We start from the raw sequence: 57,671 nt of genomic DNA, 5'->3' as shown, positions 1-57,671 counted from the left end.
GAGTCGGCACATTCTTTTTGAACATCTGGTCCAGCCAATCTGTGCTTACCGGCAAATTGTTAACTACCTCGTTGCTGAAATACGGCGCTTTACCGGAGTTGACAGCAGCTTCGTTTATGATGGTGGCATAATCTTTTGCATTCAACAGTTTAGCCTTGCGGGCAAGCTGCTGGGCGCCATAAAAAACATCCAGGGTAACCTGCGGTTTCTGGTTGACTTTTCCCGTTCTTGTGGTAACCAGGATAACACCGTTGGCCGCCTGTGAACCATAAATAGCAGCAGAGGCAGCATCTTTCAGAATGTCGATAGAGGCTATGTCTGCGGGGTTCAGGTATGAAATGTCGCTGGTTTGAACACCGTCAACAATATATAAAGGAGAAAAGTTACCAACAGTACCCTTACCACGAATAATCACATTCATTCCTGCACCTGGCTGTCCTGAATAGGAAGTGATTTGTACACCCGGCGCCTGGCCTTGCAAAGCCTGCATGGCATTGGTAGTGTTCTGTTTCTGGATGTCCGCGCCTTTTACCTGGATGTTGGCTCCTGTAACGAGTTTTTTCTTCTGGGTACCATAACCAATTACTACTACATTTTCCAATTGGCTTTCAGCTTCCAGCAATTGAACTTTCAATTCGCGTGAGGTAACTTTTACCTCCTTTTCAACAAATCCAACGGATGTAATTACTATCACATCCCCCGTTGATGCCTCAATAGTAAACCGTCCTGCATCATCGGCAACGGTGGATACACGGGTGCTTTTTACGGTAACTGATGCTGCAGGAACCGGAGCGGACGTACTTTGACTGGTGATCGTTCCACTCACCTTTGACGTTTGGGCAAAGGCGTTCTGGCTAAAGGTTAAGGCCCCAAGCATGCCCCACAGCAGCAATATTCGCAAGTAAATGATTTTGAATGAATTCATAATTGTGGATTTAACTGACTACTTTTTATATCTATTTTTCTTCCATCGTAAACCACTTCCTTGTCGCATTTGGCATCAGGATCCAGGCGCCTGGGTTCTCCGGGCGAAATGATATTAATGCGAAGGGCTCTTTTCTGTAACATGCCTTTGAACGATCCTTTCCGCTCTCCGACAGTAACAGTTCCTGTTGCCTGGGTATATTTTATTGGAATGATGGAAAATGCACCTTCTTCATAATTGTAATTGGTGCCCTCATCTTCATACAGGTTGAAAGATGCGTCCGCACCAGTGTAAATGTTCAACGTAACAGTGTCGGCCTGTTTCTCTGCTGCATATTGTAACTCCGGCCCAAAAGGCAGGATAGATCCGGCTTTTACAAATAAAGGCATCCGTTCATAAGGCGCTTCAGCAGTAATTTTCTGACCACCTGCATACCACTTCCCGGAATAGAGATCATACCATCCTGCGCACTCGGGTAAATACAAGGCACGTTTTGTTTGCCGGTATTCATACACGGGGTTTACCAGCAGTGAAGGGCCAAACATATATTGATCAGCAATGTTCAGCACGGCGGTATCTTTTGCAAAGTCCATTGCAAGTCCGCGCATGATGGTATAGTCATCATGGTACGTCCACCCTGCCAGCGCATAGATATATGGCAGTAAACGGTAACGCAGTTTATCGTAATAAAGGAAACTTTTATAAGCGGGGTGATCTTCAGGAGCTGTGTTGAATACTTCCCGGTAAGGAGATTGCCCATGGGAGCGGAATAAAGGAACAAATGCGCCAAACTGCGACCACCGGGTCATCAGCTCTCTCCACTCTTCCAGGCTCTCTGCATCCGGGCTCTCAAATTTCCTTGGCACCACAAAGCCACCTATATCCATCGTCCAGTAAGGAAGCCCGGACATAGAGAAATTACTCCCTGCAGCTATTTGCGCTTTCATATCATTCCAGGTGGAACCGATATCACCACTCCATATCGCCGCCGCATAACGCTGCGAACCTGCAAAGCCGGATCGTGTCAGCAAAAAGACCCTTTTGTCCGGATCCGTTGAGCGTTGTCCTTCATAAATTCCTTTTGCATTCTGCAGCGGATATGCATTCAGGAACTCTGCCGCGCTACCCAAAGCAGTGGGTGTCATTTGCAGCTTTCTTTTTTCCGGGTTTACGTTGGAAACTATATCCGGTTCGCTGGCGTCCATCCACCAGGCGTCAATTCCTTTACTATAAATTTTTTCGTTGATCAGATTCCAGAATCCTTTCCTGGCGGCGTTATTGAAAGCATCGTAAAAAGTAGAAACGTATCCTTTGCCTATCCAATCTTTTTGCTGATCGGCTATGTTTCTTTTATAAAGCCATCCGTTTTTATCAAAGTCGTTATAGGCCGGTATACCGTCATAAAATTTCGGCCATACAGATATCATAATCTGCGTGTTGTATTTTTTATGCAACAAATCAATCATGCTGTCGGGAGAAGGGAAACGTTTTTCGTCAAACTCCTGGCTGCCCCATTCCGCTTCTCTCCAATAATTCCAGTCCAGCACAATGTTGTCGATAGGAATTTTTCTTTTACGGAATTCATCAACAGTATTCACTATCTCCTCCTGTGTTTTGTATCTCTCCCTGCTTTGCCAGAAACCTAACGCCCACTTTGGCACAATAGGCGCCTTACCTGTAAGCGTACGGTAGCCGGAAATTACCTCGTCCATATTATTGCCATACACGAAATAGTAATCCACCTGTTTGCCGGCTTCGGAACAAAAACCAAAGCTGTTTTGCTGATCAGGGCTCAATGGCTCCTGCCATTTTAAAGAAAGGTAGGACTCGCCCCCTTCCGGTAGCCATTCAATTTTCACCGGTACTTTTTCTCCTTTTTTGAAATCCCATGGAATCAATGCAGATGCGGGATTCCAGGCCTTTCGCCAACGATCCAGCACCAATTTTCCATTCAGCCATACTTTTACCGAACCGCCATAAGTGAAGCGGAACTGATGTAACCCCGACAGGTGACTGGAAAGGCTTCCCTCCCAGGTCACCATACCGGAAGCTGGGGTAAATTCCCGGGGCAGTAGAATTTTTGAATCTCCCAAAAACTCCATATCAATATTTCCCTCTGCTCTTTCAATATTTATCTCCTGCGGTTTATGCATGTTATTGGAATAGGAGGCGGTAAGCCAGCCGGTTTCACCTTTCTTTGAAAAAAGCTGCATGGAAGAAAGCGGGTGAAGCGGCCTGATATCGCCGGCCCTGGTGAGGGAATAATTATCCCAGAGAATGCCATAGTTTTTATTGGAGATCATAAAAGGAATGGCCACTTCGGTATTGTTCTGGAAGAAGGTAACCTGTTGGCCCCGGTAATTCATTATACCGTCCTGGTGTTGTCCGAGTCCATACCATGCGTCCCCGTCGGCCGTCTGGAATGTTTGGGTAATGGCGTAATAACGTTTACCGTCGAATATGGCGGATTGAAAATCCCTGCCAAACGGCTGTTTTTCTGACAGGATTTTTTTACCTGCCAGATCCGTGAAAGTAACGGCGCCGGTTTTCCGGTCTACCGTGACGATTAATTTTTTTGTTTTGAGAGTCAGGTTTTCTTTAGAAGGAATGAAATCCCAGGTGAGCCCTGGTTTTTTATGATAAACAGTAACCAGGCTGGTACCGGCCACTATTTCTTTCCCGGGAGCTGCCATCACCCTGATAATATCGTCCGACACTACTTCAAGTTTAACAGCATACGTTGAACCCGTTAGCAGGGAATCCGTAAAAACGATCACCCCATCAGGAAGAGTAATATAGGCAGGTGGCGCCGCAAATAAGTTATTTAGTAACGCAGAAGCCAGCAGGCTAAACAGCAGTAATCGCAATTTCATATACGTGGATTAGATGCTGTAAAACTATTGCTATGCTGTCAGAAACCGGGGCGTCAAATGATTCAACAAGGGGGCACAAATGTTACAAATGACTGAATATCACTGGTGTATTTTTGACAGGCGGTGCGTTAAAGACTTTTGTTTTTAAGATTTGCCACGTATTCGGAAGGGGTAGTTTTGAACTCCTCCTTGAATAACTTACGGAATACTTTCGGATTATTGAACCCGACTTGATAGGCAACTTCAGAAATGGACATCCCGCTTTTGTCCAGCAATTGAACGGCTCTTTTCAAACGGATGGAACGGATAAAATCCAACGGCGACTTACCCGTTAACGAATGTATCTTTCTATATAAAGTAACCCTGCTCATATACATCTCTTTACTGAACTCATCCACAGAAAACTCCGGGTTGTCTATTTGCTTTTCAATAATTTCCAATGCCTGTTGAAGGAATTTTTCATCTACGGGCGTTATGGTCACTTCTCCGGGGTTGACTTCAATCTGCTTCTGAAACCTCTTTTGCAATAATCTCTGCTGCGCCAGCAGATTATTGATGCGGGAAGCCAGGATCTCAAAGGTGAAGGGTTTGGTAATGTAATCGTTTGCGCCTGCTTTCAAACCTTCCAGTTGTTTTTCCTCGCTTCCCATGGCAGTAAGTAAAATAATAGGAATATGAGCAGTGAGTGTTTCGTTTTTAATTTTCCTGGCAAGTTCAACGCCGTCCATTAAAGGCATCATGATATCGCTTACCACCAGATCGGGGTTTAACAACTTTATTTTCTCCCAGCCTTCCTTTCCATTTGTGGCTTCTTCAACATGATATTGCCCTTTCAGGTTATCCTTTAAGTAAAAGCGCAGGTCTTCATTGTCTTCCACTATCATTATCGTCTTCTTCTTATCACCTTTTTTATTTTCCTCCGCCATTATTTGCTCCGTTTCGCCTGAAAATGCGGGATTAGCCAGGGGCCGGGGAGAAGAAACATAAATTTTTCTTGCGGGGAACAATACCGTAAAACAGGTACCCTGATCCGGTTCGCTCTTTACGGTGACGATGCCGTTGTGCAATTTTACAAACTCTTTTGTAATGGCCAGGCCGATGCCGGTTCCCTGGTTTACCATACTTTCCGGAACATCCGTCTGAAAAAAGCGTTCAAATATCTTTTCGTGCTGATCGGCCGGAATACCAATACCGGAGTCTTTTACCTCGATAGCAAGTGTGCCATCGGACTCATTATCCGCCGGCTCCTTATAGATCAGGCCAACGCTCACCGTTCCGCTGTCATAAGTATATTTAAAAGCGTTCGACAACAAGTTGAATAAAATCTTTTCAATTTTATCTTTGTCAAAATAAATTTCGAGGCTATCCGTGTCAGATGAGAAAGAGAATTGGATCTTCTTTTTCTCTGCAATATCTGTAAAGGAATAACTGGTTTCCCTGCAAAACCGGACAATATCGCCTATGGAAGGATGCAACTTTACTTCCTGCACCTCCATCTTCCTGAAATCGAGCAGCTGGTTTACCAGGTTTAATAAGCGTTTGGCATTACGCTGTACCAGCCCTAATTGTTTTACCTGCTCTTCATCTGCCGTATTTTTAATGATCTTATCCAATGGTGCAATGATCAGGCTTAACGGCGTGCGGAACTCGTGACTTACATTGGTAAAGAATTTTGTCTTTAACTGCTCCAGCGCATGCGCTCTCTCCGCTTCCCTGCGCTGTTGCTGCACTTCAAAACGCATCCGTATCCGGTCTAATGTAATGCGCCGGATAAGCAGGAACAACGCTGCAGCGATCAACAGATATATAATGTAGGCAACAGGCGTTCTCCAAAACGGGGGTTCAATATTGATCTGCAACGTTTTTACGTCACTCCATAGGCCGGACCTGTTCAAAACTTTTACCTTGAAAACATAGTGACCGGGATTTAGATTTGTATAAGTGGCTCTCCGCTGGTTACCATCTGCATATAACCAGTCTTCATTAAACCCTTCCAGCATATATGCATATTTGTCATATGCGTTATGAGAAAAATCAAGCGCAGCAAAGTCAATGGAGAAAACATTTTCCCTATACTTCAGATCAATATGCTGAAGCTGGGATAAAGAACGTTTGAGCAGCACCCGGTTATTGACCAACTCGCCGGGTTCAACATCTTTATTTAATATCTGAAAACCGGTGAAAACAATTTTAGGATGATAAACGGGTTTACCAATAGCAGCAGGATTGATAATATTAAAGCCCGAAGGGCCACCAAAGATCAATTCGCCGGTCTTCGTTTTTAGCGCTGCATTATCATTGAATTCGCGGTTCTGCAGGTTGTTGGTGGCATCATAGGTAACCACAGAAATAACCATATCCTTATTTTCCTGGTGGGGAGTAACGTTACATAACCCGTTAGGTGTGGATATCCAAAGCGCGTGGTGATTATCTTCCAGGATATTCAGGATCATATTATCAGGAAGTCCGTTGGACATGGTGAATGTATGAAACTCCTTTTTTTGTTCATCAAACAAATTCAATCCCTCCCTCGTTCCTACCCAAATCCGGCCTTTACTGTCTTCCAGAAGACAGATAATCCCATTATCACTTAAACCATTTTTTTTATCTGTTACCAGGTAAAAAACACTGGTGGCTTTATTCTTTTCCATAACGGCAATACCGTAAGCCGTACCAATCCATAAATTCCCCTTTCTATCCTGCATAATAGCAGAAAGATAATCGGAAAGTAAAACTCCCCGCCTGGTGTTATAATGGCTAAACTGGCTTGTTCTTCTGTCGAAACGATCCAGGCCGCCACCCAAAGTGCCGATCCATAAGTTCTGATCCCTGTCTTCAAATATCTCCCAAACCTTGTCATCTGCCAGACTTGAGGAATCATTATCATGATGCCTGAACCGGGTGAACTTCTTCCCATCAAAACGATTGAGGCCACCCAGGTAAGTCCCAATCCAGAGAACATCTTCATGATCGATCCATAAGCTCACAATGACGTTGTTACTCAGGCTGTTTTCATTTTTTGGATCGTATAAGTATTGTTTGAAAGTATTATTCTTCCTGTCAAAATAAATCAGGCCACCGCCATTGGTACCGATCCAGATGTTACCTGCCTTGTCTTCAACAAAACGGTTTACATCGTCGAATTGCGGACTGTTTTCATTTAGTTCCTGGTGATGGTAATATGGAAACTGAATGATGTTACTATTATAATAATTTATGCCCTGCTTATAAGTTCCCAGCCATATAATCCCCTGGTCATCTTTATACAAGGTGGTGATACTGTTCTGACTGATGCTCTTGGGATCATTGGGGTTGTTCAGCAGATAACTGGTTTTGAATCCGTTCTTTTTGTCGATCAACGTTACTCCTCCGTGATCGGTTCCTATCCAGATCAAACCATTACTATCCTGTACAACCTGGCTTACCAGTTCCGCATTCAATCTCGCCGGATAAGAATTCTTATCAAACTGTTTGATAGTATTATCTTCCGGGTGAAAAAGAAAAATTCCGAAGTTGTAACTCCAAAGCCAGATGTCATTATCATGATCTATAAAAAGATGATAGGGGTTATTAGCTTTATTCTTCTTCAGTAAAGCATTGGTAGAAAAAATTATTTTATCCAGCTTTATATCATATTCCTGCAAAAAACCTGATTGGTATACCAACCATAACTTCCCATCCGATGTTTCACTTACGGAAGTAATTTTCCCGGAAGCCGGCGGTGCTTTCTGATTAAATGGTTTTACAATTTTATCGTTTGCTGAATACAGGAACAAACCCTTATCATCATACAGGAACCAGTACCTGTTATTGTTCCCCTTCACTATATTGGTAACACCACCAGATGGCAAACCGATGGAATGCAAATAGTCATCAGCGTTGTCATTAAATTTCTCGGTATCGGGGTTATAAATACAAGGGCCACTCACGGTCGACAACCACATTTTCCTGCCCGGAAGCTCATAAAGTGACACAATATTATTGTCCCTTATTGAAGAGCTGTCATTGTGATCCTTATGAAATATCCTGCAGAAATATCCGTCATAACGATTAAGTCCATATGCAGTGGCAAACCATAAAAAACCATCCCGGTCTTTTAGCACTGCATTTACCTGGTTATGCGACAGACCCGTATATGTATTGAGCTTCGAAAAATTATAATGCTCACTTTGCGATAAAACAACAAGGGACTGCAGTAGCAAAATAACCCCAAAAAGGTAACGCATTACTGTAGGTTTTAGATAAAAAAGTTTACGCCTCCCAGACATTCATACACTAGCGGCTGTTGCCGCTTTACCTGCCATTCCGCTGATCATTAAAGATGCCCGATAACGTTTTTACTTTTGCAAAAAGCAAAAGGTACTTCATTCCTGTGAGACAGACCCGATTTGGCAAAAAACGGCAATAACCACGGTAGTGATTATTGCCGTTTTTTTTCCAGGATCATGACTTACTTTCTTAACAGGCGTATTTCATACACAGGACCTGCAATTGATCCTTTGTCCGCCAGGAATTTAATCCGCATAGATCCATCCTCTGCATAGTTAATATCCGTAGGCAATTCGTAATCGATGGCATAAAATGTATCGCTCTGCCCTTCCCGGAGATCGACCTTAGCCAGCTGCCGGTCGTTGACCCATATGGAGAACTTATGGTTAAATTCTTTCCCGAAATAAGTAACACGTATTTTCTTACCCGTCTTGTTCTTATCTGTTAATTTATAACTGAACCACTCTCTCGCTGACCGCCAATGCCTGTTAAAGCTAACACCGGCAAAGGAACTCTCGTGTAAGATTGCGTGATCCGATTCGGGTTGCTGTTCCCCGGCCGCGATCACATCGATCGTATTGGCGGCGAGGCTTGCTTCCAGCGAATCTTCTTTAGCCAGTTTTGATTGTAAAGCCGCAAAACCGCTGCTGGATTCTTTTCGCCAGTATACGATATAGCGGGCATCCTGTATTTTATAGAACGGCACCAGCTTCAAATCCTTATACTTTGCAGGATAAATTATTTTTCCAGCCGTAAAAGACATGGGCGCATGCTTGTCCTCCTCAATCATAGCTGCGTCGTTTGTGGCATCGCTTACAAAAACAGGCATATCGGTCATTTTGTAGAGTTCACCGCCGGCAATGTGCCCCCATCCGGCTGTCGTCGGCCTCGCGTGATTTCTGGAAAAGCGTATCAATTACAGCAGCCAGCAGGATAGGCCCGTGCAAAACAGCCTCATAGGGAGATCCGTCAGGAAGCGCTTCTGTGCTGGTTTGCATAGGCGTCTCCACTGTAATAACATCTCCCTTCTTCCATTTCCGTTTTAAATTTATATAAGAGGAAGGCTTACCGTTGACGGCTACGGATGCACCATTGATCTTTACCTTCAGTGCGCCTTCTTTTACCCACGAAGGATACCTGATGTTCAGGTCAAAACTGTTCTTATTAACACCCACTATTTTCAGCGTGGTAATGCCCTGTTCAGGAAACGCAGTTTCCTGCCTGAACAGCAGTCCCTTATCTTTCCACTTGAGTTCAGACGGAATAAACAGGTTAACAAAGAGCTGGTTATCAGAATGGGTGTAAATCATCTTTCCATATTTGGCGTGATTTTCCAACCCGCTGCCAACGCAGCACCACATACTCGTTTCCGGCTGAGAGTAAACCCGGTAATGACCGGGGCGCATGGGCGTAAAATAAACAAAGCCTCCCTTCCCGGGGCGCTGGGTAGTTAGAATATGGTTGTACAAAGCTTTTTCGTAGTAATCAATATAAGCCACGTCCGGATCTGATAAATATAAATCCTCCGTAAGCTTGAGCATATTGTAAGTATTGCAACTTTCCGGTCCCTCTACGCTGGACATCATGGTAGAGAAATCATTAGAGGGATTAAAATGCTCCCTGACGCTATTCCCTCCTGTTGCTATAGTGCGGTGATGCACGACCGTTTGCCAGAAAAACTCCGCGGCATGGTTATAAGCAGTGTCTCCACTATAATCGGCGATCCGCTTAAACCCGATTATTTTGGGTATTTGCGTATTGGCATGTAAGTTATCCAGCTTATCCTGGTCCCTTTCCAGGGGTTGCAAAATAGCCTGGTGCGAAAAGCTGTAAGCGGCGTCCAGGTATTTTTTATTGCCCGTAATGCCGTATACATCCGCCAGCACTTCATTGACACCGCCATGTTCATTTCCAAGCAGCTCCTGCATCTGCTCCCTGCTGAGTTTAGCAGTCATTTCACAAAACCAGTCCGCAAACCGGATCAGCATCTGACCGGCAGTTTTATTATCTGCATACCAATAAGCATCCCGGAGGCCCGCAAAAACTTTATGTATATTGTAGAAAGGCACCCATTTCCGCTTATAATCCGCGAAATTTCCTTCCAGTACTTCTTCCCAAAGTTTTCTACTGCCCGGAACGCCGCCCAGGTAACCATTGGCGTTTTTGTCCTGGCAAAGTTTCAACTCACCTATCATATAATCCAGGCGGCCGGACATTCTTTTATCACCCGTGGAGGCATACATCATGGCTAACGCAGAAAGATAATGCCCGCAGATATGACCATCCAGCCCGGAGCTTTCCCAGTTTCCATAACTTCCGGATTTTTCAGGAAGACCAGCCTCCCTGCGAAACGGCGCCAGCAGCTTGTCCGGGTTTAGGGCAAGGATATAATTAATGTCAGTTTGCTCCTGCTCTTTGAAAATACCGGGGAGCAGCCGGACATCATTTAAAGAAAAAAATTCCAGCGCTTTATGGCTTTGCGCATGTATGGATAATGGAATTATGAAAATCAATAACAATATACGTTTCATAAAAAACACTTAAAATTTCCCGTGGACAGAATTTTAATAAGTGTCAAAATAACAATAATAATTGTTAAAACCAATGCCTGTTTTATATTAAGGAGAAATTAAATTTGTAATCATTCCAGTTCTATGATAGCCTTAATGACCCCGTTAGCCGGATCCAGTAAACCTTCAAATTCACCGGTAATGTTTTCAAATGCTATACGATGCGTGATATAATTAGCAGGCTGCACCCATCCTTTTTTAATAGAGGCGATGACATGTTCAAAGTCTTCCCGCGTAGCATTACGGCTGCTCATTAATGTGGCTTCCCGCTTGTGGAATTCCGGGTGACTGAAACTGATCTCGCCTTTTTGCAAACCAACAAGCACATATCTGCCGCCATGCGCAATATATTGAAAGCTGTTATTGATCGCCTTCAAACTGCCCGTGGCATCTATTACTACTGCAGGCATATCGCCGTTCGTTATAGCAACCAGTTGCGCTGATACATCTCCGGTGGATACGTTTATAACATGCTCAACGTTCAGCTTTTCTTTGCAAAATTCCAGTCTTTTTGCATTCATATCCATGGCAATTACCTTCCCGCCCGCAATGCGGGCAAACTCCATGATCCCCAATCCAATAGGGCCGGCGCCAATAACCAATACGAACTCACCTCGCTTTACCTCTGCCCGCCTGATACTATGTGCCCCGATAGCCAGCGGCTCCACCAATGCCAGGTCGTCGTAGCTCAGTCCTTCCCCATGTATTAACGAATAGACAGGCACATTCAGGTATTCCGCCATTCCTCCATCTATATGAACGCCACAAACATTAATTTTAACACAGCAATTCGGTTTTCCTGACCTGCAGGCAACGCAAACCCCACAGTTAAAATAGGGGATAAACGTTACGATCTCCCCATTTGCAAACCCTGCTGCTCCATTGGCTTCCACTAATTCTCCCGAAAGCTCATGTCCTAAAACACGCGGATAATTAAAATAAGGTTGTGTTCCTTCGAACGCATGCAAATCCGTACCGCAAACGCCAATTCTGCGGATCCTGATCTGGGCGTAGCCTTCCCCGGGCAGCGACCGGCTTTCTTCTTTAAGCGTTAATTTCCCGGGCTCATCACAAACTATTATTCGCATATTAGTATTTTAAAGTTGAAATATCTGTTCCATCATCACCCATTTCTCTTCTCCCTTTGCCCAGGGCAAAGGCTGCTGAAACTTCCACATTAACTGCTCCCATTCCTGCACTTTGGGATTGGCAGCATCTGAAGCATTCTTTGCTGTCTCATTATAGAGATCATTGGTTTCCATGATCATCATCAGGCGGTTACCTGTTCTGTAAATCTGCATGTCCACGATCCCTGCATCAAGAATGCTTTTTCTTACTTCCGGCCAACCATTTCCGGCCCTGTGCCAATAATCATATTCTGCAATCAGCTCCGGATCATCCTTTAAATCAAGGGCTAAACAATATCTTTTCATAGTGCTAATTAACTTTACAAATAGCTGGCAGCATAGGACTGGTCAATCAGTCCACGCTTTTCCATTTCTTTCCAGAACCCTTCCGGGATAATGGAGTGGGGCAATGCAACATTCTGTGCTACCCTTTCTGCCTGTGTTGTATTCAAAGCGATACTCCTTACGCCGGGTGCATTCATGCCAAAAACTGCGCAGGCGGCTACCGGTTTTATTTTATAATCCTGGCACAACTGGTAAAACTGCTGTCGCCAGTGATATAATTTTTTGTCTTTTTCCGGGTCTGTTAACTGATAATTATAATAAGCAGATCCTGTTAGAAAACCTCCGTTAAAAACAGAAGAATTTATGACTGTGATGCCCTGTTGCTCAAGTTCCAGCATAAAATCCACCAACGCCGCGGGATGACTGTGAATAGTCATGCTATTCGCAATCATTACCCAGTCGAGCTTTACATCCTTAACTATCCGGGCTATTACCCGCCAGTCTTTTGCCCCCACGCCGATAGCCCTCACCCTGTCCGCGGCTTTTAATTCATGTAAAGCACGGTAAGCATCCAATATATCCTGGTAGCGTTGCTTTTGCTCCTGCTCATCCTTTGATGCGGCGAGGTATTCATCGGGATCATGTACAGATACCAGCTGCGCGTTATAATTACCGAGCAGTTTATTTCCCTGCTCATAGCATTCCAGGATACCATCGTAGCTTATATGCTGAATGGCATCATGTTCCAGGTTTTTCCATATCCCCGGCTCAAAAGTGGGTTCGGTTGTTTTTAATGCCGTGCGCAACCAACCCAGTTTGTTGCTGATCAGCACATCCGAAGGACTGATCAGCAATTGTTCCAGGCTGCTGCCCAGCGCCTCCAGTGCCAGGCCGGCGCCATATTTACCGGCCGAATCAAATACAACTGGCTTTGGAGAGTGTTTGATGCTCTCCTTAACGATAGATAACTTCACTTCATCCGGTAGCGCCACATATAAATTTCCTAACCCGCTGGTACCAAAAATAACTTTGGGCAATATGAGTTCCTGCATATAAAAGCCACTTATTTTCAAAGAATAGTTGAAACAGATAATTGCTCCTGCTTCATTTTTACCAGATGACCTTTAAATCCGAAATAAGCCACCACAGCAAAACAGGCCAATGGCACTGCGTAACCATATTGGATATTACCGGTTACATCGCTTATATAACCGAATATCCTCGGTAACACGGCGCCTCCAACAATAGACATAATGATTAAACTACTTCCAAATTCAGTATCGCCGCGTAATTCCTTTATGCCCAGCGCAAAAATGGTAGGGAACATAATGGACATAAAAAAGCAAATGCCAATAACCGCATAAACAGTGATGATACCGGTTCCCCCCCCCCCCCCCCCCCCCCCCCAGATGGCGATCAAACAAAGCAGCATACTGATAACTGCATACACGGCCAATAACCTTGCGGAACTGTAGTATTGCATTAAATAAGTACCGATAAATCTTCCAATTAAAAATGCCAGTCCGCATAACCCTAAATAATCAGCGGCCTTTACCTCCGATATACCAGCCGCCTTTGGTGCGTACAGAATAAACAAACTAAACACACATACCTGGGCGCCTACATAAAAGAATTGCGCAACAACGCTCCAGGTTAAATGACGGTGTTTAAACGCATGAAAAATATTCTTACTGGCCACATGACCTTCATTTGTTTGAATAGCCGGCAAACGGGTAAAGGCAAAAATCACGGCGATTAATACAAGTACGCTTCCGAGAATAAAATAAGGCATTTTTACGGTGGCCGCCTCGGCGGCAAGGGCCAGCTTCCGGCCTTCTTCCGTCATGGCACTTAACTGCGCCGCTGTGTAGCCTTTGGTTAGTATCACACGCGCACCAATCACGGGCGCGAGTGTAGTAGCCAGGCCATTAAATGACTGTGCGAGATTAAGCCGTTGGGTAGAGGTGGCAGGATCTCCGAGTGAGGAAGCATAAGGATTCGCCGCCGTTTCCAGGATAGTTAATCCGCAGGCGATTATAAACAGCGCTATGAGAAAAAACGCATACTGCTGCGTATTGGCGGCCGGAATAAATAAAAATGAGCCCAATGCAAACACCAGCAGACCGGTGATAATGCCCGCTTTATAGCCATATTTTTTCATGATAAAACCGGCTGGCAGCGCCATCAGGAAATAAGCGATGAACACAGCAGAATCAACGAGCGTAGCCTGAACGGTTGTCAGCGTAAATGATTTCTGCAAATGCGGGATAAGTATGGGATCCAGGTTATGTGCAAAGCCCCATAAAAAAAACAGGCTTGTAATCAATATAAACGGGAAAAGAGTATGGGACTTTGCCATATGAACGTCTTAAATTTTACAGGTAACTGGTTGGGTGAAAAAACATCTATACAATCGCTCCTTCAATTTTTAACACAAATGCCTCTTTGCACGGCGGTTGTTCCGGCAACTGCACCTTCAACCCTTCGGATGTTTGTTCAAAACTCAGTCGGTCATTTCCCAACAGGCTTACCTGGCTTACTTTTCCAACCTGACCATTCGCTAATGTTTTAACCAATGCAGTTTTATCTGCCGGCCATCCCAGCATCACCGCATAAAGCGTTTTGCCTTTCGCCGTAAAGCGAATATCTCCCGGTCCAAATGGTTTGCCCTTTCCTTCGTTAAAGCCCTGTGCGCTCAAAGCTACCACCGATTCCATGGCAGGCCCTTCGCCAAATACTTTCCAGGGACGGGTGCTGTAAATGGCTTCGCTGTTGACCTTCATCCATTCTGCCACCTGTTCCACTACAGCCTGTTCTTCACTATCGATGCTGCCGTCACCACGTACAGGCACGTTCAGCAATAGGTTCCCGTTCTTACTTACCACATCGGCAAGCGTATGTATCACCGTTTTGGCGCTTTTATATCCTTTGTTATCATACAAACGGCGATCGTAGTGCCACCCGCCAATACAGGTATCCGTTTGCCAGGGCAGAGGCTCTATCTGGTTACTCTGTCCACGCTCAATATCCCAGATCATGCATTTGCGTTGCTGTTCGTCTAACATTTTACCGAACAACGCAGCCTGCAATTTTCCGTGTTTTTTGATACTGGTGTTATAAAGATGTGCTGCTACTCTTAATCCGGCATCACTCACCGGCCAAAGCGGCAGCGCATTATCATCAAAATAAACGAGTTCAGGACCATACTTATCGATGAGGTCAATAGTCCGGTTTACAAAATTATCGCAGTACGCCTTGTCAGGCACACTTGCTCCATTCCCCCAATACCAGCGGTCGCCCATACTGCCATCATTCAGGCTGTCCTTACTCAACGCATGATTTTGGGCATATAGTTCCTGCGGATCATAACCATTCCACCATTTATTGCTGCCATCGGCTTTAGTCAGTTTGCCATCATAAGGCACACCTGCATAAGGACCGGATTTGTCGGAACGCTGCGCCACCTCATACCAGGTCCACGCGTGAGAGGCATGAACCGTTACGCCAAAGGGCAGTCCCTGTTCTTTCGCTGCTTTTGCCCAGCCTCCGATAAGATCTTTTTTGGGTCCCAGTTTAGTGGAATTCCACTTGTGATATTTGCTGTCGTACAGATCAAAATTATCGTGGTGATTGGCCATGGCCATAAAATATTTGGCGCCGGCTTTTTTGTATAAGGCAACCAATTCTCCCGGGTTCCAGTTCTCCGCCTTCCAGTCGTTTATGACATCCTTAAAACCAAATTTTGAAGGGTGTCCATATTTCTGCAGATGAAATTTATACTGATCGCCACCTTCCTGGTACATACCACGGGCGTACCAATCGCCGCGTTCCGGCTGGCATTGCGGCCCCCAGTGAGCCCAGATCCCAAACTTTGCATCCCTGAACCAATCCGGTACCTGGTATTTCCCCAGTGAATCCCAGGTAGGTTGAAATGGACCGGGCGCCATACGTGGAATAGACTGAGATGTTAACAAACGGTGAGCATAAAGATTAGATAGATATAAAGATGACAAACCTGTAGCCAGGCCCTTTATCAGCGTTCTTCTTTTCATGGAATTTATTTTTTATTAGCTCAACACAAGCCTTTAATGGCGAATGATATTGATAAATCAAACTTACTCCGAAATACTTATCAAACATTTGGCTTAATAGGACTTTTCTTTATACAAAACCGACTATTTGCTTATTATTGTGGTGGTGAAACCGAAATATTGGAAAAAACAGGATACCGGAAAAGTGAAAGCAGCTTTCCTCGACAGGCCATTCAACAATTAATTGCACGGTATGATTAAAAGAGCACTAAAACATACATTCACGTTATTGAACGTTGATCACGTAAAGCTCGACTCCAGGTGGAATTACAAAAATGTGATCAGCCCGTATTTCAGGCTATACTATATCGACGGCGGAGAAGGGGAAATCTGGGATGTTTCTGCGAAGATCAAACTTGAGCCCGGTTTTCTGTACATCATACCAAGCTTCACATTATGTAACCTTGTTTGCCCCCACCATCTCAGCCAGTTTTTCGTCCAGTTTTTTGAGGAATCATCGGATGGCATTTCTTTGTTTGAGAATAACAGGTCCATTCTTAAAGTAAAAGCAACTGAAATCGATATACTGAATTTTGCGCGTTTGCTGGAAATAAACCCCGGCAGGGGCATTAATCGCTCTGACAATCCAAGGGTGTATGAAAAAAATATTTTCTACAAAGAATACCAGGAATTGAATAACCGGCAAAGCATGTCCACATTCGCGGAAACACACGGTATTCTGCTCCAGCTAGTTTCACGCTTTCTGACACAGGAAATACTTACACACAAAGACGGCGGTCATGTGCCGGTTAAAATTCTAAACGCCATCAGTTATATTCAATTAAACCTGAACCGCGATTTATCGGTCACCTCGCTGGCAAAAAGAGCGAACCTGCATACAGATTATTTTTCACGCCTTTTTCATCAACACACCGGAGAAAGGCCGGTAAGGTACATCCATGAAAAAAGAATTGAAAGAGCGCAGTACCTGATTGTAACCACGCAGATGACCTTTGCTGACATTGCTACGCAAACAGGTTTTGAGAACGTATTTTATTTCTCTAAAATTTTTAAAAAAATTACGGGAATGTCTCCGGGGAATTACAAAAAACAAATGGATATGATTGGTTTTTAGATGTTGGAGAGTGAGGCAATATTCATCTTCTAACGGCAACTATATCTTTCGGATAAAAATCCATGTCCCTGAAACTGCTATCATCAATATTATACAATATAACCACAGCAGCCGTTTCAAAACTCCAGTATCCTTCAAAACCTCCTTCACCTTTGGCTTTGTGTGCATCATAGTTAATAAAGTCCTTCTTACCCTGATACCAGCTGCTCAAATATTCTTTGATTAGAGCTACCTGTTCCCCCGCCCCTGACCTGCGTCGCTTTGTACAAAAGCTCAAAAGACTTTGGGTAAATAAGTTGATCAGTTGCGACTCTGTCTGTTAGCTTAGTTATTAACAGAGCTTCAATCAAAGCATCCTCTCCGTTGCTGTGAAGATGATTAGCTATTTGCTGAAACAGCTCAACAGGCGCATCAAAGATAATGCCCCAGCTAATAAGGGTAAGCACCCGGTAGTAATCATGTGTCAATAATAAATGCTTTTTATTATCCCCTGTACTGATATTCCGGTTGTAGGCTACCCATGCTTCTATTAGTTGGGGGTAATCAGCTTTAATATCCTCTATTGGGCTTCCGCCAGAGTATTTTAAAGTGATAAGTCTTTTACAATCATAATAGAGATTTTGGGTGATGCTATTTTTCTTCCATTTTTCCGGGAAAGGTGTCACGTTCAGCTTGCCCTGCCGTTCATGAACAGCTTCAATACAATCGTCCATCAATTTTGCCAATAGGCGCTATCTCTTAACGGTTCTCTATGCATATTTTCATTAACTAGCTTAGTTTTTCAACCTGGTCATGTAACTGCTGATCCCAGATAAACTCCATATTGAATTTACCATCGGACTCCAATCTAAAAATAGCTTTGTTCCATTTGTTGTTTTCACCTTCGGTGGTAATACTGCGGAGTTCAAGAATATCAAATGTCAACTGGAAATCAAATTCGTCGACATCTATTTGCTTTTCCTCATGGGAGGTATTTATGTAAGTTCCGGTATTACTAACCATTCCATCCAGTACTTCCAGGTTTAATACGGCGCTTTGCCAGTCTTCTTTTATTACGCTGGAAATATTCTTTGCAATGGCCAAATAAATCTCATCTACCGTCATAATCTGTTTTTTTTGATAATTACATTTAAACCGTCAAACAGTTCTTGTAATTTAAACATTAAAAGGATTAGTACAAACAATAATCACGGAATAAAAGACCTTAAAAAACACACCTTACCACGCTAAATAATTTTATACCACAAATTTGGAAAGCTGCTGCCAGATGAAATTGTAAGAAAATGAAAACAAGATTTAACCGTCGATAATAAAAATTGAAAAATCTGGTTTAATTACCCTATTTTATGTATGTGCTGCACCGGCACTTTGTTAACAGAAACAGGCAGGCTACCGATGCCGGGGATACCGTGAGCGTGACGGATCGCAACCAATAAACCCTTGATATTCTGATTTTTATTCTATGACCCAAATTCTATCCACGATGACCCACAAATTGAACCCTTATTTAACCCGCAGAGCATTGCTCTTTTCTTTATTGATGCTGATGACAACGACTTCCATGGCTCAGATAACCTGGCCTGCGGGTCAGCTGCTGCCTTCGTTTCCGGCAACGGCAAGCAGCCTGGATTTATTTTATAATAACGGCACCTCTCAACGGTCCTGGCGTTGGGAAGGTGAAGGCCCGTCTCTCAGCCATCATACGGGGCGTTTAGAAAGCGATGGCTGGCTTTGCCAGGTAGGAATCGATGCGGCGAATGAGCATATGATTTACGGTCCTTACGACAACAGCGTTACGGCAGGAGCGAATATTGCCGAGTTCAGGATGAAAACGGATAATAATACGGCTAATAACGACTCTATCGTCGATATCGATGTGAGGGATGCTACCACCGGTGCGATCCTGGCGTTTAAGGCTATTACCCGTCAGCAATTCCCTGTAGCATCCAATTACACAAGTTTTAAATTGCCCTTCACTATGCCGGCCGATAGTCACGCTATTGAATTGCGTGTGTTCTGGAGAGGAGGCGCTTATATAAAAGTGGACTGGGTGGGTGTACAGCAGGATAACGCCACCGCAGAAACCTATTTATTCACTTCCCTGAAAGGCATCGTCAACCGCACGCAGCCGCGGCTCTTTTCCTATGAAGGCGATGCCTTTGCAGAAGGGCCATACACCTGGATGCAGTCATTGGGTTTAACCTGGACAGAATATACCGACCGGTGGGCGCTTATCACCAAGTACCGTACGGAGATATCCGGCCTGATCGTGTATGATCCGGCGCAGACGGCCACCGTTAACCTGGCCACTATGCTGGCAAAAAATAAAAAGGCGCTCATCGCCTCCCCATCCTTATTATCACGGTTAACGGCTGCCCCTTATAATTTCCCCGTATTGATGGATTTACGTGGCCAGTTTACCAGTAACCTGCAGGTATACCAAACGTTGTATAACACTTACTGGCCCACACTGGATCACCGGCTGTTAATCGGGTTAAGCCCGGAAGTACATCAGGGTTCCCTGCGGGAATATGCCACTGCCCTTGGCGCCGCAGTAATATGGCTGGACCCGCGGGTGGCAGGTGAAAGTGAACTGCTGAACAATTTCTTAGCCTCCATGCCGGCGGGGGCAAATTTCATGGGCTGGTGGCCTGAAGAAGGCTCCGGTGTAACAAGAGCATCTACCTATGGAATAGCCACCATTGCCAGCGATTATGCTACTAATTTAACGGTTCATAGCGGTATGCCCAGAACCGTTAATGTTAAACCTATACCGCCAAAACCAATCCTGAAAAACAAAATTTATGTGGCGTTTATATTAAGTGACGGCGACAATCTTCAATATGTTGAACACCTGATGCGCAAGCTCTGGAACAATCCTGACCGTGGCTCGGTTCCCATCGGGTGGACGCTTTCTCCGGCGATGCTGGATGCCATGCCGGGAGCGTTGAACTTCTATCATCAAACTGCTACGGATAATGATAATCTTATTTCCGGTCCGTCCGGGTACGGTTATGTATACCCCAATAATTTCCCGGATCAAAATACACTCAATCAATTTGTTGCTAAAACCGAAGATTATAATAAAAGAGCAGGGTTCCGGGTGGTCACTATCTGGAACACCATTACCGGTGGCATTAACCAAAATGTTGGAGAGAGCTTTGCCACCTACGCGCCATCATTACTTGGGTTAACAGCGCAGAATACAGGCGGCCCCCTCAGCATCTACAATCAAACACTGCCCGGGTTGCCCCTTTCGTGCAATTACTGCACCGGGGAACAAGCCATGAAGGATGCTATTGCCGCTGCCTCTGCAGGGTGGAATGGAACATCACCGAGGTTCATGATTATACAGGCGCAACCCTGGCAGGATGTGAAGCCTACGAACTTTAAGAACGTAATGAATTCACTTGATTCAAACCATATCGTGGTGCGGCCGGATCATCTTTTCCAATTGCTCCGCGAAAAAAATGGTCTTCCGGATGTTGATTCCACCGATAGCCTGGTAGCAGGCATGAACCATGTGCGCATCAATATGATGAACACCGCCAAAACTGCAAAACAGCACATTTCCCTGTATCCCAACCCGGTGGGCAACAGGCTTTATATCAGGGGGCTGAACAACAACGCTAACCTTGAGGTGTACGACAACGACGGTCAGCGAATGAAAACGGCATTAGGTATGTCAATTAACATCGCCGAACTAATACCCGGCACGTATTACTTAAAGGTTACATCCACAGAAATAAATCATACCTATAAATTTATTAAACATTAATTCCGGCCCGGCCAGGTTTGAAGGAGCCCGCTCAATGAGCGGGCTTTTCTTTAAAGCAAATCGTTAACTTAGATATTACTACTGACAGGAAATAAGCATGACAGACGACAAGCAAAACATATACGACGTAATCATTATCGGCGGCGGACAAAGCGCTTTATCCGTGGCCTATTATCTTCGCAGAACCACGCTGAAATATATCCTCCTGGATGCCGCCCCTCTTCCGGGAGGCAGCTGGCAGCATACCTGGAAATCACTTGCGTTATTTTCCCCGGCGCAATGGAGCTCACTTCCGGGCGTTTTTATGCCGGGAGGCCAGCATCATTATCCCAGCCGCGCAGAAACCATCAGGTATTTGCAGGAGTATGAGTTGAGGTATAAATTCCCGGTAGTGAGGCCGGTAAAGGTTACATCTGTAGAGAAAGAGGAAGGAACTTTTATTTTAACCACCACTGCCGGTCCATATCACGCAAAAGCAATTGTGAGCGCCACGGGCAGTTATGCCAATCCGTTTATTCCTGCTATTCCCGGAGCCGGCTCTTTTAAAGGTACTATACTTCATTCGGCGCAATACCAGGAACCGGGAAGCTTTTCAGGAAAACGTGTGGCCATTGCAGGCGAAGGCAACTCCGGCGCACAAATCCTGGCGGAGGTTTCCAAAGTAGCATCTACCCTGTGGATCACAAAGCAACCGCCCGAATTTTTACCGGATAATATTGATGGCAAATATCTTTTTGATGCGGCCACTCAACAATATGAAGCCCGGCAGCAAGGCAGGGATTACCAGCCTCCATCACTGGGACATATTGTAATGGTGCCTGCTGTAAAAGAAGCAAGGGAAAGAGGCGTGTACGAACATTTTCTTCCCGCATTTGATCATTTCTATCCCGATGGAATAGCGTGGAACACAGGCCAACAGGAACCCGTAGATGCCGTTATTTTTTGTACCGGGTTCCGGCCGGCGTTAGCGCACCTGGCCCCTTTGGGAATCATTCAACCGGATGAACGGATTAAAACAAACGGAACAAAAGCAACGGATATTACCGGTCTTTGGCTAACCGGCTATGGATCGTGGACCGGCTTTGCTTCTGCCACGCTTATTGGTGTAGGCAGAACCGCCAGGCAAACCGTGGAGGAACTAAGCAGCTTCCTGCAGTAATAAACATCCTTCTACTCTCCCTTAAACGACAATCCTTTTTCTTTCAGCGCATTCCGCAACTTCGGCAGGGAACTTTTTCCCATGCCATGAAGCGCCAGTATATCGGCTTCGCTGAATTTAGAAAGCTGCTGTACGGTTCTTATTCCTTTACTCTCCAACGCGCGGCGGGCGGGGGCAGCCAGCGAAGCAAAAAGCTCCCCGGGAGCGCTGGTATGCCTGCTGGTATTTTTCTCCTGGCTTTCTTTCACCCTGAATTTTACTATTTTATTGATCAGGGAAATAGGAAGAGGTTGATCCAATGGAAACTGCACGGCGCCTTTGGAATTCTTATAAACGGAAAGTTCTTTTTCAAATGCTTTAATACCAGAAGGAGCAGGATAAAAACCGATGTGATGTTTATATCCTGCGAAATGGACCAGGTTGCCGTTTAACGCAAAAGTTGGAATACCATAACTTATCTTCTCTTCTGCGGCAGGCGCAATTTTTCTGATAGCCGCCCTTATTTGCTGCAACAGCGCCTGGGTTTCCTCCGGAAAACCGGCGATATACTGATCAATGTCGTTACCTGTTTTCATATCGCTGAATTCTTTCTTAAAATTAGCATAATCCGGGTGTTTGCACAAGGCATTAACGCGACATTATACAGGGCCATTTGCGACTTCCTGGTCGCAGAACTTCAATATTTTAACCCCGGATAAAAGAAGCATAATCCAAAAGAAACACCGATTTTTGATGAAATCATTCGTCATGAAAGCCATCGTTATTACCCAGCCGGGCGGACCTGAGGTATTGCAGTTACAGGAATATGCCACACCGGCGCCGGGGCAGGAAGAAGTATTGATTGAGGTGCGTGCTGCCGGACTAAACCGGGCCGACCTGTCGCAACGCGAAGGCAAATACCCGGCGCCTCCCGGCGTGCCGCCGGATATTCCCGGCCTGGAAGTGGCCGGCACGGTGGTGAGTTGCGGTGCGGGTGTTACCATGTGGTCGCCCGGCGACAAAGTATGCGCACTGCTGGCAGGCGGCGGATATGCAGCATATGTGACCGTAAAAGAAGGGCAATGCCTGCCGGTTCCGGAAGGTCTCAGCTTTGCCGAGGCTGCCAGTTTACCTGAAACTGTTTTCACCGTGTGGAGCAATGTTTTTCAACGCGCTAAATTAATGCCGGGAGAAACGTTGCTGGTTCATGGAGGTTCCAGCGGTATTGGTATTACCGCCATACAACTGGCACATGCATTAAACAGCAAAGTATGGGTAACAGTAGGTACAGAAGAGAAAGGACAAGCCTGCATCAGGCTGGGGGCTACGCAATATATCAATTATAAAAAACAGGATTTTGAGGAGGAACTGGCCACAACGGGCATAGATGTTATACTGGATATGGTGGGAGGAAAATATCTCGGTAAAAATCTTACTATCCTTAACCCGGAAGGACGGCTGGTGTACATCAACTCTATGGGGGGCAACCTGGCAGAAGTAAATATCTCCACGGTCATGCAGAAACGTATCACCATCACCGGTAGTACACTCCGGAGCAGGGAATACAATTATAAAAAAGCATTGGCGGCTGATATCCGCCAGCATGTGTGGCCATTGATAGCAGCTGAAAAATTCCTGCCAGTGATATACGCTACGTTCCCTTTTAAGGAGGCTGCGGAAGCGCACCGGCTAATGGCCAGCAGTGAACATACCGGTAAAATAGTGCTGGTAAATGAATAAAAACAAAAGGTGTACTATGAGCAGTACACCTTTTGTTTTTATTCATTTTAGTAAGATATCAAAAGCGGTAACCGATCGTCATCCTGAAGTTACGACGGGCCTCTACTATATAATTATAAAACCCGGTAGCAGTAGTAGGTATAGAAGCAGCAGTGAGCAGCCGCTGGTTATCGAGCAGGCTATTCACCAGTAATGAAACACTGTACTTTCCTTTAACGTAGCTCAAACCCGCATCTGTACGGAAGTAATTGGGAATAGAGAACACTTTTGTGGCGCTTCCCACGTAGCGATCAGCCATCCACTGAATGCCGCCTGTAACACCGAGGCCATTCAAAACTCCTTTGCCAATACGGTAGTTCAGCCAGGCATTGGTAATATGCGTAGCCGTATTAGGCGTGATATTACCTACTGTTTTCGTTGTGGCTGTAGGTGATTCCTTGGAGATCTTTGAATCGGTGTAAGCATAGTTCAGCGTGGCATTTAATCCAGGTAGTATTTCCCCGGCAATGTCAATTTCCACACCTTTGGTGAGTGTTTCACCAAGTTGCTCCTGTACATCTGCACCGCGACTGTCTTTCATATTCAGGCTTACGAGCGAGTTTTGCCTGGCAATACGGTATACCGTAGCTGATGCTACCCACCTGCCTTCAGACCATTCCTTCTTCACACCAGCTTCCACATCCACTCCCTTAATAGGCTTAAATGCGTTCTGGTTGGAATCAGCTCCAGGCACAGGTACAAACGACTGATCAAACAAACCGTAAATAGTAGTGGATTTATCTATAGAATAGCTCAGGCCAACGCGGGGAGTAAACACATTATCCTTAATAGCAAGCGCCTTGGTTTTGCCAACCGTTTCTGCGTAGGTGAAACGCCCGGCTAACGATAAACGTAACCTGTTGTTAAAAAAGCCCAGTTCATCCTGTATGTAAGCCGAGGTATAGTTTACTGAGCTCACATAGTTACTGCCACCTGCTCTTGTTTTTACACTCTGGCTGCGGTCTATAGCAGGCAGGGTACCAATAGGAATGCTGTATACAGGGTTATATACATTGAATTTTTTATCCCCCACCATATCGATATTGGCCAATGTTCTGAAATCTCCCCAAAACTTTTTATTCCCCATATCTACGCCCGCCAGTATCCTGTGCCGCACCGTACCTGTATACTCTTCGCCGGAAATGGAAGCCTGCGCAAAACGGTTCTCCCCCGCTTCATCTGCCACACTGAAAGTTCTGCCCATATTCCCTGCACTATCTACTTTGGAAGCCCATATACTGTTTGCCTCCATACCGAAGTTGAAATAAGCTACCTGCGCATGCGCTTCCCACTTATCATTCATCTTATGATCAAAGTACAGGTACACACTGTGATCCTTCAGTTTACCAGGCGTGAGGGATGGATCTCCGTAAAAGAAATCATTCGAGATATCTTCATCCAACAATTTTTTGCCGGAGAAAACATAGTTACCATTCGCCAGGTAGGTTGATCCCTGGTAGGTATATTCCAGCGTAACAGAAGTACGATCGTCTACCAGGTATTTTAATACCGGCGCAAACAGGTAACGGTTGTTGAAGTTGTATTTGGTATAATAATCCTTTTGCTGACCGGCCACATTGAGGCGGTACAGCAGTTTACCATCTTTGCTCAGTTTACCGTCAAAGTCGAGCGCGGCGCGGTAAGTACTGAAACTTCCCATGCTGATGCTGGCTGCACCTTTGGTAATCCCGGTCGGTTTTTTGGTAACCACGTTATAAAAGCCACCCGGCTCACCACCTGCCAGCATAAAGCCTGCCGGTCCTTTTACAAACTCAACACGGTCAATCATAGCGGCATCTTCTGCTGTGGGTCCCCAGCTGGCTTCTATATTCATACCATTACGGAAAGCGGGGATCTTGGAACCGCGCATCCTGATATTCGCATACTGATTATCCCAATGGCCTACACGTGTGGCCCCGCTTACATTACGGGTGATACCATCTACCAGGTCAAATGCCTGCTGATCGGCAATTACATTGGCAGATATTACCTGGATATTCTGTGGCACTTCGAGGATAGGCGTTCTCAGTCGCAGTGATCCGGAAAGACTGTCGTTCTTATACCGGTTTCTTGCACCGCTTACAATTACTTCTTTCAATTGTTTATCGGAAGCTTCGAGCTGCAGTTTCATCTGCACAATCTGGTCCTGTTCTACTATTACTTCCTGCGACATTGTTTTGTACCCGATCAGCATCACCTGCAAGGTGTACTTTCCGGGTGCCAGTTTTTTGAATACAAATTCGCCCTTTTCATTGGTGAGTGTGCCCCTGTTTTTTTCTTTGATCTGTACAGCTACATAAGCGGCAGGCGTTCCGTCGGAGGTAACTACCAGGCCGCGGATAGCGGATAAGGGCTCAGTATCAGCCATTGCATTCACGGAAAAGCAAACAGTACATAGAAAGCATAAGTACACCGTTATCCGGTTGATAAATAAAAACATATAGGTCGGTTATTTCGGTTTAAAATTCAGGCGCAAAATTAACGGCGATACTCCGGGCGAGGTTATGAATTCGGGAAAAAGGTTTACGCAATACGGAAAAAACGTTTTAGCGCAAGCCACATAAAGTAACAGGAAGCAGATATAAATACCCGCTATATCTCCCTAAACAGGTATAAATACCTGTTTTCAAAAACACTCATTTACGCTCTTATTCAGGCCGGCAGATCAATGGACATTTGTGGAGAAGAATGTGCAGCTGCAGCACAGAAAAAAACAGGTCTGCCTGGCTTGACAATAAGCAGGGGGTGAAACCGAAAAACCATAACAGAGTAGGACCAAAAAATACACTTATGAATCTTGGATTAACAATGCGCTGGGGATATAGCGCGCTTCAATTCAATGGGACCTCGTATGCTTATTTCCCATCCAACCACCTTAACAACATGAGGTCGTTTACGCTTGAAGCAACGATCTTTTCAACGGCATCAACAGGGACCATTCTTTGCAGTGCATCGCCGACTGCCGGCGCTTATTTTAACTTCGGCCTTTCCAACGGTTTTTTGTATTTGGAGACCATGAATAATACCGGAAAGCCGTTTCAGGTAACGGCTACAAAAAAGCTACCCCTGCTGGAATGGCATCAGGTGGCAGCTACTTTTGACAGTGACAGAAAATTGATCACGCTGTGCCTGGATGGAATAGAAGTAGGCAGTAGCCCCATACAGGGAATTCCTTACCAGGTCATACCACTTCAGACTCATATTGGCGCCGGAAAATACCAATCCCCATCCGGATACCAGAATTTATTCTATGGGCATATAGCACGTATAGCCATCTGGAAATCGGCCCGGGACATTTTTGAGATCGCGGAAGATGCATTTGCGATTGTTCCCCCCGCGGCAACAGGAACTGATCTCGTTTTATGGACAGACTTCACCGAAATGCCCACTGAAGACCGTTCCGGTAATGGCATTGAGATCTCCTACAGTACGCCGCCACCCAACTATGTTTACAGTATCCCTTCGGCAGGGGTAACAGAAAATGGTTATATTGATTGCGGTGTATATCCGGAGTATAATTTCGGCGGCTATCAGCCATATACCATTGAGGGTTGGTTTAATCCCACCTCCACAGCGGATATGGCCGTATTAGTCGCCTTTGAAAAAGACCTGCATTGGCAATACTATATTCAGTATGATAAAGTCAACAGCCGCCTCATTGCAAAACGGAATTCAGATGGACAAGCCATCTACTCCAAGGAACAAATCACTGAAGGACGTTTTTATCATTTTGCCGTTTCCTATAACGGAGATTCAAAAATGATGAGCCTCTACGTAAACGGGAACCTGCAAACAGCTGAATACTTTCCCGGTGGTGTAGCGAATGTTGCCCAGGGGAGACTGATAATAGGCGGAACCGGCTTTACCGGTTACATTCAAAACGTCCGTTTATGGAAAGATTGCCTGGAGCAGGCAGAACTCCGTCAATGGATACTGAATGATGTGATCACCGATCCAAGACTGGTAGCCAACTTCGATTTCACTACTACCCCACCGATGGATTCAATGGGCCATACTGTTCAACTACTGAACGGTGCTGCCAGCGCGCTGGCAACAACAACCCTTGAACTGGCAGACAGAAAAGCCCAGCTGGGTGTTTCTATGCCTATCAATTCCAGCTACTTTAATAGCGTGGAAGAAGCACCTCTTCCTCCTCCAAAAGTCATAAAACCTGCTGATCAGCGGGAACTATCCTCCGCCGATCTGAAGGAGAAAACATTTACAGACCTGGTTAGTTTCTGGAAGGTGGATGGAGAAAAACAACATGCTTTCCGGGAAGAATTTGAAAAAGCATATGCACGGGCAGAAAAAATGCTCTCAGAGAATGAAAATCTCCGGAAAGTTTATACCAGAACAGATGAAAATGGAAGAACAAAGATCATATACCACGACCTTCGCGGCGACGCACTTATTTATGACCGTCCAATAGGAGAAGTAACTGACTGCACTATCTGGTGGATAGTTTTTGTCTACAGCATCTCTGTTAAATTTTTGGGCATATTCCTCCCGCTTCCGGTTTTCTCTCCCTACAACCAGATTCCCGGTAAAATTTTCAATCTCGCTATCGCGAATGCAAAGGTGTTGGCAAAAATTACTGCTGTAGTCGGCACTACGATCACCGTTATGTCCGGGCTGGATATTATAACAGAAATGCATCGTGAAAAGATTTTATGGCCCATTTTAAAATTCATTGTAGTCTCGGCGGGTTGGTTTGCCCTGACTGCTATCATTGCAAGAGCTTTTACAATGGCTACCGGCCTGGTAGCAGCAGAAATAATGGCGAAGTTTATTGTATGGGCTGCACAGTTGACGAAGCTTTCAATGGAATATGACGGGAACTGCGAAAAATTAGCTGAGCAGGGACAGGGTTAAAACAAAAGAGGCTGTATCAATAGTCATTTGATCCAGCCTCTTTAATATCGTAACTCCACTTCCTTAATATAACACCCGGAAGCTGATGGTGTCTTTAATCTTCTTCAGTTCTTTCAATATCTTTTTATCGTATTCGCTGCTGGTATCGGTGATCACATAACCGATAGCGGCATTCGTCATCAGGAATTGTGAAACAATATTAATGCGATGATCTGCCAGCACCTGGTTTACCTTTGCCATCACGCCTGGCACATTGCGGTGAACGTGGATAAAGCGATGAGCATTATTTACTTCCGGCAATTGTATATTCGGGAAGTTGCTGCTTTTAAAGGAGTCGCCATTGTTGATAAACCTGGCAATTCTTTTTGCCACAGATTCCGGCTTGCGCATATTATCAAAGATCACGATTCCCATTTCTGTACAAAGCTCCTGCGGGATATGTTTTTTACTATTGCCCAGGTAACCGATCACTTTCAGTTTGGCCGCTTTTTTCAACTGTTCTGCGCTGAGCTTTTCTCCTTCCCCCATTAACAATATCCCGGCGGCCGACAGCTGTTTATCGTCTGTTCCGGCATGTTTAATGGTAAAGCCATCCTTCTTCAGGTATTTTACTGCTGCTTCCGGCACATCGCCTGCTACCTGACAAAGAATGCGGTTCTTTGGGTAGGAGATGGCTGAGGGCAGGTTGTTCACATACAGGAATTCATCAAGACTTGGCGTAATATGGTCCGCTTTTTCGGTGACGGACTTACGCTCTATATTCTCTGTAAAGGCATAAAACTTCTTGATCATGCCGGACTCTTTCAGCTGAAAATCGGAATAACCATCGCCAATACCGTGAATTTCGCCCTGGAGCTGCAGTTCATGCAGCAATTTTACTTTGCCGCCTTCGTTGGACAGCGGGTTTGCGGCATCATAGCCAACTATTTTCCCTTCGTCGTTAAACAAAAAGGTATTGGCATAAATATTTTCTTTTTTGATATGGAAAGGCAATACTACCGGTGTAATAAACTCTTTGAATCCGCCGGAAACGATCAGCACATCCTCTGCATGATGTTTAAAAAAGTTTTTATTCCGGGAGAAAGAAGTGGATACCAGCTTCTTCAAATGCTTCACCAACAGTTTCAGATGGTCCTTATTCGCCTCCAGCAGCTGCACCCGGGCTGCAAGGCTTTCCCTGAAAGAAAGCTTCCCTTCCATGGCGAGGTTGGTCAGATCTTCAATTTTTTTATAGATCTGTTCTCTTTCCGGATGATCCTGCAGGGATATGCGCGCCAGTTCATCCAATGCTTCCACCTGCGTGAAAGTGCTGTCAAAGTCAATTATATAGTATTTTTTGCCCACGGAACGATCAAATTTGGAGCACAAAAATATAAGTTTAAATAAGATTTAGCAGACAATCTTGTAATTCCGGGGAATTTATGGGGGTTAAAGCCTGGACTATAAAGCGTCCCATTCGGTTTCATTTTCCTCTTCCGGCGCTTTCTTTTCCACCGGTAAGGTGGCCGTTCTCCTTTCTCCTATCTGCTGGCGCCACATGGCATAGTATAATCCCTTATGCTCCACCAGCTCGTCATGTGTGCCGGTTTCAGCGATCTTTCCTTTTTCCAGTACAATGATCCGGTCGGCATGCATAATGGTCGACAACCGGTGTGCAATGAGCACGGTGATCTGTTCCCTGCGGGCGGAAATACTTCTTACGGTATCAGTAATCGCCTCCTCTGTAATAGAATCCAGTGCGGAAGTAGCCTCATCAAAGATCAGCAGGCGGGGATGACGGATCAATGCACGTGCAATGGAAATACGCTGCTTTTCCCCACCGGATAATTTTACGCCGCCCTCTCCCAGCCGGGTATAAATGCCTTTACCGGAACGGGCCAGCAGGGCGGTACAGGAGGCCTTCTCCAGTGCTTCAATCACTTCTTCATCGGTGGCGTCAGATTTTACAAACAGCAGGTTTTCCTTAATGGTGCCGGCAAACAACTGTGTGTCCTGCGTTACAAAGCCAATTTGCCTTCTCAGCGCATTATACCGGATATCGCCGGAGGGCACATCATTGAAATATATTTCTCCTGCTACCGGTTTATACAACCCCACCAGCAATTTCACCAGGGTGGATTTACCGGAGCCGGATGGTCCTACAAACGCAATGGTATCACCGGTTTCCACGGCAAACGAAATATGGTCGATCGCATTGGTGGTAGCAGTTTTATGCCTGAACACCACATCCTCAAAACGCATCTGCTGCAAATCCCCGATTTCCACCGGCTCTTCGGGGCGCTCTTCTACCGGGCGTTGCATGAGTTTATGAAACAACTGCAGCGATGCTTCTGCTTCCCGGTACTGGATAATAATATTCCCCAGGTCCTGCAACGGAACAAAAATGGCCGTGGTAATAAACTGCATGGTGATCAGCTCCCCTGTAGTGAGTATATTCCTGAAGATCAGCCACAACAGGATAAAGAGGATGCTCTGTTTTAAGATATTAAGCGTAGTGCCTTGTAAAAAAGACAGCGTTCTCACCTGCCGTGTCTTTTCCATTTCCAGGTCGAAGATCTCTTTGGTAAAGGTTTTTAACCGTCTTATTTCCGGGAAGGTTAACCCCAGGCTTTTTACCAGTTCTATATTCCGCAATGATTCTGTAATGGCGCCGGAAAGCTGCAGCGTTTCGCGGTTGATCGCCCGCTGTACGGTTTTCATTTTTTTGCTGAGCAAACCGGTAAGCCCACCCAGGAAAATAATCCCGATCACAAATACAGGTATCAGTGCCCAGTGTTTGGTAATGGCATACCAGATCAGGAATCCCATACCCACCAGGGAAGTAAAGAGGATGTTAATAAAAGCAGTAATAAAACGTTCTGTATCTGTTCTTACCTTTTGCAGTACGGCAAGTGTTTCCCCGCTCCGCTGTTCCTCATATTCCTCAAACGATAGCCGGAGGGTTTGTTTGAGCCCGTCGTTGAATACCTGCATCCCGAATTTCTGCACTACCAGGCGAAGAAAATATTCCTGGAAAGATTTTGCGAGCCGTGCCATCAAAGCCACCACTACGGCAACGCCCAGCCAGAACAATACCCCGTGCACCAGATCCTTCTCCGGCATACTGTTTACCTTACCGGCATAATCGTCGATGATCTTACCGAAAATCAACGGATCCGTCATCACCAGCACCTGGCTGATGCCGGCCAGTAATAAAGATAAAATGACCAGCCATTTGTGTGGCTTCAAATAGTTCCAGAGGACCTTCATATTTTAAAAATACGATAAACGGGTAACATATATCTTCCCGGTACTAAAATGAAGAGAGGCCGGATCATGTGCTGATCCGGCCTCTCTTTTCCATTACGGATTAATTTTTTGCCCTGATGGCCTTTACTTCCGCAGCGGTAACCGCACTGGCTTTGTTGCCGAAATTATTTCTCACATAAGTCAGCACATCCGCTATTTCCTGGTCTTTCAGAAAATTATGCGGCGGCATATTATTGGAATAATACTCGTCATCTATCGGAACAGACGACTGCATGCCCTTTAATATCACCTGCACCAATGCGGGTTTATCTCCCAGCACAAAAGTGGTTTTAATCAGCGGCGGATTTAAATGTGGTACGCCACTGCCATCTACCTGGTGGCAGGTAAGACAATATTGCTCATATACTTTTTTACCGCGGGCCATCTGCAGGATTGGCGCCCGGCTTTTTGGTCTGCGCAGATAAAAAAGAAAGCATGGCACCAAATGCAACACCTGTTAAAATGATCCTCTTCATACCATATCATTATTTACCACTGTAGGTAATTTTATAAACCGTTCCTTTTACATCATCTGTTACATACAGGGAACCATCGGGACCCTGTGCCAGTCCGCAGGGGCGGTGCTTTGCCTGGCCTGGCGACTGGATATCCGGTACGCCCGCAAAATCATCTGCAAAAATTTCCCATTTACCGGATGGTTTACCATCTTTAAACGGCACAAATGCTACGAAATAACCCTTCTGTCCTTTCTGACGGTTCCAGGAACCATGAAAAGCCACAAAAGCGCCATTCTTATATTTGGTCGGAAACTGGCTGCCGGTATAAAACAACAAGCCATTAGGCGCCATGTGGGCAGGAAATGCCACTACAGGGTCAATGGCGTTTTCACCACCGGTTTTCTTTCCGTCGCCGCCATATTCGGGCGCCAGCATTTTCTTTTGCTGTTGTCCGTCGTAGTAAATATAGGGCCAGCCGGCATCATCTCCTTTCTTTAAGGCATACATACATTCCGCTGGTAATTCATTACCCTGTTGCAGCGTGTAATATTCCGGGTACATGTCAAACAACCCGTCTCTCCCGTGTTGCATTACAAATAACTGGTTATCCGCTGTATTCCAGTCGAGCCCCACCACATTACGCAGCCCGGTGGCATAGCGGGTGCCATCGCCATAGGTCTGGTTTTGTTTATCTGCCCGGAATTGCCAGATGCCTGCTGCCGAATCGCGGATAGGACATCCTTCTATGCCTTTGGAACCTTTCGCGCGATCCTGTTCCTGGCAGGAGTTGGAGTAGGCGCCGATGTTCACATAAATGTTTCCTTCGTTATCCAGCGTTAAAGCTTTTGCTTCATGCTGGTGGCGGTTAATCAATCCTGTTACGATCTTTTCCGGTTGTTCAGGGTTGATCACTTCAAATTTATCATTCAGTGCATAACGGAATACTTCCTCATCGGAGGAGGTATACAGGTAGTTTCCTTTGATTACCATGCCGGTACCGCGGTAAGTGCCAAAGGTTTTTACGTCCTTGCCGTGTATCACTGCAATGGCTTTTCCCGGTTTTGAAGTCTGGATTTTTACATAGACATCCCCCAGTGGTGTTACCGCTATGTGGCGGGCTGCGCCCAGGTTTTCCGCTATTGCCTGCGCCTTGAATCCTGCGGGCAGTTTCAACCCTGCATTGCCGGGATCTGCCACTGTACGGCGAACAGCGCTGCTGTCGCCGTTATTGGCCAGGCATTGAACGGACAACAGCGTCATTACAGACAAACATCCCAGGAGAACTACTCTTGTTTTCATATTTCTTTTATTTACAATGATTGATGAGGGGATATTTAAACTTACCGTGTAAAAATAGTAATGGTTTTTATGGAATTCCTAATTTATGGATGAATGGCATCAGCTCCTGGCTACCAGGGAAATGTAATACTTCATCAGGTAATGATAAATCACCAGCTCATGCAAACGGGCGTTGGCCGTAAACATGCGGTTCAGGAACATGTGCAGGTAATGCGGCACCAGTTCCGTTACTGCCGCCGGCTGTATGACACGGAGTTCCAGGATAATATCCTTCCACCTGGCCGCCCGTTCCGCCAATATTTCGCGGGCGCCATCCGGTAACGTGTAATCGTTTACGTTATCCGACAGCACATCCGTAATTTGCCTGCTGTGCGCACGGTATTTATTATTCAGTTGCCGCAGCAATGAAGCATCTCCGTGATGCTCCGCAAAGTACTGCTGTTGTAAATGCTGCAACAGCTTCATTTTCATCAACGGTGTATAGCCGAAACCGTTTAACAACTCATCTGCTCCTTTTAACGCCAGCAGCCAGCGCTCCTGGCTTTCAGCGCCGCTGATGGTCAGTAACAGTCTTACCGCCGCCTCGCTGTCGTGGAAAAAGAAAGCCTCGCTATGTTCCATCAGCGCTGGTCCGTACCGCTCCAGCTCCCGCACATAAGTATCCAGCTGTATCTTCTGTACAATATCACTGTTAAGATAAGGGAGCAGTAGTGCCTCCACTTCCTGCATCACGGCGGCGCTGTGTTCCCGGTGCTGGGGCAAATGAAAGCGGATACGAATATGATGATCCGGGTCCTGGTACCGGACAAAAAACCAGCGATCCGTTACCCCTGAGGATTGCAGCCTGACGGTGAGGGGCAGCAATACTTTCAGCAACAGTTTATCCATCCATTTAGGGCCACAGTATATTTTTATATACATCCATTCGCTGCCCGGGGCAAAGCTGCGCGGCACCCCTGCCGGCGCCTGCGTGGCGGGCAATTCAGCCGATGGCTGCCACGCGGCGTTACGCAGCGGTATTATAATTTCATTGCAGAAAGCACCCTGTCCGTTCGTCGACAAACGGGTAGCCTCGTTAAATAAACATTCATATAATACTACATTTCCTTTCTTCAGTTTATCTGTTAACAGCATTCGACCAAAAGCACTTGAGAAATCTATTAACAGGTCGTTGTCTCCTTCGGATAACAGTACATGTTCCGGCAGCCGGCACTGCGCTTTTAACAGCAGCAACGCCTCATCTGCGGAATGGGCTTCCATGAGTGATTCAAACGCGGCACGGGTCAGATACCACCTGGCCGGCGCCAGGATTACCTCATGGTATACCACCCTGGGCAGAAAGGGTTCTTCCTGTAAAATTCCCCAGTTCCACTGTACCGATAGTGCGTTCTGCTGTTGCAGGTCGCACAGGAATTTGTAGGCCGATAAGCCACGGCTGTAGTTATGGGCGCTGGTGAGCCGGGGCATCACCTCTTTTCCCCACCGTTGCGAACGCAGCACTACCCTGTTGTTACGTACGCTTACCAGCAGATCGCTCACGGGCAACTGATAGTTTTCCGGCAGGCTGCTTTTTCCCAGGAACGGTATTTCATAATCGTACAGGGATGGCCGTAGTAACACGTTGCCGGAACGGCCTTCCGGTAAATGAATAACTTCTGCCAGTATTTTATCTTTCTCCAGTAACTGCTCGCGGCGTGTAAAATCACGTAAGAGGCTTTCCAGTTCCCTGTTTCCGGCAGCAAACCGGCCCAGCAGGGCCAGGGCATTGGGGCCATGGCATGCTTTCAGCAAAAATTTGAAGTCGCCGTTATCCATAGCAGCGGCCGAAGCAGCTGCCAGCGAACCCATGACGCAAAAAAATGGTGGTATTTCCTGTTTATCGGTATCCGCGGCCAGTTCGTCCAGGTCAGCATCCGTGAGGGAAATGGCCATGGCTCCGGTGGCTCCGGCAGCAAGAAAGCGTTTCAGCACAAACTTCGTTTGTGCGTTCCAGTGAATGGTATCGTTCTTTTTACCGGCCGGCATTACCAGGTCATCTATGAGGGGGGTATAGCTCGCGTCTTCACCGGATACCACCCCGTACCCTATTCCGGATTCGCTGTCGAGGGCCATCATCAGGGGTATTTCGCGCTGATCATATTTTTGAAGGAACTGTTCTTTAAAATGCTGAAGGTCGCCGCCTTCACCGGAGGCGCCAAATACCAGCAGCCGCTCCAGCCGTTGCAGCAAGGTACTGGTAACGGATGCAGCCAGGCGGACTTCCGGCGACGGAAAAAAAAGATCCACCTGTACCGGCTCTTTCGCGTCGATGCCCGGGAAATTTGAGGCTAATATATTTTTAACCTCCTGGTAGCTGTTTATACCAATGGCAGGTTGCTGTAAAATCTGCCGCACTTGTTGCAATGCAGGCAGGCAGTCCGGTGCCGGATGTAACGCCAGCAATTCACGGATCAGTCCCTCCAGGTTATCAGTACCGGCAATTTCCGGAGATAATCCGGCTACCAGGATCTGGTTCCGGATCAATGTTTCGATAAAGCCCCGGGCCTCGTCGGCCGGGATATCCAGGTTGGTGAGTACGCCGGTGAGCTGGGAAGTGCTGGCCCCCCTGCCGGCTGCCGCGAGGATGGCTTCCATATATTCATTTTGCGGGAAGGCACTGAGGAAATAATGCCGCTTCTTATCCCGCAGCTGGTATTCAAAATACCGGAAGGCATCGCCGGAATGATATAAACTGCTGTTGGAAAAATAAAGCAGTTGCGGGCCTATTTCAGGCCGTTGGGCCAGTTCGCTCATCAAGCCGGACAGGTATCCCATGTCCAGTCGTGCTACTGCCTGGCGCTGTGCTATAACAGGGGCTGGTAAGCAGGTAGGCCCGGTACGGATGTAACCGGTGCTGCAACCGGCAAATAAGCCGTAAGGGGTGCAGCGTGTGCTCATTCTCAGCAGGTAACGGTAAAGCGCCAGCGGCAGTTTCAGGGAGGTATCCGCCGATGGCAGCCACTTCAGCATTTCTGCGTAAAGCGTTGGACTGGCCAGGAAAACGGCTTCCTGCAATAACGGTTGGGAATATATTTTCCGGAGGGCAGATACAAAAGAGGGCTGGTCATTGCGGGTGTTACGATGTAGTTGTAACACTTCCTCATATGACAATAGTGGCATTCTCGATAAAAAGAAATCGCAGGCGTTCAACACGGACATACGCGACAATGGCATACTTACTTTAGTGGGAAAGCCATGCTTTCCGGTTCTGTATGCTTGAATAAAGATAAAATGTTTTTAGGATCTCAGGTAACAGCTATTTTGATACCTGGAATAACCCGTTCCATTTCATCTACAAACTTCTTGTAACTGGCAGGTTTACCCAGGTAACCTTGCCTTTCTTCCTGGCAAAGATGCTGGACCTCACGGCTGGAATAAGCGGTAACAAGAATAAAAACGCAGTCCTTTTTAAGGAACTTTGCTATGATATCTCTTGTATTGCCTCTCAGGTTAACATCCAAAAAAACGACGTCTACTTTTCTTTCAGCGATCAGGCTTTCCACGGTGTCCAACTCTGATGCTTTTTTTACGAGTTTTAGATAGGATGTTCTTTGGATATAGCTTTCCAGTATATCTAATGCCAGAGGCTCGTCATCTACTATGGCACATCTGTATTGCATTTCTTACCAAAGGGGTTAATCAATTAGGAATAATAAACAAATTTAAAGATCTAGCGTAAAAAACCTGTCCCTGTTAAAGTAGTGGGAGTAGTAGGAACACTCGAAAGTATTGATGTTACTCCTTCATAACTGGACGCCCTTATGTTCTCTATTGTCCTTACATCAGCTTTTGAAACAATTTCTTTTTCTAAAATTAACACAGGGCGGCGATTCACAGACAATTTGCATTTCAACATAAAACATGCATTTAAGATGATCTCTTAAACAAATCACAGGCCGAATCTCGCCCAATGCTTATAAATATCATATTTTATTAGACATAATTGCCTTTTTCTTCGACCAACAGCCCTCATTGTTGATAACTATTCATCGTCTTCATCATTATAGTTGGCAATGCCAAGCAAGCGCTTGAGGTCCTGCCGCGACGCTTTGGAAATAATTACAGACTGGCCGTTAACAACTTCCACGGTATTACCCATGATGGATTTAATCGCCTGTAATCTTACAATGTAGGATTTGTGGATACGCATAAACTGATCGGGCGGCAAAATATCTTCTATCGCTTTCATCCGCATATAGGTAATGATATTTTTTTCCCTGCAAACAATTTTAATATAGTCTTTCATCCCTTCCACGTAATAAATATCATCGAAGATAATCTTCGTCAACTTGTTATTGTCTTTTACAAACAGGTGATTGGCTGGCTGAACTTTCGACTTGGTAGTTTCCACAGCTGCCGGTTGCCAACGCTGACTGATATGCGCACGCGCTTTATTTACCGCTTTGAGGAACCTGTCAAATGAAATAGGCTTTACCAGGTAATCCACTGCATCCAGCTCAAAACCCGCAATAGCGTGATCTCTTGAGGCGGTAGTAAAAATAACAACAGGTGGATTACTCAGGGAACGGATCATTTCGATGCCATTAATATTGGGCATCTGGATATCGGAAAACAGCAGGTCCACAGGCTGCCGTTGCAATTCATTAATTGCGTCAAAGGCATTTTCGCAAAAGGCTACAGGTTGCAGATAAGGCACCCTTCCAATGTAATTTTCCATCAGATCCCTCGCAAACGGCTCATCGTCCACTACAAGGCAGGTAATTACTTGATCCATATTTTCTAGTTCAACTTTAGTGTCAAGACAACTTTGTAATATTCGGGATTATTTTCAATAAATAAAATGTGTTGATCAGGATATAACAGAATAAGTCTTTTGCGGGTGTTCGTTAACCCAATTCCCCCGGATACCTTTTTACCTTCCGGGAGTTCCCCTTTGCTGTTCGAAATTTCAAATCTCAGCTGGTTATCCGATACATCCATCGACGCATGAATCCAGCATTTATCTGCTGTAGTGCTATGTGAATATTTAAAAGCATTTTCTACAAAAGGAAACATTAGCAATGGTGCTATCTGGTAGCTACCCATCTTTTCCGTATCGCAATCGAAATGTATACTGGCATTTTTTCCATAACGCACACTTTCCAGTTCTACATAATTTTTCAGGAACTCCGCTTCCAGGTGCAGCGGTACCATTTCTGTATTCGAATCATAGAGCGTATACCGCATCATCTCCGACAGGTGCATGATCAGGTCTGATGCCAGCGCGTCATTTCTGATAGACAATGAATAGATGTTATTCAGTGTATTAAACAGGAAATGCGGGTTCAGCTGGGAACGTAGAAAATCAACCTCCAGGTTCAGGTTATCCCGCTCCAGCCTCAACGTACGGGTGGTGGTGCGGATAATGTCCAGGACCAGTTTCAACGACATGGGCGGCGCCACTGTCATCAATACAGGAAAGAAGATCTTCAGCAAATGGTTAGGTGAAAAAGTATCTTTCCATCCGCTGCCAACCACCCGCCCCAGGAATTCCTTCACCGGAACATCCGTGATCTCCAGAAATGTAACTACATACAAAGAGCATAGGTAATTAATAACAGACCAGAACAGGAAAGGTATTATTAAACATACAATCGTAAGAAAAAAATACCCCTTCAGTAAAACCTTCGGTATCGTAAAATAAAAAACAGAATAAAAAAAGAACATGGCGCCCAACATGTTCCGGATAACAAATACAAGGCTGGCGCTGGCGGAAACAGCAAAAGTACCACTCACTAATAAGGCATAAAACATTGCCATGCATCCCCACATGAGCACATGCGCCCATATTCTTACTCTCCTTCGATAATACTTATCAGACAAAAAAAATGAAATCCATTCCATGAATTTCCGGCTGATGTCAGGCGGCTCTCCATTGGTTTTACTTCTGAAAAAAGCTAGCATTGTATCCCTGAATATAAAAAATTTACAGTAAGCAGCAGCAAGTAAAATAAAAATACTTTACCAATCTTAATTTTCTTTTATCATATAAATATAAAATGATATACAAATAGCCTTTTTAGTCTATAACTTACACATTATGAATGCCTTCCGACAGCAGCGAAAGTACACGATGTTGGATACAACCGCATTTTCATCGCGTTTATAGGTCAATACGTCTAATAAGTTTAACAGGCTGCTATTTAATGCTGACTTTTGATATGCAAGCCTGAATATGTTCGCTGGCTTAAGCTCTTTGCCGTTAAAAATTCTACAAAAACAAGGATGAAACGTGCATAAACTGCACAAAAGATACTTTCATCCATTGTTGTTACCATTGTCACTTAGATAGATTGACATTTAATTTATTAATAATATTACACCAATCTGGTCAGAAAACCTAGCGAATTTTGTCCTTTGTGAACTCCAAAAAAAGATTTTAGCTGAGGGTATGAATATCTACCTGCTAATACTATTCTATTCTATGGAAACACTATGATTTCCCCCTTACAGCTCTAAAGGAGATAGGCATCAGTCTATCTCTTTTTATTATACAGCCACTGCACCCACCGCCACAAAATCAACAAACACATCATCAGCAGGATCAGGTAGCCTACCGGCTTCCCGTTATACACTCCCTGGCACAACCGGGCTACCCCGGCGACCAGTAAGGTTATCACCATGCCTCTTGCAAAAGGGAAAAAACCAGCATATTTCCGGAACAATAAGGTGAGGTAACCAATGGTAATAAACAGGCCATAGAAAACCAGGAATGTTTTCCCTTTAATAGCAAAGGGATTCCACTGCGAGGTAACGTGGTAAACATACAGGAAGGGTAACGAGAAGGCACAGAGGACCAGGATGGAAAAAAAAAGGGGCCGTGGAGTTGTTTCGTTTTTCATGTTATCATTTTTAAAGATCAGGAACCGCAACCACCACATCCACCTCCGCAACTGCTGCCACAGCTACTTCCACAGCTGCTGCCACTACTACAGTTGCTGCCGCCTGCATCATTTTCACTCCCGGCTTCCTTCTTCTTTTTGTCGCTTTTCGCAATAAGAAGACCCATAAACAGCAGTACCATTGTAAATCCAAAGAAAGGGCCGCTGTCGGCCGAACAACCGGTAAAGAAGAAGAAAGAAAAGAAGAGAAGGGGTGTTATAAAGCGACGGGGAAACAAGCTAATACGCTTTATCAGGGAGAAGGAAAGAGAGGGAGATTTATTTGACCAGATGGCTTCCGGCGGATCTTCTCCAAAGCATTGCCGGTATAACTGCAGCGTATCTTCCTGCCAGGCGGCGTGTTTTTGCTGTTCTGCCTTCCCCCCGCCGGAAGGGTGATGGTGGATCTTTTTACCCAGCGTTTTCTCACAAAATGCCTCCCAGTAATTCTGCGTGTAAAGTAAATGCTGGTGCCATACTTTATCTACAATTTCAGAAGGGGAAGCGCCCGTTGGAGAAATACAGCAGAGATAAATAAAGCGCTTGTACTCCTGTATAGCCCGCTGTGTAAAGTCTTCACTCCAGCGCTGTTCCCGGGCCAGCTTCTTTGAAAAGGGGAACTTGATATCCGGTTCATCCAAATGGAAGTTACTGATCTGCTCCCAGAGCAATTTACCCGGTGACAAGGCTACAAATTCGTTGTTTTTCATCATCATAATTTCATTTTTTATTTGTTAATACCAAGATGAAATTATTTCAGAATACTAAAGTCTTGTGCGTATCTTACATCGACCTATTTTCGTATTATAATCGTCTTATTATGAGTAAGGAAGAACTGCTTAACCTGGAACGATTGATGAATTATATTGCTTATCAGTATCTGAAAAAGGTAAGCTGGGAAGATGTTTCAAAAACAGAATGGAGCCATGTGGTACATGAGTTCAATACCGTTATTGAGAAGCAACAGCGCTTCAGGAAATTAGCCACGCCCCCTTCCCTTTTCGGCGACAATTATTTCTATGAACACCTGGTGATCCGGAAACTGAAAGCAGCCAAAAACAGTGCGGGTATTGCAGCGCTGAGCAGCCCTAATTTCTCCAAGCTGAATGTAATGGCCGTAGCACTGGGCTTTACCAGCTACATTGATTTCATCAACAATTCGGCAGAAGTATACCCTTTTCATGAACTGAAGATCGGTATCCCCCTGTCGGAAGTGAATCATAAACTACTGGATCACCTGGTAGGTTACTGGTATTGCTATAACCGGAACCTTCCGTTTAAGTCGGGTAAGAAAGCGGCGGAACGCATCTGGAGGTCTTCCCTGGAGATCTATAAGTCGGGCGATGAATACCTGGTGGAGCGCACCGGCAGGGACAATCATATGTATTACGGCAAAATAACCTCTTATGCCAACTACATTTTTATTATCATGAACAGTACTACGTTTATCCGTCAACGTCATTTCATAGGCCGGCTGAAAGATATGGAAGACAATATCAAAAGATCCGGGTATGCCATCAACGAATTAAACTTTGTAAGCACCTGTGTGAGCTTTAATGAAGAACCTATCGCGCTGTATGAGATCTTTCACCGGGTGGCTAAAGTGAAGGACTTCCAGCGGACGTCTGTAGACCTGGCCTTCGACAGCCCCTTGCTGCCAAAGCATATCCTGGTACACCTGAAAGACAGTGAGCAGAACAGGATCATGCAGCATTAGATAACTAGCTGTTGAAAGGTAACCGCACCCAGGGACTTTCCGGCGTTACCAACAGGTATTCCATATTATTATGCAGGATTTCGAAGCTCCCCATTTCCACGCCATTCCACACGCAACGTGCAAACTGGTAGGAAACGGAGAGATGTTTCCAGGAGGTATAGGTCCTTTTAAGCAGGGGCACACAAGCCTGGATATATTCCTGCGCCTCCCCGAAGCTGATGTAACCGGCCGCATAGCCCGACCGGCTCAGGTTAATAATGCGGCCAAAATCCCATATCAGCATATCCGGCTGGAGGCTTTCAGTTACCAGTTTCCTTTCCCTGAACAGTTCCAGCGCTTTACGGGTGTTGCGGAACCGCTCCATTACCACCGCCTCTTCCAGCTCGTTGGTAGCAATATGTTCCCTTAGAAAAGCTTTACTCTCTTTTATGGATACGGCATTGATCGCCTGCCAGATGATGTCGTATTCTATCCGGTGACCGCTTTCCTGGAGCCAGGCCAGCGTTTCCTGTAGTTCACCGGCATTGCTGATATCCCACCACTCCGACAAATGTTCGCGGGCTGCCTGTTCATTGGCGCCTGTAGTCAGATCGTTCAGGTATTGGCAGTTTACAAAGGCGATATCAGCGCCGCAGGCTATTGCCCATTGCTGCGGGGCATCCAGCTGGCTGTGGGGATTCAGTAATATGGCCAGCGGATGTTCATCTCCATCAGTTACATCTGCATCGTCACCGGAAAATAATTGGTTAAACTGTTTGACGTTATCCTTCAACAGGGCAGGCCAGTCGCTTACCGGGCTGGTAGTTTGCCGTAACTGCTGCTTATACAGGGCAATTTCTTCTTCGCTGAGTCCCATATTGCGCAGTTGCTGCTCCATATAGTGCTGCTGATTCATCAGGATTGGTTAAGGGTTCGGTTAAAATGAGCTAATACCTGGTATTTACGCATAAAACCAGGTTAAAGTTTTTCTTTAGGTATACGGCACAAAGATAGAGAATGTTCTGATACGAGCGCATGATAAAGCAAAAGCAATATCAATAATAGTTAGGGGAGCGATTTAAAAGGGGATTGCCGGCGCCTGGAGGGAAAGTCAAATACACGTATACCCGTTACCGGTAGTGCTTTTGACGCTGTAGCACAAATAAAAAGGGATGTTGCGGTACAACATCCCCATCACTATGACGATCTTCTAATATTAAAAAGTTCTGTCGCGTTTATCCAGTTTTCCTCTCCTGTTTTGCGGTTTGGGTCTTCTTGGAAGCGCTTTTGGCATATCCGGGTTGGCGCTGTTGGCTTCCATCAGTGCTGCTTCCTCAAACGGATGCGACACGGAAGGAATGGTTTGCCGGATAAGTTTATTGATGCTGTGGAGGAATGGTCTTTCTTCTGTATCACAGAAAGAAAGGGCAAAACCTGCCGCACCCGCTCTACCGGTTCTGCCTATACGATGTACGTAAGTTTCAGAAACATTTGGCAGATCGTAGTTGATAACGTGTTCCAGTGAGTCCACATCGATACCTCTTGCAGCAATATCCGTAGCTACCAGCACACGCAGGCGGCCATTTTTAAAGTTGTTCAGGGTATTCTGACGGGAAGCCTGTGATTTATCACCATGCAGGGCATCTGCATCGATGTTACGTTTCTTCAGGTTTTTTGCGATCCTGTCCGCGCCATGCTTGGTTTGGGTAAACACGATGGTGCGTTCGATACGGTGGTCTTTCAGGATAGTTTCCAGCAGTGATTGTTTATCTTTCTTCTTTACAAAATAAACGGATTGTTCAATCCTTTCTGCGGTGGAAGATACCGGTGTAATGGTAACTTTCTCCGGTTTGTAAAGTAAGGAGTTAGCCAGTTGCGCGATGCTTGGCGGCATGGTAGCCGAAAAGAAGAGCGTTTGGCGCTGCTGTGGCAGTTCCCGGATCACCTTTTTAATATCGTTGATAAAGCCCATGTCCAGCATGCGGTCGGCTTCATCCAACACAAATATTTCCAGGTGGTTCAGGTAAATGTAACCCTGGTTCATCAGGTCGAGTAAACGACCCGGTGTGGCAATCAATATATCTGTTCCATTACGCAGGGCAATGGTTTGCCTGTGCTGCGGAACACCACCAAAGATCACATCGTGTTTCAGACCGGTGTGTTTGCCATAGGCGGCAAAACTTTCATCGATCTGCACCGCCAGTTCCCTGGTGGGCGTGAGGATCAGTGTACGGATATGTTTAAAACCTTGTTTTTCCGGCGTACTGTTATGTAATAACTGTAAGATGGGGATAGCAAACGCAGCCGTCTTACCGGTGCCTGTTTGCGCGCAGCCTAAGAGGTCTTTACCTTCCAATACAATGGGAATAGATTGTAATTGTATAGGAGTAGGTGTAGTGTACCCTTCAGTTTTCACTGCTTTTAAAATGGGCTCAATAAGCCCTAATTGCTCAAATAACATGTTGATATATCTGATGTAATAAATATAAAATAACGCTTCTTCATCTTTAGCGTTATCACAATTGAGGAGAGCAGTAAAGAAAAGATTTCCGGACTGGAGAGAATAGATATTTCTGTGCTTTATGCTTTTAACTCAACAGACGGAAGCAAAGATACTGATTTTCTGGTGAAGATGTTGATAAATTAAAAAAAAGCCATATGAAAGGGGTATTTTAAGTGTCAAAACAGTCCATAATTGCCGTTATGAGGGCTTAAATAAAAAAAAGCCGCTTTCCGGCGGCTTTTTAGAAATTTACTTTGCCGCTTCCGGTGCAGCATCAGGTTTGTTTTTTGGCTCTTCATTCCCGTGGTGACAGGTGTAGCAGGAAACCGCCATTACCTCGCTGCCCTTAAAGAATTTCTTGTTGATGCGTTTGGTCATCTTCATCATATCCCTGGCAACGCCCTTATGCGGATTAGCGTCGCTGGCGAAATCCAGCTTCTTGGCATCATCTTTCCGCGGCTCATGACAGAAATTACATTTTACGCCCAACGCAGCATTAAAGCCACGCATTACTTTGATCAGGTCGTCGTGACTGATATCTTTTGGCAATACTTTCAGATTGGTAGCCTTCTCCGGCTCCTGGGGCAGTGCGAGTGAACATAGGGTGCCGGCAGCCATAAATGCCGCCACCACTACAAAGCTTTTCCTGATTTTCATTGATCTTGGGTTTAAATAAGTCTTTAAATGCTTCCTTTAGGAAGGAATCTACAAAAAAGAATAATAGGTTGTAGGTGGGTGGGGCCGCTTTTTTCCGCGGATGGAGTGGAGGGTGAGCGGAGGTTATCTTAGCGGAGGTTGTCTTGGGCACTGATTACGCTGATTTTACTGATTTCTCTTTTGTGATTTTTTTTTGATTTGGGGAGATTGGAGTTTTGATTGGAGAAGGTTGTTTTGATGATTAGCAGATGCTTCGCATCTGCTTAATAGATGCCTGGTACATGCTTAATATATGCTTAGTGTATGCTGATGACCCGGAGGTGATGTGGAGGTGATGTGGAGGTGATGTGGACTTGAAGCTAAGATCTTTTACTACAGGGCCTTACAGGCGAAAAAGTACAAGGCGGTTATACACATCAGTGCCATCTAAGTGAAATGGCCTTGCTGATACATGAGGGAAATGAATGCCGTATTCAACTATTGTAAAACCATCCTAAATTGACTGAATTTTCCGGAAATTCTATAAAAAGACAAAAATAATTCAATTTTCAGTAACCAATGAAGGCTATTAAATAAAAATCTATCATTGCTCCCATCTTCCAAAATCACAGAAAAATCATAAAAAAAATCACAAAAGAGAAATCAGTAAAATCAGCGTAATCAGTGCCCAAGACAACCTCCGCTCAAGACAACCTTCGCTCGCAAAACAACCCCGCACCCAGATGGATGCGGGGGCTTTTTATAATTATGAGGACTTAGTTATTGTCAACACAAAGCTTGTTGTAGATCAGTTCGTCTGAAGAGATCGGCCAGATGTACTGTGCAACGGTTGGCGCAATTACCGGAACGGTGCTGCTTTTGGCAGGGAATGGAATTCCCAGGCGGGTAATTTCCATACTCCTGAAGCCTTCTCCCAGCAGTTCAATATGTTTCTCGCGTGTGATGGCGGCCAGCAATGCCGTAACGTTGGTAAAATCAGCAACGGTATAGGTAATGGTAGCATCGGAACGGTGTCTTACGGCAGACAATAATGCTACTGCTGTAGGATCCACTGAATTTGTTTGCCGTGCCCTTGCTTCTGCCAGGTTCAGTAACACTTCTGCATACCTGATCACGGGAATATAATCTGTGAAGGGGCTTGGCGTAGGGAATTTAGTCCAGAAATTCTTCCCGAGAGATTGTACAATAAACCTCCTGCGCGCATCGGTAGCTGGCTTCCAGGAAGAATCAGCGATCACCCCATTAGGATGCATGGAGTACTCTCCGTTACCGGTGAATGGCTTTGCGGCAGGTGTAAAATAATATCCCAGCTGGGTTTGCGTGCTCGGGAAATCATCCGTAGACCCGGTAAACGGCAATGAAAATATAGATTCCCTGGTAGAATAGGGCGGTGCAAACACCTTCTGTACATCCGCTTCCAGCGCATGCCCCGCAGGCGATACGAACGGCGCACTGGCTGACACCAGTTTTGCCGCTTCTGCTATTACTTTATCATACTGCTCCATATACAGGTATACACGGGTTTTATAAGCGATCGCGCTATAGGCATTGGCGCGCGTAATGGAGGTTAAGGCCCCTGCTGCCGGTTTGGTCAGTAACGCTTCAGCAGAATCAAGATCGCGGATAATCTGCGCATATGTTTCATTCACCGTACTGCGGGCGCGCGCATAACTGCCAATTTTAGCATGTCCTTCGGTGTGAATAATTAACCCTGGCCTGCTGCCGGCGCCATCCCAATGCGGACGTGCATATAACTGCAGCAAGGAGAAATAGCTTACACCCCGCACAAACTTGGCTTCCCCGGCGTACAGCTTTGCGATGGAGTCACCTACGATCTGGTTTCCAACCGCATTCATACCGGTAAGGAAAACATTGACGTTGTTAATGGTAATGTAACCCTGCGACCAGATCTCTTTTACCTCCTGCGCTTCGCCTGTAGGCACCATTCGCCAGGTGGCATTCAGCGTTACGTTGTTGGCCTTTTCATTCACAAAATCTTCCCCTCTTACTTCGTTGGCAATGGCATATTTTCCTCCCAGGAACTTGCCGTGCTTCATCACAGAGTACAAGCCATTCGCCTGGCTGGCGATCCGCTCTTTGGTTTCAAAAGCCCTGAAATCAGGAATATCTGTGGAAGGTACCGGGTGCAGCAATCCTTTCTGACAAGCACCCAAACCTATCACGGTAACCGCCAATATATTTAACACATATTTTTTCATCTTCTTTCAATTTAAAAGTTAACATTAAGACCCACTGTCAGCGTTCTTCCATTACCAAGCGTGTTACGGTCAACACCCTGACCGGAAGCATTATTACCATTGGAAGAAACTTCCGGATCGGGGCCGGGGTACTTTGTAATCAACGCAAGGTTTTGTCCACGCACGTAAACTTTGGCGCCCTGCAAACGGATAGCACTTGCAACATTATCAGGGAGGCGGTAAGTGAGTGCGGCGGTACTTAACTTTACAAAGTCGCCTTTGAAAACGTTGGCAGCAATCGCAAAAGAAGAACCATTGGAAATGTTATCGCCATATACTACGCGCGGCATATCTGTCTGATCACCCGGGTTCTGCCACCTGTTCAGCACATCGGTACTGTTATTCCAGTAACGTTGATCCCTTAACCCTGCATTACTGCCGTAGTACACATAAAATCCTGTTTGATAGGTAAGCAATACATTCAGCTCAAAAGCCTTGTAGCGGAAAGTATTCTCCAAGCCACCGAGTATTTTCGGATTGGTATTTTTATAAGCCACGGCATCTTTCACACCTACTGTAGGAGCTGTTTTGCCATCTTCATACTTATACTTAACGGCATCCGCATTATTAAAATACACCTTGTCGCCGTTGGCATTGATAAAGATCCTTCTGCCGGTTGCAGGATCCACACCATCCGTACGCACTACATACAACATACTGGCAGGATAGCCTACTTTGTTGATACTGGTTTGTTCCAGGCTGCTGGTAACAAAAGGAATGGCGGTAATATCACCCGCCAGGGATGTTACTTCATTTTTGTTATGTGCAATATTGAAACCGATGTTCCAGGAGAAGTCGCGCTTATCAATAGCCACTGCGTTTACACTGAACTCCATTCCTCTGTTGTACATGCTGCCTACGTTGGTAGGAATGGTAGCAATGGTAGCCGTGATGCTGGTGATAGGAATGCCCGCAGATGGCATTTGCGGCACAAACAGGATTAGGCCGTTAATATCGTTATAGTAATAAGAGAACTCACCACTGATCCTGTTATTCAGGATACCATAAGTAAATCCTATGTCTGTTTTCTTACTGGTTTCCCAGTTCAGATCGGGGTTACCTGCCTGGTTAAAATAAATAGAAGAACTGCCACCGTAAGGAGCAGGCTTATACAGTGATAATGCATCGTAGTCGCCCAGGCCCGCGAAGTTACCCACTTTACCATGACTGGCCCTGATCTTGAAACTGCTGAATACATTATTAAGACCTGCATTGGTCCAGAAAGCTTCTTTCGTAATTTCCCATCCTGCGGAAAAACCATAGAAAGTACCTTTCTTAAAGTTGGGACCAAAAGCGGAATATTGGTCCTGTCTTACATTGGCGCTTAGATAATATTTCTCATTGTAATTATAATTTAAACGGGAGAAAGCAGATAACAGATAATTTTCCCTGCGCAGCAAATAACGCGACAGGTCTGTGAGCCAGCCGCCTTCACTATTGTTGAAATAGTTATCCATTTGTTTCTGGCGACGCAAACCATACCGTTCGCGTGCATCCCGTTGTTGCTCAAAACCAGCCAGCAGGCTGAGGTTATGCTTGCCGAAAGAACGATCCAGCTGCGCTGTATTTGTCCATACCCAACGTTTGTTTTGTGTATAAATACTATTAACATCCCCGTTAGAAGAAACGCCATCGCCCGACATGTTATTGAGATAAATATCGTTGTTCATCAGGATGTAATCGGCGCCATACTGGGTTTTTAATGTCATCCACTCAAAAGGTTTCACCTGCAGGTAAATATTGCCCTGGATGTGACTGGCCTCTGTATTGGAATGGTCCATATCCAGCAGTACCTGCGGATTGTAGATACCGATAGGCAAGGTGTTTTTTCCGCCACTCATACCGGAACCACTGATATTATAACTTCCGTCGTTGTTATAGGCGGATACTAACGGGGAAGTGAGGAAAGCAAGACGGGCAAGACCACCGGAGTTAAAGGCTTCTCCTTCCAGCGAGCCGGAAGATCCCGAGATCAGGCTTTGTTCGTTGGAGTAAGACATCCGCGCACCAATGGAAAATGATTTCCCCAATTGCTGGTCAATGCTGAACAGGAGGCTTTTGCGCGCGAAGTCATTCTTTTTCAGAATACCCTGTTGTTTGGTATATCCTGCTGAAAAATAATAGCTGGTATTTTCAGAACCCCCGGAAACATTTACGTTGTGATTCTGCGATATGGTTTTATCGCGGTACACCACATCCATCCATTTGGTATCAATCACTTTACCGTTGGCATCGAGGTTGGCTACATAGCGATCAGCATTACCGGCATTTTTCAGCGCCTCATTTTTCATTTCAAGAAACTGTTCCGTATTCAATACGGTGGGCAGGCGTGTGGGCCTGGTAGTACCTACCCAGCCATCGTAGACTACTTTCGGGCGGCCTGCCTTTCCTTTTTTAGTAGTTACAAACACCACTCCATTGGCAGCGCGGCTGCCGTAAATGGCTGTAGCAGCAGCATCTTTGGCGATATCTATGGAGGCAATATCAGCAGGATTAATGCTTGATAATGGATTCAACGGAGAGTTGGAAATACCTGCGCCTACATCACCGGAAAATGCAGGTACTCCATCGATAACAATTAAGGGATAGGCGCTCATGGAAATAGAATTGGAGCCGCGGATCCGGAACACCGGCGGGTTATTCACGATTCCGTTAGGCACCGTGATCTGCACACCCGCGGCACGACCGCCTAAACCTGCCTCAAAGCTTTGCACCGGTAATTCAGCGATGGCGCTACCTTTAACGGAGACGATGCTGCCGGTTACATCTTTTTTACGTTGTGTACCATATCCTACTACCACCACTTCGGAAATAGCTTTTGAATCGGGCAACAGGATAACGGTGCCTGTGGTATTACCTGTGACAGGCAGCGTTTTTGTTTCGTATCCTACAAAAGATACTTTCAATGAATTGATGTTTTCAGGCACAGCAAGCGAGAACTCGCCTTTTCCGTCGGTAACGGTGCCTGTTTTGCCTCCGGGTAAGCTCACAGAAACACCGGGTAATCCATTACCGGTATCGTCTGTTATCTTTCCTTTCACAGTGCGGGAATGCTGTGCCAGCAGCGAGGTTGCTATCAATAGCATACCTGCCAGCACGAGTAGAAGTTTCCTCATGTCAGTTTAGATTTAATTGTTGATAAAAATTACAATGGTGGTATCGGGATTTTTGGCAATAAACACCCTGCTCCGGCTCATGAACCGGATTGGCATGCATTAACAAAGACCAGGTTATTACTTAGCTAAAAGACTCTACAGTCCCGAGTTTTAAGGTTTTAGTTATAATAATAAAGGTTTAGATTCAGAACTTTGGTTGCTACTACAGTACAAATACTCACAATAAGGTTTGTTGCCAGATTTACTGGTTACTTAAAAATAAAAAAGAAATTTAACTTTTCATCGCAGTGATAAATATTACTTTGCATTCATCTCTTCAAAAACGATTTTCCAACACTCTAACATTTAGCTATCAGCGGCTTATATATTCAATTACCGACCGGAAATTTTTATTCTCCCCATCCGGTTAACGTATAGGCATAACCGGTGTCTTTCGGATGTGCTTTCCAGAGGGGCGTCAGATCGAGATCCGGATATTTTTTTTCTGCGATGGCAGCGAGTTCCAGGTAGCCATCTGCCTGCATCGGCTTAATTTGCCGGTATTGCCAGGCGGCGTTACCTGCAGCAAATGGAAGCATCCACTGGAAAGCCTTGCGCAGGCTTTTCTTACCGGGGCTTTCATAATTCCAGAGATCTACCTCTATCTTTTCCGCCATCAGTGCCAGTTCAAAAAATGCTTTCAGGTTAAAGTAAGAATAATTCCAGGAAAGGGTGCGCTCCAGTTCCAGCGGCTGCCGGCCATCGGCTTCAAATTGTTGTTCCATCCGTTGCCTGGTTTGTGTGAGCAGCAATTGTTTTGCCAGCGCCTGTTGTCCGGTGAACAATGCCATGGCTACTGCCTGTACATCGTACCAGGTACCATGATTATTTTTTGCTGCCAACTCCTCCTTCCCTATTTTACTGGTACGCATCCAGGCAAGGAACAGGTGGAACCAGTCCTGTATACTTTTGTATTCCGCCACCGGAAAGGCGGGCGAATCTTTCAGCAACTGCATTCCATCCATCAATGCAATTACAGCATGTGTATCTATTAAGCCAATACCCCGTCCTTCTGTAATACCTGGAATGGCCTGGCCGTAGTTGAGATTGGGATTCATCCGGGTAGCCGGATCGAGGAACCAGGTATGTAATAACGCCACTGCTTTGGTGGCGTATTGTTCCTTACCGGTATAAAACCAGGCAAGACCGAGCACATTTACATCGTTGCACAAGGCATTGAAATAAGAATCATCTTTAATCGTATATCGTTCCGGATTGGTCACTCCATCGCGACGGATGTATGGCAATCCGTTTGCTTTGGCGGAATCCGGCCACCAGTAGGGGCCTACACTCATGTAATCATGTTTGTCGCCACTCGGGGGGACTTTACTTTTAAAAGTAACCGCATACGGACCGTGTTGCAGCGCACGGTCAGCGCGCGTGAGTAATTCATGCAGCGCCTTTTCAGCTCCGGGCTGATGCGTTGCGATGGCTGCTTTCTGCGCCGTGAGCACGGCAGGGTCGAATAAAAATGTGCCAGGCGCGGCTTGTTGTGCGGCCGTATGTACGGGCAAACAGGTGATCAGTAAAATAAAGAGGGTACGGGTCAGGTGTAGCATAGTTAATACTTCCTTTCTAATTTAATCAATTTTCAACTCTTATTAAAAATCTTCTTCAATCGCAATAACCGGGTTTTTTACCGATATTCACGAGGCTACCTTTGTTTAAAAACATTGATGCTATGAATCATTATAACACCGTTGCCACGGCAATAGACTATATTAAAGAGCATTTCAAAACGCAGCCCGACTTACAGGAAATTGCTGCGGCCGTACATATGAGCCCATTTCATTTTCAGCGTGTATTTGCAGAGTGGGCAGGGGTAACACCTAAAAAGTTCCTGCAGTACCTTACGCTGGATTACGCCAAAACTATATTGAGAGAAGAAAAGGTAACCGTGTTCGATGCTGCCTTTGAAGCGGGGCTTTCGGGCACCGGCCGCCTGCACGACCTGTTTATCAATATAGAAAGTATGACGCCGGGAGAATATAAAAACGGCGGCAAGGCATTGCGCATTAATTACAGTTTTGCAGAGAGTCCGTTTGGTGATATCATTGTGGCATCTACCTCCAAAGGTATCTGCCATATGGCTTTTGCAGACGATCAGCAACTCGCCCTGCAGGCGCTGACCGCGCAGTTTCCCCATGCACAGTTTACCCAGATGGTGGACCTTATTCAGCAAAACACCCTGTATATTTTTACGCAGGACTGGAGCCGGCTGTCTGAAATAAAACTGCATTTGCGGGGAACGGACTTTCAACTGAAAGTATGGGAAGCCCTGCTGAAAATCCCGATGGGTAATTTAACTACCTACTCACAGCTGGCAACAACCCTTCAAAACCCAAATGCTTCCCGCGCAGTAGGCTCAGCGGTGGCACAGAATCCGGTGGCCTTCCTGATTCCTTGTCACCGTGTAATTAAAGCCACCGGCGACACCGGGCAATACCATTGGGGAAGCACACGTAAAAGCGCCATCATTGGCTGGGAAGCCGCCAAAAAAGGAAATACTGATGGATGGGAGATATAAACTGCCCGGTATTCCGGCAGCGTCCAAAAAACAAAGGGCTGCCCGCTTGTGTAGGACAGCCCCGTTTTTGCTTATGAAAAAAAGGACCAGCACTAAATAGTGCCTGCCGGTTAGACGAGGAAAAAAAAGTTTATCAGAAAAGTCAAAATATCACCATTGTATAAACGTCGTCAAACATGCCTGCAGGGCATGAGCATTAGTTCTCTCACGAAGATCAGCGTCCGGTTTAGATGTTAATCAAGTTAGTTTATCGTTTGTGATACTTCTTCTTCAGATTTTGGTTGCTATAAACACATCCTCCCGCAGATGCTTAGTAGTGCTTAATAGGTTACCTTAAAAATAAAAAATAATTTTGCATTTTCATATATAAATTTCCTGTTTGTTTAGAGTCCGCATTAAAAAACATATCGATATTTAGTATCAATCCTTTACATATACCAATATCCATGCGTTTTCTGACCTCCCCATAAAAAACAGTGAATCCGGAAAGAAACCTGCCGGTAAACCGGTGATATGGTGTGACCGGAGATGGCTGATCAATGTGTGCTGGAATGCCCGTATATACTTATCAGTGAGCGCTGGAATCTTACCAGATAATACGCAAATTTTGCCAAACAATCTATTTTTTTTAAGCGTATTATAAGGCGGCGCTCCGATTCTTACACCTAACTTTGCTATACCAAACACCAAAGTACCTACGGGAACGCGAACTTATGAATGTTTACAGTATAGTTAAAGGACCCCAACAGCCAGAGCTGCTTCATCATGAAACGCTGGCCGATATTTTTTCACAATCGGTGCAGGAACATGCCCATCAAACCGCACTGATATTCCAGCAACAAACACTTACTTATCAACAGCTGGATCACTGGAGCGATGCCATCGCCGTATTCCTGCAATCCAAAGGAATAGGTCCCGGCAGTGTGGTTGGGATCTGGTGGCCACGCAGCCTTGAACTGCATGCCGCTATACTGGGCATCATTAAAGCCGGTGCGGCTTATGTTCCCCTCGACCGGGAGATGCCGGCAGAAAGAGTAGAAGGTGTATTGACAGAAGTAAAGGCGGCGGCCTGCTTCAGCCAAGTTCCCCTCCAGCTGGAAGCCCCGGTGTTATCAGTACCACCGGTACCTGGCAGCACTGAAATATTCACCCTTAACGCCGGACCACAACCCGAAAATTTTGCTTACATATTATACACTTCCGGCAGTACCGGCAAACCCAAAGGCATCCCGATCAATCACCGGCAGATCTGCCACCTTATCAGGGCAGAACAAACCGTTTTAAATATCCGTGCCACCGATAAGGTGTACCAGGGTTTCTCCGTATCTTTTGATATGTGGTGCGAAGAAACCTGGCTGAGTTACTTTGCCGGCGCCACGCTCTGGGTGGCCGATGCCACCACCGCCAAAGCCATTGATGAACTGGGCGATGTATTGCGCCGTGAAAAAATCACCGTACTACATGCCGTTCCCAGCCTGCTCGCTATCATGGACGATAATATCCCCACGCTGCGCCTCATTAATGCCGGCGGCGAAGCCTGTACGCCACAGGTACTATCCAGGTGGGCTGTACCCCCGAGGCACTTTTATAACAGTTACGGGCCTACGGAAACAACAGTAAGCGCCACTTTTGCGGCGTTAAAGCCAGGAGATTATATCACCATCGGACAGCCGCTGCCCAATTACAACATGGCCGTGGTAGACGAAAAACTGGATATCCTCCCGGTAGGCGAACGCGGAGAACTGGTTATTTCAGGACCCGGCGTAGGCGACGGGTATATCGACCGCCCCGAGCTGACCCGCGAAAAATTTGTGGATAAGCCAGCTGCCATGACGGAACTACCCGGCTCACGCCTGTACCGCACCGGTGATGCCGCCATTATTTTACCGGATGGCAGTATCGACTTCCAGGGCCGCCTCGATGATCAGATCAAGCTGCGGGGATACAGGATTGAACTCGGGGAAATTGAAAACCAGCTCCATGCTATTGCCGGCATTGCCGCGGCAGCAGTAGCGGTAAAAAAAGACAGCAACGACCAGGATCAGCTGGTAGGTTATATTGTACAGGAAGATCATGCTCCTTTTGATGAATCCTTCCTCCGTGCAGTACTCGCCAAAGTATTACCACCCTATATGGTGCCCGGCACCATCGTAGCGCTGGAAGATATGCCCCGCCTGCCAAGCGGCAAAATAAACCGTAAAGCACTACCACTGCCTGCGGCCTTTGCACAGGTAACCACTCATGAAGCCATTGATCCGGACGCCCCTGTAGCCGACAGGATCAGTGCTATCCTGTCAAAGGTATTTCCGGATAAAACAATCGATCTTCAACAGGACTTTTTTACCGACCTGGGAGGACACTCCTTACTTGCAGCAGCTTTTGTATCACGACTGCGCCGTGAGGCCAATGTGCCTAATGCATCTCTCAAAGATATTTATATACACCGCCCCCTGCAGGAACTGGTAAATGTATGGGCCGCACAGCCACAGTCGGCCCCTAAGCCGCCCCGCGTTTTTAATAAAGTGCCGTGGTGGCGTCATCTCAGTTGCTGGATAGCACAAACTGTTGCCATACTGGTGATCTTCGGATTATTTGCCATGCAGATATTCCTCCCTTACCTGGGATATTATTACGTGGAACAGGATACCAGCCACCTTGGATATGCGATCCTTACCGCTCTTATCATGTTTTGCCTGTTACCGCCTCTCTTTTCCATGCTTATTATCAGCACCAAATGGCTGGTAATAGGCAAAATGAAAGCAGGAGATTATCCTTTATGGGGTACTTATTACTTCCGCTGGTGGCTGGTAAAAACAATCCAGCGCCTTATGCCTTCACAATTCCTCAATGGCACGCCTTTATACCCGGCTTATCTCCGGATGCTGGGCGTGAAAATAGCACCGGATGCGCAACTCGGCGCGGTAACCATTGGCGCAGAAGATCTTGTTACCATTGGCAGCGATGTAAGTATCAGTTCACAAGCTGTCATCAATAATGCGTTTGTGGAAGATGGATGGCTGAAACTACGCAGCGTGTATCTTGGCGATCATGCATACGTAGGCAGCAGTGCAGTTATTGGCGGCGACACGGTAATGGAAGCCTGGAGCGAATTACAGGACCTTAGTTTCCTGCCTGCCAACAGTACTGTGAAATCTGGCGAGGTATGGCAGGGTAGCCCGGCTGTACTAAAAGTAACTAAAAATATCAGTGAGCTGCCACAGCCCCTGCCGGTATCAAAAGCTACCCGCAGAAAATACAGCGCTATCTTTTCGCTGTTCCTGCTGGTATTTCCATTTACGGTGCTATTGCCGTTGTTGCCTACCATCATTACCCTCAACCAAATGGATAATGCCGCACCGGATTATAACTTCAATTATATGGTGATCACACCGGCGCTGGCGCTGAGTTATATTATTTTATTTACTGCGCAAACCGTGCTGCTTACCCGTTTACTGCAATGGGGAATTAAGCCGGGCACTTATCCTATTTACAGCGCATTTTATGCCCGTAAATGGTTTGCTGACCAGTTGATGTCGCTATCGCTGATTGTAATACATCCTATTTTTGCCACAGTGTATATCTCTTCGCTGTTCCGCGCACTGGGAGCCAAAATAGGCCGCAATACCGAAGTATCTACCGCCAGCAGCGTTACCCATCCTTTACTCGAAATAGGCGACGGCGCCTTTATTGCAGATGCGGTAACACTCGGCGAATCTGATGTACGCGGACAACAGCTGATACTCGAAAAAACGATCATACATAATACCAGCTTTGTTGGCAACAGTGCCCTGATACCACAGGGTTATGAATTGCCGGAGAATATGCTGATAGGCGTGTTATCTACACCACCCTCCAAAGAACAGCTGGCAGCAAGTACTGCCCGCGACTGGTTCGGCTCCCCGGCTATTGCGCTGCCACGCCGCCAGGAAAGTCATTTCTTTCCCCCGGAACTCACTACCCATCCATCGCCACAACGCAAACTGGCCAGGGCTACGGTTGAATTTATACGTATCCTCATCCCGGAAACAGTGGTGATCTGCTGCAGTATCCTGTTCATTGCCTATGCCCATGACCTTGTAACAGATGAACCCTGGTGGATGATCCTGTTGCAGTTCCCCTTCTATTATC

39 protein-coding genes (2 of these 39 only partly in view) are annotated in these 57,671 nt (G+C 45.8%); 8 read left to right on the top strand and 31 right to left on the bottom strand.

What is annotated here, in order from left to right; genetic code table 11:
- The 10 genes from QFZ51_RS08490 to QFZ51_RS08445 form a co-directional block, all read right to left on the bottom strand.
- On the bottom strand, positions 1-925 hold the beginning of the coding sequence (locus QFZ51_RS08490) for a SusC/RagA family TonB-linked outer membrane protein (protein WP_429045045.1). The gene continues 2,198 nt to the left of window position 1, outside the view; only the first 925 of its 3,123 coding nucleotides appear in the window; its start codon is at positions 923-925; the stop codon falls past the left edge of the window.
- Entirely contained in the window at positions 922-3,798 is a 2,877-nt protein-coding gene (locus tag QFZ51_RS08485; RefSeq protein WP_429045043.1) for a TIM-barrel domain-containing protein, read from the bottom strand. Before QFZ51_RS08485 ends, QFZ51_RS08490 begins: the two co-directional genes overlap by 4 nt.
- Before the next feature lie 128 nt (positions 3,799-3,926).
- Complete coding sequence (locus tag QFZ51_RS08480) at positions 3,927-8,024, bottom strand: two-component regulator propeller domain-containing protein (RefSeq protein WP_429045042.1); 4,098 nt, start codon at positions 8,022-8,024, stop codon at positions 3,927-3,929.
- A gap of 224 nt (positions 8,025-8,248) precedes the next feature.
- On the bottom strand, positions 8,249-8,896 hold the full coding sequence (locus QFZ51_RS08475; RefSeq protein WP_429045040.1) for a DUF6805 domain-containing protein: 648 nt from the start codon (positions 8,894-8,896) through the stop codon (positions 8,249-8,251).
- 19 nt (positions 8,897-8,915) lie between these two features.
- Positions 8,916-10,598 (bottom strand): glycoside hydrolase family 127 protein, encoded by a 1,683-nt coding sequence (locus tag QFZ51_RS08470; protein WP_429045038.1) that lies wholly within the window; start codon positions 10,596-10,598, stop codon positions 8,916-8,918.
- A 110-nt stretch (positions 10,599-10,708) separates the two neighbouring features.
- Positions 10,709-11,725: a zinc-binding alcohol dehydrogenase family protein gene (locus QFZ51_RS08465; protein WP_429045036.1), complete on the bottom strand. Its 1,017-nt coding sequence runs from the start codon at positions 11,723-11,725 to the stop codon at positions 10,709-10,711.
- 9 nt (positions 11,726-11,734) lie between these two features.
- Positions 11,735-12,070 (bottom strand): L-rhamnose mutarotase, encoded by a 336-nt coding sequence (locus tag QFZ51_RS08460; protein WP_370909472.1) that lies wholly within the window; start codon positions 12,068-12,070, stop codon positions 11,735-11,737.
- Between the two features lie 14 nt (positions 12,071-12,084).
- The gene (locus QFZ51_RS08455) at positions 12,085-13,101 is read right to left on the bottom strand and encodes an aldo/keto reductase (protein WP_429045034.1); all 1,017 of its coding nucleotides are present in this window, start codon (positions 13,099-13,101) and stop codon (positions 12,085-12,087) included.
- Between the two features lie 17 nt (positions 13,102-13,118).
- A complete protein-coding gene (fucP, locus tag QFZ51_RS08450) occupies positions 13,119-14,408 on the bottom strand; it encodes an L-fucose:H+ symporter permease (RefSeq protein WP_429045032.1) in 1,290 nt (429 codons plus the stop codon).
- Between the two features lie 46 nt (positions 14,409-14,454).
- On the bottom strand, positions 14,455-16,101 hold the full coding sequence (locus QFZ51_RS08445; RefSeq protein WP_429045030.1) for an alpha-L-fucosidase: 1,647 nt from the start codon (positions 16,099-16,101) through the stop codon (positions 14,455-14,457).
- Positions 16,102-16,333: 232 nt separating this feature from the next.
- Here QFZ51_RS08445 and QFZ51_RS08440 point away from each other — a divergent pair, with 232 nt between their 5' ends.
- The gene (locus tag QFZ51_RS08440; protein WP_429045028.1) at positions 16,334-17,215 is read left to right on the top strand and encodes a helix-turn-helix domain-containing protein; all 882 of its coding nucleotides are present in this window, start codon (positions 16,334-16,336) and stop codon (positions 17,213-17,215) included.
- 22 nt (positions 17,216-17,237) lie between these two features.
- On the opposite strand, the gene QFZ51_RS08435 is transcribed toward QFZ51_RS08440, so the two are convergent.
- Genes QFZ51_RS08435 through QFZ51_RS08425 form a run of 3 tightly spaced genes read right to left on the bottom strand, consistent with a single transcriptional unit; the run spans position 17,238 to position 18,319 of the window.
- The gene (locus tag QFZ51_RS08435; protein WP_429045026.1) at positions 17,238-17,426 is read right to left on the bottom strand and encodes a PoNe immunity protein domain-containing protein; all 189 of its coding nucleotides are present in this window, start codon (positions 17,424-17,426) and stop codon (positions 17,238-17,240) included.
- Positions 17,404-17,928: a PoNe immunity protein domain-containing protein gene (locus tag QFZ51_RS08430; protein ID WP_429045025.1), complete on the bottom strand. Its 525-nt coding sequence runs from the start codon at positions 17,926-17,928 to the stop codon at positions 17,404-17,406. The genes QFZ51_RS08435 and QFZ51_RS08430 overlap by 23 nt, the downstream gene beginning before the upstream one ends.
- A 55-nt stretch (positions 17,929-17,983) precedes the next feature.
- On the bottom strand, positions 17,984-18,319 hold the full coding sequence (locus tag QFZ51_RS08425; RefSeq protein ID WP_429045023.1) for an immunity protein YezG family protein: 336 nt from the start codon (positions 18,317-18,319) through the stop codon (positions 17,984-17,986).
- A gap of 457 nt (positions 18,320-18,776) precedes the next feature.
- Between QFZ51_RS08425 and QFZ51_RS08420 the strand changes: the two genes are divergently transcribed.
- Together QFZ51_RS08420 and QFZ51_RS08415 are read left to right on the top strand one after the other, a co-directional pair.
- Positions 18,777-20,993, top strand: coding sequence for a T9SS type A sorting domain-containing protein (locus QFZ51_RS08420; protein ID WP_429045021.1), 2,217 nt, complete (start codon positions 18,777-18,779; stop codon positions 20,991-20,993).
- Between the two features lie 97 nt (positions 20,994-21,090).
- Positions 21,091-22,152, top strand: a complete 1,062-nt coding sequence (locus QFZ51_RS08415; RefSeq protein ID WP_429045019.1) for an ArsO family NAD(P)H-dependent flavin-containing monooxygenase — start codon at positions 21,091-21,093, stop codon at positions 22,150-22,152.
- Positions 22,153-22,163: 11 nt separating this feature from the next.
- Here QFZ51_RS08415 and QFZ51_RS08410 read toward each other — a convergent pair whose 3' ends face one another.
- The gene (locus QFZ51_RS08410; protein ID WP_429045018.1) at positions 22,164-22,727 is read right to left on the bottom strand and encodes a DUF1801 domain-containing protein; all 564 of its coding nucleotides are present in this window, start codon (positions 22,725-22,727) and stop codon (positions 22,164-22,166) included.
- A gap of 157 nt (positions 22,728-22,884) precedes the next feature.
- Between QFZ51_RS08410 and QFZ51_RS08405 the strand changes: the two genes are divergently transcribed.
- Positions 22,885-23,871: an NAD(P)H-quinone oxidoreductase gene (locus QFZ51_RS08405; protein ID WP_429045016.1), complete on the top strand. Its 987-nt coding sequence runs from the start codon at positions 22,885-22,887 to the stop codon at positions 23,869-23,871.
- 58 nt (positions 23,872-23,929) lie between these two features.
- On the opposite strand, the gene QFZ51_RS08400 is transcribed toward QFZ51_RS08405, so the two are convergent.
- The gene (locus QFZ51_RS08400) at positions 23,930-26,278 is read right to left on the bottom strand and encodes a TonB-dependent siderophore receptor (protein ID WP_429045014.1); all 2,349 of its coding nucleotides are present in this window, start codon (positions 26,276-26,278) and stop codon (positions 23,930-23,932) included.
- A gap of 422 nt (positions 26,279-26,700) precedes the next feature.
- Between QFZ51_RS08400 and QFZ51_RS08395 the strand changes: the two genes are divergently transcribed.
- Positions 26,701-28,782 carry a LamG domain-containing protein gene (locus QFZ51_RS08395; RefSeq protein WP_429045012.1) on the top strand — a complete coding sequence of 694 codons (2,082 nt, stop codon included), beginning with the start codon at positions 26,701-26,703 and terminating at the stop codon, positions 28,780-28,782.
- Positions 28,783-28,845: 63 nt separating this feature from the next.
- On the opposite strand, the gene QFZ51_RS08390 is transcribed toward QFZ51_RS08395, so the two are convergent.
- From QFZ51_RS08390 to QFZ51_RS08345, 10 genes are all read right to left on the bottom strand, one after another.
- A complete protein-coding gene (locus QFZ51_RS08390; protein ID WP_429045010.1) occupies positions 28,846-30,126 on the bottom strand; it encodes an HAD-IB family phosphatase in 1,281 nt (426 codons plus the stop codon).
- Between the two features lie 96 nt (positions 30,127-30,222).
- Positions 30,223-32,031 carry an ABC transporter ATP-binding protein gene (locus QFZ51_RS08385; RefSeq protein ID WP_429045009.1) on the bottom strand — a complete coding sequence of 603 codons (1,809 nt, stop codon included), beginning with the start codon at positions 32,029-32,031 and terminating at the stop codon, positions 30,223-30,225.
- Between the two features lie 100 nt (positions 32,032-32,131).
- Positions 32,132-32,455: a c-type cytochrome gene (locus QFZ51_RS08380; RefSeq protein ID WP_429045007.1), complete on the bottom strand. Its 324-nt coding sequence runs from the start codon at positions 32,453-32,455 to the stop codon at positions 32,132-32,134.
- 100 nt (positions 32,456-32,555) lie between these two features.
- Positions 32,556-33,827, bottom strand: a complete 1,272-nt coding sequence (locus tag QFZ51_RS08375) for a PQQ-dependent sugar dehydrogenase (protein ID WP_429045005.1) — start codon at positions 33,825-33,827, stop codon at positions 32,556-32,558.
- A 99-nt stretch (positions 33,828-33,926) separates the two neighbouring features.
- Entirely contained in the window at positions 33,927-37,025 is a 3,099-nt protein-coding gene (locus QFZ51_RS08370; RefSeq protein ID WP_429045003.1) for a lantibiotic dehydratase, read from the bottom strand.
- 86 nt (positions 37,026-37,111) lie between these two features.
- A complete protein-coding gene (locus QFZ51_RS08365; protein ID WP_370909456.1) occupies positions 37,112-37,486 on the bottom strand; it encodes a response regulator in 375 nt (124 codons plus the stop codon).
- A gap of 362 nt (positions 37,487-37,848) precedes the next feature.
- Positions 37,849-38,601 carry a LytR/AlgR family response regulator transcription factor gene (locus QFZ51_RS08360; RefSeq protein ID WP_429045001.1) on the bottom strand — a complete coding sequence of 251 codons (753 nt, stop codon included), beginning with the start codon at positions 38,599-38,601 and terminating at the stop codon, positions 37,849-37,851.
- A 5-nt stretch (positions 38,602-38,606) separates the two neighbouring features.
- The gene (locus QFZ51_RS08355) at positions 38,607-39,770 is read right to left on the bottom strand and encodes a sensor histidine kinase (protein ID WP_429044999.1); all 1,164 of its coding nucleotides are present in this window, start codon (positions 39,768-39,770) and stop codon (positions 38,607-38,609) included.
- Positions 39,771-40,342: 572 nt separating this feature from the next.
- Positions 40,343-40,708, bottom strand: coding sequence for a hypothetical protein (locus tag QFZ51_RS08350; protein ID WP_429044998.1), 366 nt, complete (start codon positions 40,706-40,708; stop codon positions 40,343-40,345).
- A gap of 17 nt (positions 40,709-40,725) precedes the next feature.
- Positions 40,726-41,463, bottom strand: a complete 738-nt coding sequence (locus QFZ51_RS08345; protein ID WP_429044997.1) for a glycine-rich domain-containing protein — start codon at positions 41,461-41,463, stop codon at positions 40,726-40,728.
- A 104-nt stretch (positions 41,464-41,567) separates the two neighbouring features.
- Between QFZ51_RS08345 and QFZ51_RS08340 the strand changes: the two genes are divergently transcribed.
- Positions 41,568-42,464: a hypothetical protein gene (locus QFZ51_RS08340; protein WP_370909451.1), complete on the top strand. Its 897-nt coding sequence runs from the start codon at positions 41,568-41,570 to the stop codon at positions 42,462-42,464.
- A gap of 4 nt (positions 42,465-42,468) precedes the next feature.
- On the opposite strand, the gene QFZ51_RS08335 is transcribed toward QFZ51_RS08340, so the two are convergent.
- The 6 genes from QFZ51_RS08335 to QFZ51_RS08310 all read right to left on the bottom strand — a co-directional run bounded on the left by QFZ51_RS08335 (position 42,469) and on the right by QFZ51_RS08310 (position 52,575).
- Entirely contained in the window at positions 42,469-43,359 is an 891-nt protein-coding gene (locus QFZ51_RS08335; RefSeq protein ID WP_429044995.1) for a DUF1266 domain-containing protein, read from the bottom strand.
- A 300-nt stretch (positions 43,360-43,659) separates the two neighbouring features.
- Positions 43,660-44,904, bottom strand: coding sequence for a DEAD/DEAH box helicase (locus QFZ51_RS08330; protein WP_429044994.1), 1,245 nt, complete (start codon positions 44,902-44,904; stop codon positions 43,660-43,662).
- Positions 44,905-45,195: 291 nt separating this feature from the next.
- Complete coding sequence (locus tag QFZ51_RS08325) at positions 45,196-45,603, bottom strand: c-type cytochrome (protein WP_429044992.1); 408 nt, start codon at positions 45,601-45,603, stop codon at positions 45,196-45,198.
- 755 nt (positions 45,604-46,358) lie between these two features.
- Positions 46,359-47,822 (bottom strand): RagB/SusD family nutrient uptake outer membrane protein, encoded by a 1,464-nt coding sequence (locus QFZ51_RS08320; protein WP_429044990.1) that lies wholly within the window; start codon positions 47,820-47,822, stop codon positions 46,359-46,361.
- Positions 47,823-47,833: 11 nt separating this feature from the next.
- Entirely contained in the window at positions 47,834-50,977 is a 3,144-nt protein-coding gene (locus tag QFZ51_RS08315) for a SusC/RagA family TonB-linked outer membrane protein (protein ID WP_429044989.1), read from the bottom strand.
- Between the two features lie 389 nt (positions 50,978-51,366).
- Positions 51,367-52,575, bottom strand: a complete 1,209-nt coding sequence (locus tag QFZ51_RS08310) for an alginate lyase family protein (protein WP_429044987.1) — start codon at positions 52,573-52,575, stop codon at positions 51,367-51,369.
- A gap of 122 nt (positions 52,576-52,697) precedes the next feature.
- Between QFZ51_RS08310 and QFZ51_RS08305 the strand changes: the two genes are divergently transcribed.
- Both QFZ51_RS08305 and QFZ51_RS08300 read left to right on the top strand, forming a co-directional pair.
- Positions 52,698-53,543: a bifunctional helix-turn-helix domain-containing protein/methylated-DNA--[protein]-cysteine S-methyltransferase gene (locus tag QFZ51_RS08305; RefSeq protein ID WP_429044985.1), complete on the top strand. Its 846-nt coding sequence runs from the start codon at positions 52,698-52,700 to the stop codon at positions 53,541-53,543.
- Positions 53,544-54,256: 713 nt separating this feature from the next.
- Positions 54,257-57,671 carry the 5' portion of a Pls/PosA family non-ribosomal peptide synthetase gene (locus QFZ51_RS08300; protein ID WP_429044983.1) on the top strand. It continues 518 nt past the right edge of the window, so only the first 3,415 of its 3,933 coding nucleotides appear in the window; it begins with the start codon at positions 54,257-54,259; its stop codon lies off the right edge, out of view.

Source organism: Chitinophaga sp. W3I9 (assembly GCF_050434025.1).
Lineage (GTDB): Bacteria > Bacteroidota > Bacteroidia > Chitinophagales > Chitinophagaceae > Chitinophaga.
This window is presented reverse-complemented; position numbering and strand designations above follow the sequence as displayed.

Excerpts from the sequence above, each read along its gene's own strand:
- QFZ51_RS08485 (WP_429045043.1), bottom strand. The coding sequence starts at position 3,798 with ATGAAATTGCGATTACTGCTGTTTAGCCTGCTGGCTTCTGCGTTACTA.
- QFZ51_RS08480 (WP_429045042.1), bottom strand. The coding sequence starts at position 8,024 with ATGCGTTACCTTTTTGGGGTTATTTTGCTACTGCAGTCCCTTGTTGTT.
- QFZ51_RS08475 (WP_429045040.1), bottom strand. The coding sequence starts at position 8,896 with ATGCCTGTTTTTGTAAGCGATGCCACAAACGACGCAGCTATGATTGAG.
- QFZ51_RS08470 (WP_429045038.1), bottom strand. The coding sequence starts at position 10,598 with ATGAAACGTATATTGTTATTGATTTTCATAATTCCATTATCCATACAT.
- QFZ51_RS08465 (WP_429045036.1), bottom strand. The coding sequence starts at position 11,725 with ATGCGAATAATAGTTTGTGATGAGCCCGGGAAATTAACGCTTAAAGAA.
- QFZ51_RS08460 (WP_370909472.1), bottom strand. The coding sequence starts at position 12,070 with ATGAAAAGATATTGTTTAGCCCTTGATTTAAAGGATGATCCGGAGCTG.
- QFZ51_RS08455 (WP_429045034.1), bottom strand. The coding sequence starts at position 13,101 with ATGCAGGAACTCATATTGCCCAAAGTTATTTTTGGTACCAGCGGGTTA.
- fucP (WP_429045032.1), bottom strand. The coding sequence starts at position 14,408 with ATGGCAAAGTCCCATACTCTTTTCCCGTTTATATTGATTACAAGCCTG.
- QFZ51_RS08445 (WP_429045030.1), bottom strand. The coding sequence starts at position 16,101 with ATGAAAAGAAGAACGCTGATAAAGGGCCTGGCTACAGGTTTGTCATCT.
- QFZ51_RS08440 (WP_429045028.1), top strand. The coding sequence starts at position 16,334 with ATGATTAAAAGAGCACTAAAACATACATTCACGTTATTGAACGTTGAT.
- QFZ51_RS08430 (WP_429045025.1), bottom strand. The coding sequence starts at position 17,928 with ATGGACGATTGTATTGAAGCTGTTCATGAACGGCAGGGCAAGCTGAAC.
- QFZ51_RS08425 (WP_429045023.1), bottom strand. The coding sequence starts at position 18,319 with ATGACGGTAGATGAGATTTATTTGGCCATTGCAAAGAATATTTCCAGC.
- QFZ51_RS08420 (WP_429045021.1), top strand. The coding sequence starts at position 18,777 with ATGGCTCAGATAACCTGGCCTGCGGGTCAGCTGCTGCCTTCGTTTCCG.
- QFZ51_RS08415 (WP_429045019.1), top strand. The coding sequence starts at position 21,091 with ATGACAGACGACAAGCAAAACATATACGACGTAATCATTATCGGCGGC.
- QFZ51_RS08410 (WP_429045018.1), bottom strand. The coding sequence starts at position 22,727 with ATGAAAACAGGTAACGACATTGATCAGTATATCGCCGGTTTTCCGGAG.
- QFZ51_RS08405 (WP_429045016.1), top strand. The coding sequence starts at position 22,885 with ATGAAATCATTCGTCATGAAAGCCATCGTTATTACCCAGCCGGGCGGA.
- QFZ51_RS08400 (WP_429045014.1), bottom strand. The coding sequence starts at position 26,278 with ATGGCTGATACTGAGCCCTTATCCGCTATCCGCGGCCTGGTAGTTACC.
- QFZ51_RS08395 (WP_429045012.1), top strand. The coding sequence starts at position 26,701 with ATGAATCTTGGATTAACAATGCGCTGGGGATATAGCGCGCTTCAATTC.
- QFZ51_RS08385 (WP_429045009.1), bottom strand. The coding sequence starts at position 32,031 with ATGAAGGTCCTCTGGAACTATTTGAAGCCACACAAATGGCTGGTCATT.
- QFZ51_RS08380 (WP_429045007.1), bottom strand. The coding sequence starts at position 32,455 with ATGGCCCGCGGTAAAAAAGTATATGAGCAATATTGTCTTACCTGCCAC.
- QFZ51_RS08375 (WP_429045005.1), bottom strand. The coding sequence starts at position 33,827 with ATGAAAACAAGAGTAGTTCTCCTGGGATGTTTGTCTGTAATGACGCTG.
- QFZ51_RS08370 (WP_429045003.1), bottom strand. The coding sequence starts at position 37,025 with ATGTCCGTGTTGAACGCCTGCGATTTCTTTTTATCGAGAATGCCACTA.
- QFZ51_RS08365 (WP_370909456.1), bottom strand. The coding sequence starts at position 37,486 with ATGCAATACAGATGTGCCATAGTAGATGACGAGCCTCTGGCATTAGAT.
- QFZ51_RS08360 (WP_429045001.1), bottom strand. The coding sequence starts at position 38,601 with ATGGATCAAGTAATTACCTGCCTTGTAGTGGACGATGAGCCGTTTGCG.
- QFZ51_RS08355 (WP_429044999.1), bottom strand. The coding sequence starts at position 39,770 with ATGCTAGCTTTTTTCAGAAGTAAAACCAATGGAGAGCCGCCTGACATC.
- QFZ51_RS08350 (WP_429044998.1), bottom strand. The coding sequence starts at position 40,708 with ATGAAAAACGAAACAACTCCACGGCCCCTTTTTTTTTCCATCCTGGTC.
- QFZ51_RS08345 (WP_429044997.1), bottom strand. The coding sequence starts at position 41,463 with ATGATGATGAAAAACAACGAATTTGTAGCCTTGTCACCGGGTAAATTG.
- QFZ51_RS08340 (WP_370909451.1), top strand. The coding sequence starts at position 41,568 with ATGAGTAAGGAAGAACTGCTTAACCTGGAACGATTGATGAATTATATT.
- QFZ51_RS08335 (WP_429044995.1), bottom strand. The coding sequence starts at position 43,359 with ATGAATCAGCAGCACTATATGGAGCAGCAACTGCGCAATATGGGACTC.
- QFZ51_RS08330 (WP_429044994.1), bottom strand. The coding sequence starts at position 44,904 with ATGTTATTTGAGCAATTAGGGCTTATTGAGCCCATTTTAAAAGCAGTG.
- QFZ51_RS08325 (WP_429044992.1), bottom strand. The coding sequence starts at position 45,603 with ATGAAAATCAGGAAAAGCTTTGTAGTGGTGGCGGCATTTATGGCTGCC.
- QFZ51_RS08320 (WP_429044990.1), bottom strand. The coding sequence starts at position 47,822 with ATGAAAAAATATGTGTTAAATATATTGGCGGTTACCGTGATAGGTTTG.
- QFZ51_RS08315 (WP_429044989.1), bottom strand. The coding sequence starts at position 50,977 with ATGAGGAAACTTCTACTCGTGCTGGCAGGTATGCTATTGATAGCAACC.
- QFZ51_RS08310 (WP_429044987.1), bottom strand. The coding sequence starts at position 52,575 with ATGCTACACCTGACCCGTACCCTCTTTATTTTACTGATCACCTGTTTG.
- QFZ51_RS08305 (WP_429044985.1), top strand. The coding sequence starts at position 52,698 with ATGAATCATTATAACACCGTTGCCACGGCAATAGACTATATTAAAGAG.